Here is a 49,252-nt window from a genome sequence, read left to right on the forward strand (position 1 = left end):
AGCTATCGTCTTGGGAGACGTTTTCTAATTCCTCTAGTCCATCTAGTTCTAGGTCCCCCGAGCTATCAAAGCTCATTGCATCTAAGCTATCGTCTTGGGAGACGTTTTCTAATTCCTCTAGTCCATCTAGTTCTAGGTCGCCTGAGCTATCAAAGCTCATTTCATCTAAGTTATCGTCTTGGGAGACGTTTTCTAATTCCCCTAGCTCTAAATTCTTCGATTCATTCTCAGCTTCTGAAACGATATCTACCTCGGGTTCACTATCGGCTTCTGCGGATAGTGCATCGCGAAAATCCCAATTATCAAAATCCAAGTCTGTAACTTTCTTTTTTTGAACTGGTTTCTCTTTGGTTTCCCTGGCTTTAATTTCCGTACTTTCTATATTGTCCGCATTAAAATTTGCATCCTCAGCATTGATAAATTCAGTTACTGATTCTGGATCTGCTTCTTCTGTCCACAAATCCCCTAAATTATTATCTTCTAGATCGCTGATATTGGTATTTTCTAATGATTCGTCTAGATTGTCATTAGCTTCTAAGGGCTTGTCTTGACTGTTCATAATAGTTATAACTTTGACGGAATATTGCTCTTGTTGCTCAGTTCTAAAATGAAGACTAAAGAAATTTTCTTAGTTTAGATTTATGTGTATAGATAAATATGGAATGAAATGAATACACTGAGAAAATAACATATCTCGTATTAAATATATTTATTGAAATTATATAGGCGATGACATGATTTTAGTTTGCCCAAATAAGAGAAGTTGTGTTTAATTTTGCCAAAATAAATCTTTCATGTCCAAACCTATCTGTTATGCTTTGATGTCTGAGTCTAAAAGTTCTCATTTTAGTATTAGTAGTAGTTAGAAAATGTGACTCATTTTTATTTTATGACTGAGCCAACTGCAACTTTATTAATTTCTTGTCCCGATAGTCCTGGGTTAGTGGCAAAAATTGCCAATTTTATTTATGCTAACGGAGGCAATATCATTCATGCCGATCAGTACACTGATTGCGCTACAAGTTTATTCTTGATTCGTATAGAATGGCAACTAGAAGGATTCAATTTACCCCGCCAAACGATCTCTACTGCCTTTAGTGCGATCGCCAAACCCCTGAATGCTACTTGGCAATTGCATTTTTCAGATACTCTACCAAAAATTGCTATTTGGGTCACCAAACAAGATCATTGTCTGTTGGATCTTCTCTGGCGCAACCAAGCAAGAGAGTTACCAGGGACTATTGATTTAATGATTAGTAATCATCCTAATTTAAAAGCGATCGCCGAGCAGTTTGGGATTGATTTTTATCATTTTCCTATTACTAAAGAAAATAAAGCCGAACAAGAAACCAAACAATTAGAATTGTTGCATCAATACCACATAGATTTGGTTGTGTTGGCTAAATATATGCAAATTTTGAGTCCCAAATTGGTCGAACAGTTTCCTAATGTAATTAATATTCATCATTCTTTTTTACCTGCTTTTCCTGGTGCTAAACCCTATCATCGCGCCCATACCAGAGGGGTCAAAATTATTGGTGCAACGGCTCATTATGTTACGGAAGATTTGGACGAAGGCCCAATTATCGAACAAGAAGTCGCTCGCGTAAATCATCAGGATACTGTAGCGGATTTGATTCGTAAAGGAAGAGATTTGGAACGCTTAGTATTATCTCGTGCTGTTAGGTTACATTTACAGCATCGGGTATTGGTTTATGATAATAAAACCGTAGTATTTAATTAGTTTGACTTGTAGAAAATAGTTCGAGTTAATAACTTCATGACAACTAGTAAAAAAATTAGCCAGCAGTCGTCTTTTCGTCCCCGCAAACAGTTCGGTCAACATTGGCTGAAAGATGAGACAGTTCTAGATCGCATCATTTTGGCAGCGGAATTAGAAAAAGGCGATCGCATTCTGGAAATTGGACCAGGAACGGGGGCTTTAACTACTAGATTGTTATCTCAAGTTTCGGCTTTAGTTGCAGTGGAAATAGATCGGGATCTCTGTAAAAAATTAGTCTATAAATATGGCGATCGTGATAATTTTCTGCTAGTCCAAGAAGACTTTTTAAAATGGGATTTGGAATCTTTATTAGAAAGATTTTCTAAGTTTCAACAACCCAATAAAGTAGTTGCTAATATTCCTTACAATATTACGGGACCTATTTTAGAAAAATTGCTGGGAAAAATTGCCACTCCTGCAAGCCAGCAATATCAATGTATCGTATTATTGGTGCAAAAAGAAGTAGGAGAACGTTTAGTAGCCGTACCAGGAACGAAAGCTTTCGGTGCATTATCAATTCGCGTACAGTATTTAGCTAGTTGCGAGCTAATTTGTGATGTTCCTGCACGAGCTTTTTATCCACGACCAAAAGTAGATTCAGTGGTTATTAAATTACGTCCTAGAGCAATTGCCAATCCTGCTAACAATCCTCGTCAATTAGAAACACTAATCAAACTAGGTTTTGCTAGTCGTCGTAAAATGTTACGTAATAATTTAAAGAGCTTAATCGCTCTTCAAGACCTCAATCAATTGTTAGAACAACTAAACTTTAATCCTCAATGTCGTGCTGAAGATTTGACTTTAGACAACTGGATTAGATTAAGTAATAATTTTGACTGTATGAAATAATCAATCTTCTTCACGGGAATTAACCAAGAAAACATTAAAATAAATGAAATAAAGAAATAAAGTCCTATTTACAGTCTTTTTATGATTAACTAGACCACATTAAGCCATTTAATCAGCGTGGACGTAAATCAAACATCTATTTTCAAAAAAAATAAGCTCTACCAAAAACTTATCGATCGACAAAATGCGATTTACTATTAAAAATTTACACTGGATCGATATATTGATTCTTGGTTTGACATTAATAGTAACGCTATTAGGTATTGGTAACTATGGCTTGTACGAACCCCATGAGGGTCATTTTGCGATGGTGGGACAAGAAATGCTCTGGCGCAATGATTGGATTACTCCGCACCTCAACGGCGCACCTTATTTGAATAAACCGCCCCTATTGTACTGGTCGATCGCTACTTCTATCCGTATTTTTGGTTCAACGGAATTTTCAGCTAGATTCCCAATTGCTTTTTCGGGTTGGTTGGGAATAATCATTGCTTGGAAATGGACGAGAGAGCTTTGGGGAATTAGTTCTAGTCGTATAGCTGCCTTAATGCTTTCAGTGACTTTGGGTTGGTTTATTTTTACCCATCAGATTTTGATTGATGTTTTGTTGGGAACTTTATTATTGAGCAGCAGCTATTTTCTGTGGAAATGTCTTTATCAACCCCGCTCTTGGTTTAATTGGTTTGGTGCTTATATTTCTTTGGCGTTATGTGTTTTAACTAAGGGTTTGATTGGGGGAGTTTTTCCTTTAGTTAGTTGCATCGCTTTGGTTGTTGCTCGACAAGACTGGAAGATAATCAAGCGCATCAAACTCCATCGCGGATTATTATTGGTTGTGGCAATAGTTTTACCTTGGTTTATGGCGATCGAGCAAGCTAATCCAGGTTTTTTGCATTATTTTATCGTTAACGAACATTTCGATCGCTTGTTAGATCGTCGCTTTCCTCCAGATTATGAAGTCTCGAAAATTAGTGCGGTTGGTTATCTGGCTATTACAGCCTGTTGGTGTCTTCCTTGGATTTTATTCTTACCATCTGTAGTTAAGTTTACTTGGAAAGAATGGCGACGAGGTTTTTTAGACAATGCTTCTATTTTGGATCGCAAAAATAGCGATGGTATATTTTTACTGGCAATTGGAGTAATTCTGCCAATAATTTTATTTTTACCACTGTCTTCTCGTCTAATTTACTATAGTATTCCTGCTATTCCCCCTTACGTGATGTTATGTGCTGGTTGGTGGGATCAACGCAGTCGTCAGTCATTAATTACAAACCAAGCATCAACGGTAATTGACTATCCCAGATCCGATACTAATCCTCCCATTGCCTACTCTTCAACAGTGAGTACATTGTGTCAATCCACCGTACAAATCGTAAATTGTCCCATTCAAACCAAGACGCTTAATTTGTATGGTGCGATCGCAATTATTTTCGGGATCGGTTGTTATACTCTGATCTTGTTTTTGCCTGTAATAACCAATTTATTACCGACAGTTTTGCAGACTACGGAAATAGTTTGGCTGATAATAATTGTGGCTATCTCTTTAGGTACGGGTTGGCTGATTTCAGGAATTGGAATGTTGCGACGTTCTAGTTTAGCTTGGCTGCCTTTATTTATAGTGTTAGCAATTACTTATATCGCTACTATCAGGGGTTTCGCTCTTTACCAAGATATTCGTTCCTCAAAAAGTATAGTCAGTCAAGCCAATACTTGCTTGAGTGCGGATACTCTCTGGATCTTTGAAGGTTCGCGAGAAATTGGCGCAGCAGGTGCAATTAGCTACTATTTGAATCAAAATCGAGATGGAAATCTTATTTCCCCAAAAGACAATTCTTATCGTACCGTAATGGTTTTGGCTGATGGAGGCAAAAATCGTCTCCCGCCTCAATTCCCTGGTTCTCTACCTAAATATCTGGTTACTCAAGCACAATTGAAACAATATTGGTATCGAGATATTCCCGTAGTGTTTATCACTGATTTTCTACGTCAACCTAACGATCTTGACGATCCCTTTGAGATCAATTTACCTCAAGCAAATATTCAACCTTACGCGATCGAAGGTCAACGCCGACTCTATCTCAATCAAGCTGCTAGAGCAATTGTACATCGGCAATGCAATCAATAAAAAATAGCCATGGAACATAATTTTTGGTCGATCTACCAAAATCCTTCAAACTGCATAAAATCGTCTTATTCTCTCATAGTAATAAGTAGTCCAAACCCTTTAGCTTGTTAGGGAAGTGTTTGGATCGTAGCTTTGTAGATGGTGCTTTATGTACTTTCTACACGCTACTTATAGCGGTTCTGATTTTAATAAAGAAATATTTTAATGGTAGTTATTTTGTGGTATTTAACTTTGAAAAGGTGACTTATAATGTTGCTTTCTCAAAGTTTTTTTGTGTTCATGAGAAAAAATAATTGCTCGATCGCTTTACTAGATCGTTATTTAATTAATCAGTTAATTCCCCATTTATTATTTGCGATCGCAATTTGTACTATCCTCAGCGAATTGATTGGTATTTCTTTTGAACAGATTAAGTTTGTGGCGATGGAAGGTTTACCTGTTGGTATTATGGCTCAAGTCCATTATCTCAAACTACCTGCGTTTTTGGCTTTATCATTGCCTTTATCCTTGTTGATGGCGACAATTATTACCTATAGTAAGCTATCAGCAAGAAATGAAATTGTAGCGATGGGGAGTTATGGTATTAGTCTCTATCGTATGGTTGCGCCAGCAATGGCGATCGCTTTAAGTATGGCAGGCTTAATGTTTGCATTGAATGAATTTGTTGTCCCTCCTGCTAATTATCAAGCAGCAATTATTTTAGAGCAGGAATGGCAGGTGGATCGGACTCAATTAGCTAAATATAATAAACGAGAAATTGTCTATCAAAAGTTTGTTGATGATGGGATAAAGTCTAGTTTGAAATTTCTTTTTTTTGCCGATCACTTTGATGGTCAAGATATGCAAGGAATTACTTTTTTGGAATATCAAGATAGCCAATTAAGCAGAATAATTACTGCCAAAATAGGAAGATGGAGCGTTCGGCAAGAACTTTGGCAGCTATTTGACGGTCATCAAGAGATAATTGATGCAGATGGTTTTTATACTCAAACTAAAGATTTCGATTTACTTTTACTTCAATTGAGCCGAGATATTTTTGACTATGCTAATCACCATCGCGACAATCGTGAAATGAGTATTTTTGAGTTATATCAACGGCTAAATGTTATCCTTCATACTAATAATAAAAAAATCCTGCGTCAGCTAAAAATTGCCATCCACGAGAGATATGCTTTGCCATTTTCTTGTCTAATTTTTGCTCTTTTGGGTACGGGTTTGGGTATGAAAACGGGAACTAAAACTAAATCTAATGGAATGGCGATCGCTGGAATGACAATTTTTATTTATTATTCCGCTCAATTTATCGCCACAGCTCTAACTAGCAATGGCTTTTTGCCGTTACTTTTAGGTGTATGGTTGCCAAATTGTATAGGTCTATTTTTAAGTATTTATTTCCTCAAACCCGTTTGATAAACTAATATTTAGGCTGAAAGCATAACATTAGTTAATTATTCTCACTCCAACTGAGGTTAAACGTAATATTTAAGGTTTAGATTGCCGAAACTTGCTAAACTGATCGTGGTTATAATTAGTTTCTTCTCTAAGATCTGGCAAAAATATTGTTGGAGAAGCAATTTTTTGCTATTTGTTTCTAGATCGGGTTCGCACTTTTTATTTAGTTCAGATTAGTAACGACAAAATTAGTATTGAGGTTCGAGCAAAAGTTTTTAAATAGTTATGTCAATTATTCACGGCAGTTGGATTGTTAATTCTGGTCAAAATTATTTTTTTATTTGGGGAGAAACTTGGCGATCGCTAGTTAATGAAAAGTTCTCTCTCAATAAATCGGGAGATTTTATTCATCCCTTCGATCTATCCCAACAAGAATTATTAGATCTCTGCCAAAGTCATCAATTAGACATTCTAGATTTATTAAATCAAAGCACCTGGCAAACTCAATTGGTAGGAATGCCAACTATCGTTACAGGGACAGAAGATAGTAAAAAAATTCAACCAGTTTTTGCAGGAGATATTGTCGAATCAGAAGCTAGTTTAGATTTGTATTTATGGGAAGTAAAAGGATTTCGTTTGACCCCCCAGCAAACAGTTGAATTGTTACAAGTTTTATCCTTTAGCTCGTTACAATCGAGCGTTCAATATTTGGCAGGAGATATTTGTTTTTGGTCGCATATTTATCGCTGGGTTTTAGATTTAATTGTCCGACAAAAATTCTTACCAGGAATTGATGAGAGTGGTTCGAGAAAAACACCACCAAAAAGTATTTGGCAGCCAATTATTGATAGTGAAGTAGATCGAGTCAGACTGGCTAAATTTATTCAGACTATTCCCGAAGCTTGTTTGGCTTATTTAGATGCAGAAAAGTCTCAAGCTAATACTACCGATGAAGAGCTACTATTGCGATCGCTTTCTATTATGTTAGATAGTAGATTGCGGACTTGGATTGATTATCAACCTAATGGGGTTAAAGATAGCATCGTTCAACCTTGGTTACAATCTTTAGCTCAATCTCCCAAAATAGAGGGGAATAATCAGAGTATCAAACGCTTAAGTAATGCTTTATATAATTGGACATTACCTATTAGTGAATATATTGTCGATCCTCACAATAATAATTTAGGACAAAATCGCTATCGGGTTTGTTTTGTGCTGACTCCCCCCGCAGAAACTACTGACGATACAATCCAGAATGATTGGTCTTTGAATTATTATCTACAAGCATTAGATGATAGTAATTTTGTGATTAATGCAGGAGTAGTTTGGCAATGTGCCAAAGAATTTTTAAATATAGGCGATCGCACCATTGAAAATCCTCAAGAAACTCTCTTAAAAGGCTTGGGATTAGCAACTCGTATTTATAGTCCGATTGCAGATAGTTTAGAAAAAAGTCAACCCATCAGTTGCGTACTCAATCCAATTCAAGTTTATGAATTTATTAGAGCGATCGCTTGGCAATTAAAAGATAATGGTTTGGGGGTTATTTTACCTCCTGGTTTGACTCAAGGAAATAGCGAACAAAGATTGGGCATTAAAATGACTGCTAGCGTCAATCAAAGAAAAGGAGAACGCTTAAGTCTGCAAAGTATGCTGAAATATAAATTAGAAATTGCTGTCGGCGATCGCAGTGTTTCTAAGCGAGATTTTAAAAAATTACTGGCACAAAAGTCTCCTATAGTTGAGATAGATGGACAATGGATTGCCCTACAACCAGCGGATGTGAGGGCTGCACAAGCAGTATTAGACAAGTCCAACGAACAGTTAGATTTATCAGTTGAGGATGCCCTACGTTTGTCCACTGGCGACACTAAAACTCTAGCAAAATTACCTGTAGTTAAGTTTGAAACCACGGGAGTTTTATCTGGATTGTTAGATAATTTGAGCGATAATAAAGCAGTCGAAGCTGTCAATAATATTAAAGGTTTTAAAGGAGAATTACGCCCTTATCAAGCCAAAGGAGTAGGTTGGTTATCTTTCTTAGAAACTTGGGGTTTAGGTGCTTGTCTGGCAGATGATATGGGACTTGGTAAAACTATTCAGTTGATAGGATTTATCTTAAATCTCAAACAACAAAAGCTATTAACTAAGCCTACTTTATTAGTTTGTCCAACTTCTGTAATTAATAATTGGGAACGAGAAGTTAAAAAATTTGCCCCCACCTTAAAAACAGTAATTCATCATGGAGATAAACGAGAACAAGGTAAAACTTTTAGCAAACAAGTTAAAGATTGTCAGTTAGTAATTACCAGCTATTCCCTAGTTCATCGCGATCTTAAAACTCTCTCAGGTATCCAATGGCAAGGGGTAGTATTAGATGAAGCCCAAAATATCAAAAACCCTTCGGCAAAACAGTCTCAGGCTGTACGAGATGTCCCCGCAGGATTTCGGATTGCTTTAACAGGAACGCCTGTAGAAAATAGATTGACAGAATTATGGTCAATTCTAGACTTCCTCAATCCTGGCTTTTTGGGCAATCGAAACTTCTTCCAAAAAAGATTTGCTGCACCGATCGAAAAATATGGCGATCGCGAATCTTTAAATGTACTTAGATCTCTAACACAACCTTTTATTCTGCGCCGTTTAAAAACTGACAAAAATATCATTCAAGACTTACCCGAAAAGCAAGAAATGAATGTTTATTGCGGTCTTTCTGTCGAACAAGCAGAACTATATCAACAGTTAGTTGATAATTCATTAGAAGAAATAGAAGATTCTGATGGCATCAAACGTCGGGGATTAATTCTCACCTTATTATTACGCCTCAAACAACTTTGCAATCACCCCAAATTACTCCAAAATAATCAAGGCAAAAAAGTCCAAATAGATCCCGAATACTTTAGCGAACGTTCTGGCAAACTATTACGTTTAGAAGAAATGCTAGAAGAGATTGTCGACGAAGGCGATCGGGCTTTAATCTTTACTCAGTTTTCTGAATGGGGCAGAATGTTACAACCCTATTTGTCAGAGAAATTAAAAGGAGAAGTGTTATTTTTATATGGCGCAACTCCCCGTCTAGCTAGACAGGAAATGGTAGATCGTTTTCAAAACGAACCCAATGGCCCCAAAATATTTATCTTATCTCTAAAAGCTGGAGGAACGGGACTTAATTTAACTAGAGCAAATCATGTATTTCATGTCGATCGCTGGTGGAATCCTGCGGTAGAAAATCAAGCAACAGATCGGGCATTTCGGATCGGACAAAAACGCAACGTACAGGTACACAAATTCGTTTGTACAGGTACTTTAGAAGAAAAAATTAGCGACATCATTGAAAGCAAAAAAGAGCTAGCAGAACAGACTGTAAATGCTGGGGAACAATGGTTAACCGATTTAGATACTAATAGTTTGCGTAGTTTATTACTATTAGATCGCGATGCGGTAATAGAAGATTAATGAAATTATTTATTCAATTATTAATCTCGATCCAAAAATATTGGATCTCCCTAACATTATTTATACTGACAATTATTACTCTTCTTTCTCTTTCGCCCCTAGATGAATTGCCTCCCATACCTGGTACGGATAAAACTCACCACTTTATTGCTTATGCTGCTTTAATGTTTCCCACTGCCATCAAAAAACCAAACTATATTTTGGCGATCGCATTATTCTTGATTGCCTGGAGTGGCGCGATCGAATTATTGCAGCCATACGTTAACCGTTATGGAGATCCGCGCGATCTTTTAGCCAATATAATGGGTTTATTCTGTAGTTGGGCGATCGTTAACCTAATGAGAAAATTTTTTCCGATAGATCCCGATCCAAAATAACTTCAGTAAATAATACTAAAAGCGATCGCCTATTGGGCGGAAACAAAATGAGGGTGTTTGTTCGTCAATGGCTTGGGGAAGAATTGTTAAAATCAATTATTTTATGGAAATTATTCTGGCACTCTGTTTGGGCGTAACTCTTAGTGCAGCTTCGGGATTTCGCATCTTTCTACCTCCTTTAGCTATGAGTTTGGCTTCCTTATCTGGCAATTTAGAACTATCTTCAGGATTTGGCTGGGTGGGGACATATCCTACGGCGATCGCTTTGGGTATTGCTACTCTAGTGGAGATTTTGGCTTATTATATCCCCGTCGTCGATAACTTGTTAGATGCGATCGAAATACCAACCGCTATTGCTATCGGGACATTATTAACTGCTGCCAATTTAGGTGATATCGATCCCTTATTACAATGGAGTATCGCGGCGATCGCAGGTGGCGGTACAGCGGGTATTATTGAAACTTTCACTGCCATGACACGAGCAGCTTCTACAGGAATGACTGGGGGGACGGGAAACTTTTTAGTATCTACTACCGAAGCTTTAAGTGCTGGTATCTTATCTATTTTGGCAATCTTCGTGCCTATTTTTGCAGCAGCTTTAGTTTTGGGCTTGTTGATTATGGCGATGGTCAAATTACCTAAATTCATCAAATCTTGGCAGCGACGCAAACGGCGCAAAAGTAGATAATTGGCGATCGCTTATTGGCTTATATTTTTATAGTACCGAATCTCAATCTGATTTTTTCCAATGGACCAAAAAACATTCCTAACAACACAGTTGTGATGATTGCCAAGAACCACAAAAAATATACTGGTAGGTTGATTTTCGCTCCAATTACATTTACAAGCGTATATCCAATCCCCTGCCATAAATAAATTGAATAGCCATTTTCCATGAATGGCTTGAACCAATTAGCAGAAGCTAAAAATTCAGTTTTTCTCGGATTCAAATAAGAAAAAACCAAGAGGAATGATGACAGCCAAATAGAGCTAAATACAAAAAACAACCAATTCGGCGGAAATTTATTAGATTGCATATTTAGAGTAACTGGCAAGAAAAAATTACTTAATATAAGTGCAGCAATACCCAACAAAACAATTGATATACATTGAATCCGCTCGATCTTGAGATTAATCCTCAGAATATAACCCAAATAAGCCCAAAATAGATAAAAAATTGGTGTAATCAATCTAGTTGTAGATTCTGGAATTACTGATGTGGTTGAGATAATAATACATAATCCACTAGCCGTGAGCCATAGAGGTATCCTTAAAGAATAGAACTTTGCTACGAACGGAAGCAGAAATGTCACCATCAAGAAAGGCCCAATAAACCATAAGTGCATCGTTAACATGCCAAATGAATGCTCTTCTCCACCGCTAAGAGGGTTAAGCCAATCTATAATTGTTGCCGTTATATGTGTTTGAGCTTCTTTAATATCCAGTGGAAAAATTATCAACAAGCAACACATAGCATAAGCAAAGTATGGTATGAGGATTCTCGAACTTCTACTAATCACAAACAAAATATAATTCTTAGTATTCAGAACAAACTGCGTTTTTTTTTCAAATAGTCCATAGGCATAACCTGAAATAACAAAAATCAAAGGCATTTCAAAAAGCAACAGCGAACCATATGAGTGGGGTATTATATCCAGCCAAAACACACCATGTATGATGGTAACGATGTAGAATATCAGTCCTGCTCTTGCTATATCTATATTTCTGTTTCTCATTTTTCTGGTTTCTCATCTTTTTTGTTTATAGAGCCGATCGACTGAAAAATTGATAACTATAAATGATTTAGACTTTTAAATTCGATATTCAAAATAGTTTATTTTAACTTTTTATATTAATATCTTACCTTTATTCTCCAATCGGTAAAATCAATGTTTATCGCATTCTACAATCAACAAAATGACCAGAAAAAGTGAAGGGTTAGATGTCTAGACAATCTCTAGAGAGAATAGGCATAATAAGCGATGCCTTCAAAATCATATGAGAGATTATCTTCGACAAACATCTTCTCATCTATATTTTCGGTAAAAAAGTGCGTGCCAATAGTTGGTTCATAAAAACGATATATAGGAATCGTTCCTGCTTCTTCAGTATCGAAAGCGTTGAATTGGCTGCCTTCTAAAACATAATTATCTAGATTATTGGTAATGAAATCTTTTTCTGTTCGGTCGATAGTATAAAGATATGCCCCAGTATCTGTATTGCGAAAACGAGATACTTCTTCGCCTCCCGATAAAGGATCTACTGAAATATAAGATTCAGCTTCAAAAGTAAAATCAGTTGATTCATCGAGCAGGAAATTATATTCCGAGGTGTTGGCAGTGTATAAATGTACGCCAGAATTAGGGTTAAAAAAGCGATAAACGATATCTCCCTGTTGAATTTCTGCATCAGATAAAAGAGACTCATCAGAGTCAGGAGTCTCTTCTAACTCACTCTCTTCCAAATCGGATTCTGTAAATAGCTCGCTCAAACCTGCAAACCATTGTTCGGCAATCTTATCTTCTCCGTCGCTGTTTGGATGAATAGAATCGTAAGTATCATCAGCTAAACTAAATCCTGAGAATTGATCTACAACGATAATGGGAGAATCTTCTAGATCCTTTTCCTCTGCCAAAACAGGAATTTGTTCGTTTAATGCTAGCAGCTCATCATTATTATTGATCGTAGGGATTATTTGTGCCAGAAAGATGGTTACATTGGGATTCTCGTCTCGCAGAGTGTCAATAACTTGACCCAACTCATCAACGGTACTCTCTGCTGATTGAACCTGGAGAATATCGTTAGTTCCCAGATGAATCAAAACAACATCAGGTTGAGCTGATTCGACCCAATCATCAAGCTGTAACAAAATTTCGTCGGTTCTAAAACCCGAATGACCTTCATGGTCTAAATCAAAATCGGGGTTAGGATTTGGTCCATCACTATTTTCAGTTTGACTGCCAACAAAATCTACTGTAGTAAAATCGGCTTCCTCTAGTTTTTGCCATAGAGGACGACGATAGGTGTTTCGTTCTTTATCTCCTTGAGTAATAGAATCCCCAAGAAGCATAATTCTAATTTCAGTCGGTATTTCTAGGCTATTAAGATCCATATCAAAAAAGATAGATGTGAGAAGTTCCAATATTTGCTGCTCAAATTATCTTATCCCCCGTTGATAACTATAGATATTTTTACAGGCGATCGCAATTCAAGCAATTGCCAAACAAAAAAAAGGCTGACATAATTATCAACCTTCAACATATTCTTGCTTGGATTTTAATTTAAGCTGTTAATAGAGCTTCTCCTCTGCGAAATAATTCCCTGGCATAATCCGTCCAAGTACCTTGTCCCCAGTAACGAAAACAACTAGTTTCTACCAGCATCACGTATAACAATGCTTCTTGATATTCTTTAGTTTTGGTAATGGCGGGTTCTCGATCTACCAGTGCATCGTATTTTTGATGGAACATCGCGCTTAATTGATTCATGGGTTCGAGGACATTTTCATAGCCTTTTACCCAACTAAGATCGTCCGTCCAAGATGCCCCATCCATATGAAACTGATGGTCTGTGGCTTGTAAATGAGCGATCGCCTGGGTTACTTTTTCTGGGGTAGCGTTATCGGGATCTACCTGTTGCCAAATTTTATGTTGTCCGATTGCTTGGCAGGTTGGATAATCTTCAGGATTGACTCCCCCAGCTTCAATTAATTCTAAATATTCCGTACCGTTTAAACCCACAATATTTTGATTGTCTTTGAGTTCGTACCATACGGGTTGGAAATCACGGGCATATTCATTCATCATTACTCCGCCATTTTCGCCATCGGCAATTTGGCTAACGCAACTGGGAACGGAAATATCACCTATTTGTTGTTTGCCTCTACCTTTGGCTTCATGATAAGGCTGCATTTGGGCAACTAGTTTAGTATCAGATCCTTGGGTTTTAATTAATGCGGTGATACTAATAGTTTCTCCTTGAGAGTTGCGGGTAACTAAGCGATTGGGAAGATATTTATCATCGTGATGCAAACCCGAACCGTCTAATCTTTCTACGGAATGTTCTTGTACCAATAACCAGCGATAACCGCACTCTTTGAGAGCTTTGATGTATTCATAAAGAGTATCGGGATTGTTAGGTAGGTGCATTTCTGGGGGAGAAAAGCCTTTAACTCGTTGCAAGGCATCGTAACCAAACATAGCGGCAAAATAATGTTGCCATGCTTGAATTTGCAATTTAATATCGGGAATGGGTGTAGAAGGAACAACCGCATGACTCCACATTGTTCCCAACCACTCAACATAAGGCTGATATTGAGCTTCGCAAGTAATTTTTTTGAGATTGTCTAAAATATCTTTGCGTCCCATTTGCTGGAAACTCCAGAGCAGATTGCCCGAATAATCGAGCATAATGCGAGGATTGCAACCATTGGCGACAAGTTCGGGAATCCAGTCTCCCATGCGCTTGTAGCACCAAGCAAATGTCTCTCCATTGTGATTATCTCCATCATGGGGATTATCTAGCATATTCTGGAGATTGCCGATTAATCCCCCGTTAGCCCCTGCGGGGATAGTGGGCTGGTGCATATGAAGGGCGCAAGCAAAACCCGCTGTGACTCGATCGAGATTAATTTTGCTGTCGGATAAAAATATCGATCGCTCGTGATTTACTATTGAGGCGATTTCTGACTCCCAACCACAAATGTTAGGCAAGCCATTGGTTGTTACTTCGAGATTGTTTTTAGATGCTGTTGCGATCGCCATTGTTTTCCTCGAAAACTTATAATGTTTATTTTATAACTAGATACGAATCGTAACAAGGCGATCGCCAATTTTGTTTTATCTATGCTATGGTTAAGAATAATTGAATTTTAGACATTTTCTGATACGTCTCCAGTGTTTGCTAGAGGCGTTTTTTGTGCTTAAATTCTCTTTTTGGGTTGATAAAGCAAAGGAATTATTGATAATAAAGCCAAGAAAGTAAGAGCCATCAAAAAAGACAGGCGATCGCCTCCCATCATTGCTTGTTCGCCACTTACGCCAATCCAGGTATAGGCAAAACTCCCAGGTATCACGCCAATAAAAGTAGCCCGAGTATAGTCCCACCAATTTATAGTAGTCAAACCAAACAAGTAATTAACTAAATTAAAAGGAGATATGGGAATTAAACGGGTTGTCAAGACAAAAGAGAAAGGTCGATCTAAAACTGCGGTTTGAAATTTGTTTAGTTGTCTATTTTTACTAAATTTGCGTTGAGCAAAGTCTTGTAGTAGATAACGAGCCGTTAAGAAGGCGCACAATGCGCCCAAACTAGCACTAACAATCGAAATGGCAGTACCGTACCATAAGCCAAAGAGACAACCGCCAACAATAGTTAAAATCGTCCCAGGAACGCCAATTACGGTTAAAACCGTGTAGATGCCAATAAATATTATCTCTACATATCCTTGATACTGTTTAATAAAGCTTTTGAATAAAGTGGCATCTAAGACAGTTTTTAATGGAGTAAATATAAATAAAGGTAATAGGATCGAAACAATAATTACCAAGGCGATCGCTTTTCTGGCGAGGGTATTTTTGGTTATTTTAAGGCTAATTTTTTTGAACATTTTTGAGCATTATCTGACATTTAAACTAAAGCTCCTCCACAACTAGAACCAGTTCCTGCGGTACAACCATAACAATAATTTGCTGTTTTTATTTCTTGAATGATATCTAGGTTATTTAATTCTAATAGCCTGCTAATGGTTAATTTTTCTCCTCCTGGAGCGATCGCATTAATGTTTTCCATTTGGTTGAAATCGCAATCATAAACATTCCCTAAATAATCGATTGATAGCTCGTTGCGACACATTACCCTATCTAAAGTTGCAGCATTATAATTATTCGCTAAAAACTCAAGATAGCTGCCGTGAATTTCTCTACGTTGTAAGAATTGCCTGGTTCTACCAATAGGAATATTAGTAATAGTAAATAGGTTATTAAATTTAAGCTTAAAATGTGCTTGCAGATAAGTTTTATAATCTAACTCTAACTTTTGTTGATCCGCAGTCAGAGCAAAATTATCATCGGTAGGCAAAGGAGGATTATAAACCAAATCTAGAACTAAATTAGGATCTTCACCATAGCCTAATTGATTCAACCTTTGAATGGCTCGAATCGAATCGTTATATACTCCCGCACCTCTTTGTTGATCTACATTAGACTCCAAATAACAAGGAAGAGATGCCGTAACTCTCAGTTGATTGCTGGCAAAATATTCGGGTAAATCTTCATATCCAGGTACAAAAAATATCGTTAAATTAGAACGAACAATAACTTCTTTGCCATTTCTTCTCGCAGCTTCTACTATCGGGCGAAAACCATAATTCATCTCTGGCGCGCCACCAGTCAAATCGACAGTCTTGATCTGAGGAAAGCGATCGATGATTGCTATTAGCTGCTGGCATACTTCGGGGGCTAATTCTTCCGTACGCTTAGGACTAGCTTCTACATGACAATGGGTACAGGCGAGATTGCATTTCCTGCCCAAGTTGACTTGCAATACAGTAATCTTATTTTTAACTAATGGTGCAGCTATTTTTTGAGCGAAGGGAGTCAGAGAAGTATTAATTGTCGATGACATAATTCAAAGCTGATGGTTAACCTACGATACAGATCGAGAATGTATATCGTAATCCCAATTTAGCAAGAGCAACAGCCTAAAATATTAAAGTCAGATTAATATTCACTCTTTATTTCCTTTTTTTGGCAAATATATAGCTATATAATCCCCGTTAATTAGTAATCACCCCTTGACCCTCTACCCAATACTTTTTTCTAGAATGTAGTTCTGTAGCAAACCCCTTTAAAATAAGAATACTATAGTCATTTCCTTTTATATTCCAATTATTGTTAATTTTCTATGAAAAACGCCAGTAAGAAATACAACATCGTTACCTTTGGTTGCCAGATGAATAAAGCTGATTCTGAGCGGATGGCTGGTGTGTTAGAAAATATGGGTTTTGAAGCTTCAGAAGACCCCAATTTAGCAGATCTGGTTCTCTATAATACCTGTACTATTCGGGATAATGCGGAACAGAAAGTTTATTCTTATTTGGGCAGGCAAGCAAAACGCAAACATAAACAACCAGACTTAACTTTAATCGTGGCAGGATGCGTAGCACAACAAGAAGGAGAGCAACTGCTGCGTCGCGTACCAGAATTGGATTTGGTTATGGGACCTCAACACGCCAATCGTCTGGAAGACTTACTGACTCAGGTATTTGATGGCAATCAGGTAGTGGCTACCGAACCGATTCAGATTGTTGAAGACATTACTAAACCCCGTCGCGATAGTGAAATTAGTGCTTGGGTAAATATTATTTATGGCTGCAATGAAAGATGTAGCTATTGTGTTGTACCCAACGTTAGGGGAGTAGAGCAATCCCGCACTCCCGAAGCAATTCGGGCAGAAATGGTAGAGTTGGGCAAACAAGGTTATAAAGAGATTACTTTACTGGGACAAAACATCGATGCCTATGGTAGAGATCTTCCTGGTAGCACTCCCGAAGGCAGACATAAGTATACTCTAACGGATCTTCTCTATTACGTTCATGATATTCCTGGCATAGAGCGAATTCGCTTTGCTACCAGCCATCCCCGCTATTTTACCGAAAGACTAATTAAGGCTTGTCAAGAATTACCTAATGTTTGCGAACATTTTCATATTCCTTTTCAGTCGGGAGACAATGACATTCTCAAAGCGATGAAGCGGGGTTATACCCACGAAAAATATCGACGCATTATTGATACTATTCGAGAATATATGCCCGATGCTTCGATTACAGCCGATGCTATTGTGGGTTTTCCTGGGGAAACAGAAACTCAGTTTGAGAACACTCTTCAGCTAATTGAAGATATTGGATTTGATTTGGTCAATACCGCTGCTTATTCTCCTCGCCCTGCTACTCCTGCTGCTTTGTGGGAAAATCAGTTAAGTGAAGAAGTAAAAAGCGATCGCTTGCAAAGATTAAATCGTTTGGTTTTTGCCTCTGCCGAAACTCGTTCTGAAAGGTATTTGGGAAGGGAAGAAGAAATTTTAGTAGAAGCTCAAAATACCAAAGATCTCAATCAACTAATGGGTCGAACTAGAGGAAATCGCCTAACTTTCTTCCCAGGCAAAATTGAAGAATTACAAGGAAAAACCGTCAAAGTCAAAATTACTGCAATTCGCTCGTTTAGTATTACAGGGGAATTAGTTGAAGTCTTAAGCTAACTATTTGTCGATCGATTATATTTCTCTCAATCGACAATAATAATATAACTGTGTTTTAGCATTGTTAGGTACAATTACTCAATCAAAAAATACATTGAGTAAAGTTTTATAAAATTTTTGTTGAGTTTTGAAACAGTATAGGGCAAATAATAACTGCTAGATGGAAAAATCAATACAATTTCAGGCAGATGGGAATTGCATCTTCTAAGAATCAATTAACTTTTTTAGATTGCCATCCACAACTAAATAAAGTTAGAGATCGCAGCACGAGCCGTAGATATCGCTTGTGTTATAGCAATTCAAGCATCTTCATAAAAAAGATTATCCAAACTTAAAACTTAATAGAGACTAAGAAAATGGCAGATAAAGATTTTTTTCTCAGTTCAGATGATGCCCAGACTTTTGGTGATATTAATTACATGAAAAGATCTGTTCGTGTAAGACATACTTTTCCCAAAACTTTGAAGAATCCTAATGGTTTTGCAGTTGAAAAAGAAGTATCTTCTTCCGATGGTAGATTCGTAGATGGTTTTACCTCTGATGTAAATGAAATTTCATCATCATCGGCTTTTCAATCAGTTCAAAATAGTAATTCTAGTGCCGAACCAATCAAAAGTACTCCTAAAAAACGTCCTCAAGGATCTAGTATGGATATGTTCCGCAATATGGCTCGTAATATTGGTAAGAAGTAAATCATCATAGTTTAATCAAAGAGATCGCTTACACTTGAGCGTGAGCGATCTCTTTTTGATCGATTAGGCAAGGGCATCTACCTTTTCTGGGTTAGTTTGTTGCAATAATTTTTCTTGTGCCTTAAATTCTGCTAATTGGGCTTCAATTTGATCTTTGACTATCTGACGATATTCCAGGAAGTGTTCGTTGTGGGCGCACATAGTTAGATAATGTTCCCACACTCCAGGGTTGTGGCGAATGATGCTAAACAGATGATGCCAAAATTGCCAACGAGTATTACGTTTAAATCCCTGTCGCCAGATTACTATAGCTAAGGCTCTAATATCAACCCAGGTAGGCAGAGATGACATTGCCTCGTGCTTGGGCATACCGAGTTTGAGAAAGCAACGATATACCCGATCTAAATAGGTTTTGGGTTCGTATAGCGTCCAAAATGCTTCAATATATTCTTGAGCGATATCTTCAATAGGGCGAGTCGGCACAAAGTTCATTAAAGTTGTTTGGTTAATGTCTTGTTGGGTACTATCCCGCAAACGTTCTTCCCTTTCTAAACGTTCCCATAGTGCAGTCAGAGGTAATGCTTGCAGCATGCCAAACATAGCAGTGGGAATAGCAGCCTCTTCAACAAAATCAATAATTCTTTGTCCCGCGCCTTTTTTCTCTCCATCAAAACCAATGATAAAGCCAGCCATCGGGCGCAATCCTGCCTGAATCATCTTATCTACGGTTTCTGCCAAAGAACTGCGAGTATTTTGGAATTTTTTGGTTAATTGCAAGCTAGATTCATCGGGAGTTTCAATACCCAAGAATACCGCATTAAAATTACACTGCACCATTAATTCCATTAGTTCTTCGTCGGCTGCCAAATCTACAGAAGCCTCGGTATTAAAGTCAAAGGGATATTGATGTTCTTCTTGCCAAATTTTCAATTCCTTGAGGAATAGTTTAACGTTGCGCTTATTGCCAATAAAGTTATCATCCACCATAAAGACAGAACGTCGCCAGCCTAACTCATAAAGATAGTTTAATTCTCTTAAAAGCTGGGCTGGTTCTTTGGTACGGGGTTTGCGACCGTAGAGAACAATAATATCGCAGAATTCACACTGAAAGGGACAACCGCGAGAAAACTGCACTGACATCGAATCATAAGCATCTAATTCTAATAAGTCATAGCGAGGTACGGGAGTTATGGTCACGTCGGGCTTCTCTACAGCGCGGAAAGTACCGCTCGTTTCTCCTTTAGCTAAAGCTTCGACAAACATGGGTAGGGTGATTTCCCCTTCATCCAAAATTAAGAAATCTGCCCCCGCAGCTTTAGGTTCGTTGGGTAAAGAGGTAGAATACGGCCCCCCTACCGCCACTAATTTACCCCGTTTTTTAGCCTCTTGAATTTGTTCGAGCAAGTCTTGTTTTTGGACGATCATTGCCGAAAAGATTGTTAATTCAGCCCATTCCCATTCCGCTTCGGTAACATCTCGAATATTGCGATCGACTAGTTTAAATTCCCACTCTTGGGGCAAAATAGCAGCCACAGTAAGCATTCCCAAAGGAGGTAGCAATACTTTGCGATCGACCAATTCCAAAATTTTGTCATAAGACCAAAAAGTTTTGGGAAAAACAGGATAAATTAATAAAGCTCGCATAGTATATAAACCCTCGCACTTTGGGTAGCATATTTCATTATGTATGAGGGTAGCGCAATCTTAGCTTTTTAGTGAAACTAATACTTTAAGAAAGGTTTATTCTTCGGACAAACTAAAATTAGGAATGGGCAAAATTCCTTTTTTCTTCATCAATACAATCGAAGAACGAGGGACGACTTGATAAGTATTAGCATAAATTTTTTCTGCTGCTGTTAACTCAGTAAAATCTTGGGGTGCGGGTAAAGCGGTATCCACAATACGATGCCAATGACTGCCCAATTCTAAGGGAGGTAATTGAAATTTTAGGGGTTTCCAATAGGCGTTAAACACAACATATAATTCCTCTTCTACCGCAGGATAGGATAAAGAAAAAGCGATCGAGTGAGAGTCTTCTTCCCAATCGGGTTTATATAATTTTACTCCGTGCCAAGTAAGATGGGGTTGAGAACTTTTACGACTAACTTTTAAAAATTCTTCTTGACCAAAAATTTCTAATCCTTGGATGAAGTGAATCAGTTTCTTGACAAAACGTAGCAGATCTCGATTCTTCTCTACCAAATCCCAATCAAACCAGCTTAATTCGTTATCCTGACAATAGGCATTATTATTCCCATTTTGAGTATGTCTAATTTCATCTCCCATCAGTAGCATGGGTGTACCTTGAGAAAAGAATAAAACAGTCAAAAAGTTTTTAATTTGTTGCGATCGCAATTTTTCTATTTCAGGATTGTTTGTTTCCCCTTCTTCGCCGCAATTCCAGCTAAAGTTATGATTGCCACCATCGCGATCGCCTTCTCCATTAGCCAGATTGTGTTTGTCGTTATAGGAAACCAAGTCATTAAGGGTAAAACCATCATGACAAGTAATAAAATTAACGCTGCGGTTAATATCAGTATCTAGTCGGGAGTAGATATCGGGACTGGCTAAAATTCTATGTGCCATTGTAGTGGTCATGTTAGGATCGCTTTTAACAAACTGGCGCACATCATCTCGAAATGGGCCATTCCATTCAGAAAACCAATCGGCCAATTCGACAAATTGACCCACACCATATAGTCCTGCTGCATCCCAAGCTTCGGCGATTAATTTTGTTCCTGCCAATACAGGGTCGGATTCGATTATGGAAATAATATCCATCATGCCTGTTTCGGGCTTAATCGGCTCGCCAAAAGTGTTCCGTGACAAAATGGTCGCTAAATCAAAACGAAAACCATCAACGTGCATCTCGGAAACCCAATAACGCAACGAGTCCAAAATCAAGCGACTTGCTACAGGATGATTGCCTTTAAATGTATTACCGCAACCACTATAGTTGCTGTAGTAGGTTTGGTCTTCTTCTAAAATATAATAGGTCTTATTATCCAATCCTCTAAAAGAAAGAGTAGGCCCTCGTTCGTTACCTTCTGCGGTATGGTTGAAAACTACATCTAAGATTACTTCAATCCCAGCTTTATGTAATGCTTTAACCATGTCTCGAAATTCATCTACAGCCCCCAAAAGATCTCGTCTGGAACTATATCCTTTATGGGGTGCAAAAAAGTTAATCGTGCTATAGCCCCAATAATTTTTTAATCCTGGGCGCACATCTTGAGGATCGAATTGATGAACGGGGAGTAATTCTACCGCCGTGATTCCCAATTCTTGAAGATAAGGAATTTTTTCAATTAGACCAGCATAAGTGCCTCTTTTCGCTTCAGCTACCCCAGAATTGGGATTGCGTGTAAAACCGCCAACGTGCATCTCATAAATCACGCTATTGGAATACGGAATGCGGGGATGGCGATCGCCTTCCCAATCATATAAACTAGGGTCTAATACCACTCCTTTAAGGGCTGTGGCACAGTTATCACCTATTTTACTGGCAGCAGTGCGATCGTAGGTTTCCTCCCCCACAATTGCCCGTGCATAAGGATCTAACAATACTTTTGTATTATCGAAACGCTGTCCTGCTTCTGGTGCAAATTCTCCATTTGCTCGATAAGCATAGATTTGTCCTGCCTTAAGCCCTGGAATAAAGATATGCCAGTAGTAAAAAGTCTTATTTATTTTAGGATCGAGTCTAATTATTTCGGTTGGTTGTCTCGAATCAGGGTGATCAAATAATAGCAACCTGATAGCGGTGGCATATTCCGAAAAAACACAAAAATTCACCCCATCGGGATGTACTGTCGCCCCTAGAGGGAAACTTTCTCCTGGCAATATTTCTAACATTGAATATCTAACACTCTGGAAATTTTCAACTCATAGTCAGTTTAAACCCAATCTCAATTTTTGTTTGCATTGCTACTTACTTTTAGGTAAAAAACCTAACTGGATAACTGGGTGACTGGGTGAAAGCGATCGCTCTTTTTAGCTTATTTCCACTTAAAAATAGCTGAACCCCAAGTCAAACCAGCACCAAAACCCGATGCAGCAATTGTGTCTCCTGGTTTAACTTTACCTCCTCGCACCGCAGCATCTAAAGCGAGGGGAATAGAAGCTGCGGAGGTATTTCCATATTCAGCTATATTGCTTAAAATCTTTTCAGCAGGAATCTTGAGACGTTTGGCTACTGCATCCATGATGCGTTGATTTGCCTGATGCAATAGTAACCAATCGATATCTTCAGCAGTAAGATTTGCCCGAAACATCGCTTTGCCAATAGCTTCTGGAACTTTTGCCACGGCAAAACGATAGACTTCTCTACCGTTCATGCTGACTGGTTGATAATTACCATTTTGCGCCGTAATACCATCTACCAGAGGTTTGGAACAACTTTGGTAATTCAAATTAAGAGAGTCGTTTTGACTACCCTTACTATACATCTCAAAACTAAGTAGGCGATCGCTTTCGTGAGTACCTTGACAGACTATCGCCCCCGCACCATCGCCAAACAAGACACAACTGGCGCGATCTGACCAATCTACCCAACGAGATAAAACATCTGCACCAATAATTAAGACGTTTTTATATACCCCAGTGCGAATAAATTGCGAAGCAGTAATCAGAGCAAAAATAAAGCCCGAACAAGCAGCCGTTAGATCGAAAGCTACCGCATTAGTCGCGCCAATTAAACCTTGAACTCGACAAGCACTACCAAACATATCGTCGGGGGTAGAAGTCGCCAAAATAATCAAGTCTATATCCGTAACAGATATTCCTGCCATAGCGATCGCATTTTGAGCAGCAACAGCAGACAATTGACTCAATGATTCGGTGGGGGAGGCGATGTGACGATTTCTCATCCCTGTTCGGGTATTAATCCACTCGTCAGAGGTTTCTACCATCTGTGCCAGATGATTGTTAGTTAGAACTGTTGCTGGTGCAGCCGAACCACATCCAGTAATCGCGATACCCGCACCCATGTTGTTCAATGTTTCACTCCGTTACTCGCACTCTTGTTATTGATTACTTAGAACTTGCTGAAGCTGCTTCAGTATGATTATTTTCCGATTCTAATCTTTGATTGTTGTAGGACTTAATTTTCTCTAATACGTCATTATCGATCGCTTCTTTTGCCGAACGAATAGCATTAAACATCGAACCCTGACGAGAGCTACCGTGACTTATAATACAGATTCCTGCTACTCCAAACAACAATGCGCCTCCATGTTCCGCGCGATCAATACGACGTTTAATATCGCGCAAATTAGGCTTTAATAATACCGTGCCGACTTTACCCCGCCATCCTTTGGGCAATTCTTCCTTCATAATTTGCAACATCACTTCCCCAATTGCTTCGGCAAATTTAAGCACAATGTTACCTACAAAGCCATCACAGACAATAACATCAAACTCTCCAGATAACACATCTCTTCCTTCGGCATTACCCAAGAAAGGAATCTGGCTATTATCGGCTAGCAATTTATGGGTAGCTAGGGCTAATTCGTTTCCTTTGGAAGATTCTTCCCCAATATTGAGTAAACCTACTTGAGGCTCTTCATTACCCAAAACATATTTACTATAAATAGTCCCCATCAAGGCAAACTGTTCTAAATACTTAGGCTTACAATCAACATTTGCTCCAACATCCAAGACAATGACTGACTTGTTAGGAATAATAGTGGGTAAAACTGCTCCAATAGCAGGGCGTTCGATACCTTTGAGACGTCCTAATCTGAGTAGTGCGGATGCCATTGCTGCGCCAGAATGCCCCGCAGAAACTACCGCATCGGCTTTTTTGCCCTTAACCAGATCCATTGCCACATTAATCGAGGCTTTAGGCTTACGACGAATCCCTGTTAAGGGTTCTTCTTTCATCGTAATGACATCTTCGGCATGAATAACTTCAACTGATGCTGTTTCCTTGCTATTGTACTTCTCAACAAGAGAGTCTATTTGTTGTTTATCTCCCACCAGTAAGACATCTAAATCTAATTCTGCCGAAGCCTTGATTGCCCCTGCAACAATTTCCTCTGGGGCGAAGTCTCCCCCCATAGCGTCTACTGCGATTCTTGCGCGCGTTAATCCCATTTAGCAAATTTTATAGAAGCCTTACAAATTTTAACAGTCTAAGGTTAAATCTCCCTACTATCTACGAGAAATAGCTAGAGAAGTTTACCTGTCTTCACACATCTAAAACAGAAGAGTTATAAAGGATCTTGACCGTAGTTAAGATTATTTTAACTTTTTAACTATAAGTTCTCCTTATTATGGGCAGATTGGAGAGATCTGGATGGTAGATTTAATTGCTTTGAGCCTGTTTGCTTGGTTGAATATCTGGGGACAACCTCAGAATGAGTTGAAACCTTTGGAATTTTTCCCTTGGCACAAGACGGCTATTTTTATGATTCCTGAGATTAAGCAAGATGCAGTTTCCGAAGATATTGTTCGAGCTTATTTAGAAGATTTAGACAAGCGAAACATAATCAATAATAGCCAGGGAGTTTGGATTCAATCGGGTTGGAATACTCTAGCCACTAAGCAGGGTAAAATGCCCCTTCCTGCTGCTTCTTTAACCAAAATTGCCACAACCTTAGCTGCATTAGATAAGTGGGGCAGCAAGCATCAATTTGCTACCAATATCTACAGTACGGGAAAAATTGAAAGAGGTGTTGTTACGGGAGATTTGATTGTTGAAGGTAACGGCGATCCTCTGTTTGTTTGGGAAGAAGCGATCGCATTAGGCAATGCTTTAAATGAATTGGGTATTAGAAAAATTGAGGGTGATTTGCTAATAACAGATAGATTTTATATGAACTATCAGCATAATTCAAAAAAAGCAGGAGAGTTACTCAAACAAGGATTAGATTTTAATTTATGGCAATCTGAAATAACCAAGCAATATTTACAAATGCCAGCAGGTACGCCTCAACCTGAAATTGCGATCGCCCGACAAGTTCAGTCTATCAAAGATATACCCGCCAGTGCGAGACTACTCATCACTCATCAGTCTTTACCTCTAGGGGAAGTTCTCAGACAGATGAACATCTATAGTAATAATAAGATGGCACAGATGTTAGCTGACTCTTTAGGCGGTGCAAAGGAAGTAGCCAAGTCTTCAGCAGATATTGCTAACTTTCCCCCAGAAGAAATTGAGTTAATCAACGGATCTGGTTTGGGAGAAGCCAATCGTATTTCTCCCCGCGCAGTCTGTCAGATGTTAATGGCGATCGATCGCTTACTTAAAAATGATTCTCTTGCAGCAACGGATTTATTCCCCACCGCAGGAAGAGATTTAGTCGGTACGGTACAAAATCGCAGTTTACCTACTGGTACGACGGTTAAGACAGGAACATTAGATAATGTCAGCGCGCTAGCTGGAGTTATTCCAACAAAAGACAAGGGCAATGTTTATTTCAGCATTATTAATTATGGTCGTCAATATCAATATTTTCGCCAACAACAAGACTGGTTGTTAAATGAATTGGTTGCGGGATGGGAATTGATGCCCCATGATTTTGGTTTGGCTAATAATCAGGATTGGTTTTTGGGCGATCCTAGACGAAATGTCGTAGTGCGTTAGAGACAATATCTGTCTTATATCTTGAAAAACATAATTGCGGAAATTACTACTTCTTATAGAGTCAAGATATCTTAAAAATTATTTACAATCTATTTAACAAACGAACACAAAAACCCAAAATCAAATCATGGATAGATTAGAAAACAGCCTTTCTATGGAGCAAGAATTAAGTCACCGAATATTCGGCGATCGCGTTGCTCAGTTGAATCGCGAAGAAGCCCAAGAATTGTTGATTCAGATGCACCAACAAATGCTTTATAAGGACAATATATATAAGGCATTGATTCTCAATCAAGAAAAAGATATTGTCGATATGCTATTTGGTGCGAAAAAACACAGTTAGCATAAACCTTGAGTTTATTGCTTTAGAGGGATGTGTTCTCCCACAGAATTGCTAGATACTAGTCTTTAAAGCAGACACAAGAAATTATTAAATGAAAGGGTTAAAGGGTAAAACTGTCTTAGTCACAGGGGCAACTTCAGGTATCGGACAGGCGATCGCAGCCTATTTTGCGACGGAAGGTGCTAATGTTGCTCTCAATTATCGCAACGATCCAGACAAACTCGCCGAAACCAAAGAGTTAATCGACGAAATGTGCGATTGCATCAAGGGTTGCGGTGGCAAAGAATTGGCGGTTGAAGGAGATGTATCCGAAGAAGCCGACATCATTCGGATGTGTCACGAGGTTGTTGAAAAACTGGGTAGTCTAGATATTCTGATCAACAATGCTGGTATACAAACTGCTGCGCCTTCTCACAAGTTAGAGACTGCGGATTTCGATAAAGTAATTCAGGTCAATTTGCGGGGTGCTTACCTCTGCGCGAGGGAAACGATCAAACACTTTCTGGATCGGGGTAGTGGTGGCATTATTATCAACGTTTCCAGCGTTCATGAAATCATACCCAGACCGACCTACATAAGTTATTCCATGAGCAAAGGTGCAATGGAAAACATGACCAAAACCTTAGCCTTAGAATATGCACCCCATGGTATTCGGATTAATGCGATCGCTCCTGGGGCTACTGCAACACCAATTAATAGCTGGACAGACGATCCAAAAAAGAAAAAAGAAGTAGAAAGCCACATTCCTATGGGGAGAGTTGGAACTTCAGAAGAAATGGCAGCAATTACAGCTTTCTTGGCTTCTGATGATGCTGCCTATATTACGGGACAAACTTTATTTGTAGATGGAGGTCTAACTCTTTATCCCGACTTTCTCGAACCTTGGTCTGCGGGAGAATAATCAAACAAAAATAACCTATTTTTTCCACTCAAATCTAGTGCTAAGCAGCAAAAATTATCTTCTTACACTCATGAATCTTCCAAAATTATAATTGCTAAAATTAATGAAATTGAGAACAGGCAATGTAAAAGAGTTGTTTTTCCTACAGAAAAGTTTCTCTTGATGGCGGATAATGATTGCAAATTAGAAATTCAGTTCGTATCAGTTCGTGATAGATCTGGGACTAATTCCAGATTGTATTGCTTGCTTCGGTCTTGAAGTGAAAGATAACTAATATCAATTTTAATTCCTATATAAAACACCCGATAACCATCAAAAAATTAAACTAATCAAAAGAAATCATGGCAAATAATTCAAACAATAGCGTAAGAGACTATCTCAAAGAAATTGGTAGAACTCCATTATTAAAAGCAGAAGAAGAAGTTGAACTTGCCAATCAAATTCAGGCAATGCTACCTTTACTCGATCGAGAAAATTTGACTCCAGAAGAGAAACAAATTATTCACTTGGGACAAAGAGCCAAACAAAAAGTTGTACAGGCTAACTTGCGTTTGGTCGTTTCGATCGCCAAGAAATATCAAAACCGAGGTTTATCAATGCTTGACTTGATTCAAGAAGGCAGTATTGGTTTGATGAGAGCTTCGGAAAAATTTGATGCCAGTAAGGGTTATAAATTCTCTACCTACAGCTATTGGTGGATTAGACAAGCTATGACTAGAGCGATCGCCAATCACGCTCGCACAATTCGTTTGCCCATTCATATCACCCAAGACTTAAATAAGATCAAAAAAACAACTCGCCAACTATCGCAAAAGTTGGGTCGCAAACCAAGCGATCTCGAAATTGTAGCCGAGCTAGATATGGATTTAAAAAAATTGAGATCTCTAGCACAATCAGCCAGGATTACTAGACCAAAAAGCCTCAACACTACTATTGACGAAAATCAAACTGAGTTGGGACAAATATTACCCGATGATTCTGCTTCTCCCTCTGATTTTGTAGCCAGTCAAGAAATTCGCGCCCAAATTCAAAGTTTACTCCATACTCTATCTCCCAAACAAAGAGACGTTATTACTCTCCGTTATGGTCTAAAAGATGGTCGGACTATGACTTACGAACAAATTGGGGACGTTTGTGGTATCAGTCGCGAAAGAGTCAGACAAATTAAAAACAAGGCAATGAAATTGCTGAAGAAAAGAGCGATCGGTCTTTCCAGTCTAGCGGGATAATCAATCAATTCTCCTGACTATGAACTTGCTAAAAAACTAGCGGGATTTTGATCGTAACGGTGTCTAACGGGAATTGCTGCGGATTGGCGATCGCCATCTAGGGCAGCAGTCTCCTCTAGGGCAGTACGCAACCTTTTTGCTGCATAAATTGACATATCTCTAGGTACACTGATTCTATCCCGCAAATAGCGCAGAGCAACATCCGATCCTGATGGCGGTTTGCAGGTTTGATTCGTCATCATTTTAGTTAAAGCACAGCGTAAGGCTGGATCGAATAAATTAGCCTCAACAGGATTAGCTTGAATAATGTTGTCTTTATGCTTGATTACTCGTTGTAAAGCTTCAGAGCGAGAAGTTTCGGGTTCGGGATAGGTAACATCGGGTAGTCCAAACCAAGCACCGTGATCGACCCTTTCTTGATGGGCTAACGCTTGGGGTTCGCCATTAGAATAGCAGCCCCCCATTTGTGGCGGTAAATCGTGGACGTGAGTATGGAAATCACTTTGTGTACCGCGATAGGTGGATCGGGTTTCCATGGCGTCAAACCAGTCAGAAAAACGAGGATTTGATTCTCGCAGAGAATAGCCTTTGTAATAATATAGGCTGGCATTCATTCTTTCTACGTAGGGAGTAAAGATAACATCCGCAGTACTAAACTCCTCTAAGAAATATGGGCTAGTTGTACTTGCCAATGCTTCTTCTACTAAAGCTACAGTTTCAATAAATTGCTGGCGACTATTTTTTTCTTGTCCAGGAAAGATTGAGCGTTGACAAAGCCACACGCACCAAGCCCTAAATAGTAATCTTTCTAACTGTCGTAAGGGTAAAACTTGGGAATCCTCCATTCCCAAATACAGTACGCCAAACTCTTTTTCTAGAGCAATTAAAATATCATCGCTTTCCGTAATGATTCTTCCATCTAACTCCACTGCGGGTAGCATCCCTGACGGTACTTTTTGCTTGTACCAGCTTTCCTTTTTGCCATAGCAAAACATCGTTACCTTTTCGATGCGATAAGGAATTTGCATCTCTTCCAGCCATAACCAAATCTTCTGACAGTAAGGACACCAAGCGTGATTATCCCGAAATAAAGTTATCCGTACATCTGCTTCAGTTTTGCCAAATAAGCGCAAGGTAGATTGAGCATTAGTTGAGCCGTTGACAGGATCTATTTTCCAGTCAGTAAGTTCTGTTAATTGTTGCCAAGTAAGGGGAGTTGTCATTTCATCCAACATAAATTAATAAACTTAATATGTAATTGCTTCACTTTTAGGATGTGATTATTGCATTAGAGGTGATATTTAGAGCCAAAAAAGTATCAAGCTAGACTTGTCATTAATTTTTTTTAGACATCCATATATTTTAGGCTTCGATGCTCTTTTCTTTTATTCCCCAAAAACTAGCGATCGCTCCTTCCATCCCAAAAGCGGAATTTCCTAATTTATTATTGAGAGAAATCATTATTGATCGCAACTCTTTATTTCAAGTATGGTCGCCTAAATCTAATGCCATTTTAAATACTTTAGAAGCCGATCTGTTAAAAAGCGACTGCCTTCGCGTTGAGGCAATTTGTACTAGATTAGTTTCTTTAGTGGGAGCAACTTGTTCTGAGCATGAGGAGCATTTACTCAGCAATCAAAAACTGATTGATAATTGGGAAGATGTCAAATATTTTGCCTCTAAGTATAAATTTAAACCCAATGCTATAGATGTATTGTATTCTACTCAAACAATACGGCAACTTAACGTATCGTCAAATAATTCCCTTAAATGGGTACTCGAACCTCCTTGCTGGGAAATCTTTTTTCTGGAAGTAAATCCAGTAGATCAAGGTTTTAAGGCTGTTTCTAGACCAAACAATTATTTATCCGTAATCCTATGGACTGGAAAACCTATAATTAAACATATTCCTCAAATGCGATCGAGAAAATGAGATTTTATTTATTATTATCTTTGTATTTCATTAAAAATACTAGGCTATAATAACTGAAATTATTGTTTCCAAATATTAAATTAACCATATCCTATGCGCGATCGCGTTATTTCTTGGCTGGAGAAAAATGTTTCTCAGCATCGCTTGCAGCATATTTTAGGTGTAGAGCAAACCTGTATCGATCTAGCTCGCTGTCATCAACTTAATCAGGAAAAAGCAGCCCAAGCAGGATTGATGCACGATTTGGCAAAGTTCTTTCCGCCCAAAAAATTGCTAAAAATTGCTGAAGAAGCCAAGATAACCATAGATGAAGTATGTCTTCGATCTCCTCATTTGCTTCATGCCGATGTTAGTGCGGTAGTAGCACAACAGGAATTTGACATTAAAGATCCCAAAATACTTAAAGCGATCGCCAATCACACATTAGGTACGCCAGGGATGAGCAAGTTAAGCTGTCTAGTTTTTATAGCCGATGCTCTTGAGCCAAATCGGGGAGACAATGCAGAATTAAACGCGATGCGGGCTACAGCCAGGGAAAATCTTTACAAATGTGTACGGCAAACCAGTGATTATTCATTAAAATATTTAGTAAGTCAACAAAAAATCATCCATCCCCGCACTATCTTGACTAGGAATTGGGCTTTAGCCAAAGCCAAGAAGAATTGATTGCTGAATAAAAGAAAGACCGAAATAAAGCCCGTCCCAATCTAAACATAAAACTTTAAAACATATTTGAATGAGTAAATTATCATCAGAACAAGCGATCGCTATCGAACAACAAACTCAAACTACTATCGCTGTCAATAGTAAAGAATTAGCTTTACAAATAGCGGGTGCAGCAGAAGAAAAAAAAGCCCAAGATATTGTCTTGCTAGATGTATCGGACGTTTCTTATTTGGCAGATTACTTTGTGATTATCACGGGGTTCTCTAGCACTCAGCTAAAAGCGATCGCCGAATCGATTGAAGAAAGAATTGAAGACAACTATCATCGATTACCAGTCAGAGTTTCGGGCAAGCGAGAAGGCAACTGGATAGTGCAAGATTATGCAGACGTTATCGTCCATATCTTTCTTCCTGAAGAGAGAGAATACTATAATCTAGAAGCGTTTTGGGGACATGCCGAGCGCATTGAATATATCTCCCAGTCTAGTTAAAATCGCTTATGAATAAATCAACGATAAACTTTTGTCCTGTTCCCATCGAACAACAACCCATCAACGAATACGAAAAGCTCAAAGAATCGTGGCTCTTTGACTGGGGAACTCTAGCTATCGGTCAATATAGCCAAAAAATAGCCTGGGTTTGCTTTTGGAGCGCGATTTTAGTCATTCCCCTAGCAATGTCGGTGTTTGTTCCTCAACACGATTGGTTTCATGGTTTTTTGTCTAGTTTGGTTGGCATTTGTCTCTTGACAGGAATATTTATATCTAGGATTTATTTAGGCTGGCAATATATTAAAGATCGACTCAAAAGCGATCGTATTTTCTATGAAGAGTCGGGCTGGTATGACGGACAAACTTGGATTAAGCCTACTGGGATGTTAAATCGCGATCGCCTAGTCGCTAGTTACGAAATCGAACCCATCTTAGCTCGATTCCACAAGACTTATGGTTTACTAGGGATGGCGATCTCTTTAAGTAGTTTAATTTGGCTAATTATCGGTTAAACTGATTGCCTGCCAATTATTCAAAAAAGGTATTATTACTAATATTGTCAATATAATATCGAATGACTAGGGGAAAAAAAACTCACACACCTACCTTAGAAGTCCATCTTCTTCGAGAAGGAATTGTCGAATCATCTCATCAAGTAGAAGCAACAGTTTGCGATAGTCGAGGACGAGTATTGCTAGTTGCAGGAAATTCCGAGACATCAGCGTTTATTCGTTCGGCTTTAAAGCCTTTTCAAGCCTTAGCCGTTACCAGCACTGGGACATTACAAAAATACGACCTAAGCGATCGCGACTTGGCAATTATGTGTAGTTCTCACCAGGGAAATACAGAACAAGCCAGACAAGCTTTTAACATACTTTGGCAAGCTGATGTAGATCCAAATCATCTCAAGTGTCCTATCCCCCCAGGAAAAAGCACTCAGTTACAACATAACTGTTCTGGGAAACACGCAGGAGTATTGGCTGTCTGTCAGAATCGTAATTGGCCTCTAAACACTTATTTACACCGTTCTAACCCCGTACAAAAATTAATTTTGACCAAAATATCAGAATTACTAGGAATGCCTGGAGAAGAGTTGATTGGTGCAAAGGACGATTGTGGTATGCCAACCTATTCTATGGAGCTAAAGCAGATAGCGCATTTATATGCCCAGCTAGCAGCAGGAAATAGTTTAGATTTAGAGCGTATTGCTAGAGCCATGACATATTATCCTCGATTAATTTCAGGAGAAGGTGCTTTCGATAGTGAATTGATGCGATTGAGCGAAGGCGAATTAGTTAGTAAATCAGGAGCAGAAGGCATCCAATGCGTTGGTAGAATCGGTCAAGGGATGGGATTAGCAATCAAAGTCAAAGATGGAGCAAGAAGGGCTAAATATGCCGTAGCAATTCAAGTACTCAGACAGATGGGGTGGATCTCTCCTGCGATCGCTGAAATACTTTCAGATAATTTTGTTCAATTAACTCCCTACAAACGTCTTGAAACTATCGGAGAATTATCCATCTTATAACTAACCTCACCTGAAAAAAAAGTGACGGCAAAACAGAAGTCAATTCTCGCAAATTTATCGTGCATTACTCTATTAGTAATAATTCTGTTACTGACAGGTTGTTCTAAGGTTTCTCAAAATGTACATTTGAAATATGGCAATCCCAGCCAAGCTGCAACTAGACGTAACAACTATTTAATCGAGCGTCCTCAATATGCCCTCTCTTATAATTGCAGTGCAGGAATATCTAACTGGGCTAGTTGGCAACTAAATCGCAGTTGGCTGGGAGTAATCAAACGCTCTGATGATTTTCGTCCCGATCCAGACTTGCCAGAAAAATGTTACGCCTCCAAACCCAACGATTATCGCGGTAGTGGTTACGATCGCGGACATTTAGTTCCAAGTGGCGATCGCTCTCGTCGCCAAGAAGATAATAGTGCCACGTTTTTTATGAGCAATATTATTCCTCAAGCCCCGTCTAACAATAGAGAAGTATGGCGGGAGTTTGAAGAATATTGTCGCGATCTCGTGTTTGAGGGAAAAGAGCTTTATATTGTGGCGGGAGGAAGTGAATTAGCCGAAGCAATCGCCAAAAATAGAGTTGTGGTACAAAAATATAATTGGAAAGTTGTGCTAATTTTGGATCGACTCAGAGACGAAGTTACAACTGACAACGCTCAAACTATTGCAGTTTGGATACCCAATTCCAAAGAAGTAGCAAATACAGATTGGAGAGACTATATAGTACCTGTTAATACGGTAGAGAAAAAAACAGGCTACGACTTTTTCGATCGCCTCCCCAAAGCTTTACAGCAACAAATCGAACGATGATAATAATCGATCGGATCGGCGATCTATTATCACTTAACCGTTTCCCATTTTGGCGAACTAGCAATTAAAGCTTCTGCTTGGGCTTTATTCAGTGGCTTGGAAAAGAAAAAGCCTTGACCGTATTCACACTGTAGCAAGCGCAATTGAGCCAATTGAGCCGTAGTTTCGATGCCTTCAGCAATCACATCCATGTTCAACATATGGGCTAGAGTAACGATCGCCTTAACAATGGCAGAATTCTCTTCTGCTTGCATTTGACTGACAAAAGAGCGATCGATTTTGATAGTATCTACGGGAAAACGATGCAAATAGCTCAAAGAAGAATATCCAGTGCCAAAATCATCAATACTAAACTGAATTTCTTTTTCTCTCAAGTGAAGAATAATTTCGGTAACGGTGTCTAAATTATCAATTAACGTACTTTCCGTAATTTCCAACTTCAGACATTTGCCCGATAAACCCGTTTCTTGCAACACGCTTTCAACCTCTTGGATCAATTGCGATTCGCGAAATTGATGCGCTGAAAGATTAATACTCATGCGAATGGCTGGATGTTCGGGATATTTTAATTGCCAACTGCGTGTAGTTTGACAAGCTTCCTTGAGTAGCCAATTACTCAAAGGTACAATCAAACCAGTTTCTTCACAGATAGGAATAAAATCCCCTGGCTGAATGCGACCTTTGGTAGGATGATTCCATCGCACTAAAGCTTCAAAACCCGATAAAATTCCCAATTTTAAAGAAGTGATGGGTTGATAATAAACTTCAAACTCTTTTCTTTCCAAGGCTCGACGAAGATCGGTTTCTATTTCTAATCTAAGCAAGGCGCGATCGCGCAAAGAATTATCAAAAACCTCATAACGAGCCTTTCCTTGTTCTTTGGCACTGTACATCGTCACATCTGCATCCCGCAAAATATCTTCTGGCTTATCGTATCCCACAGACGACAGGGCAATGCCAATACTAGCGGTGCTAAATAACTCGTATCCGTCAATGTGAAAAGGAAAAGTCAAGGTTTGATAAATACTTTCGGCAACCAAAGTTGCTTCGGATTTACTGGCAATATTTTCTAACAAAATTGTAAACTCATCTCCCCCCAAACGAGCTACCGTATCCGTTGGGGCGATCGATTTTTCTAGGCGACGGGCAATTTCAATTAATAATTTATCTCCTACCAAATGCCCCACGCTATCATTAACTACTTTAAAGCGATCTAAATCTAGAAATAAAACAGCAAATAAATAGCTCTCATTATTTTGACTTTTTTTTAACTGTTGTTCTAGCCGATCCATAAACAAAGCTCGATTGGGCAACCCCGTAAGGGCATCATGAAGGGCATCATGACGCAGTTGTTTCTCCATCGATTTACGTTCGGTGATATCAACAATTTGATTGTTGAAATGTAAGGGCTTGCCATCGCTATCATGAACTACCAGCACTTTCAGCAAGGTATCAACTATGCGACCATCTTTGGCAATAAAGCGTTTTTCAATTTGAAAATCAGTTTCTTTTCCTTGAATTAATAACTGTTCCAAATTACGATGTGCTTCCCAATCTTCTGGATGACTTATTTCAGCAAAAGAAACCCCCAACAACTCTTCTTGGGTATATCCTAAAGCATCGCACAACGCCTGATTTACTCGCCGAAATTTACCCTTAAGACTACTGATTGCCATCCCAATAGGAGCCATCTCAAAGGTAAGCCTAAATTGTTCTTCGCTTTTTCTGAGGGCTTCTTCTGATTCTCTACGATTAGTAATATCTTCGGCAATTCCGACAAAGCGATTTACTTTACCCATCACATCTCGGACGGGAAATGCTCGTACTCTTACCCAACAAATAGATTCGTCTGGTCTAATAATGCGATATTCTTCTTCAAAATCGTCCCCTGTCCTAAACTGGGTTTCAATCGTCGCTAGAGCCTTAAAAGAATCTTCTGGATGAATGGCAAATAGCCAAGATTGAGGTTCTTCGTACAGACTCTGACAGCTACGCCCCCAAACTTTTTCGTAAGTCGGACTAATATAAAGTATTTCGTCTGTTTTAGCTGAGATCACAAAGAATACTTCGCGGACATTTTCGGCAATTTGCCGAAAAAGGGCTTCTCTTTCAGTTAGTTCCTGAAATTGAAGTCTCAATCTTTGATTTTCGCTTAAAACTTCTTCAACTCGGCTTAAGAGAGAATTTTGCTGTTCTAAAATTCCTGCCATTTCCTGATTAGACATTCAATAGGCTACCAGATCGAGGATTACCACCTTAGAATGCCCAAATTAAATTCTAAAGTAACAACTTTTAACTTTTTGATTACTATTAGTTATTAGTTATTATTCTCATTACTTTACCCGAGATCTTTTGGTTGTAATAGGGAGTATTGGCAGCAGGAGATTTTAGATTTTCTGGGTTTCCTACCCAGGTTTTGTGAGGATCGAATAGGATGAGATTAGAATTTTGTTCTGGAGATATTTCTATAGGTTGCTGTTGCAAACACAACAAAGGATTGGTACTTAGAGCTTGCCACAATTCCAGTGCTGAAAGTCGATCTTTTTCTACTAGCTCCTGCCATAAAAGAGGCAGTGCTATTTCCAAACCAATTGCCCCTGGTGGTGCTAACCCAAAGGGAACAGTTTTTTCTTCGTAGGTATAGGCTCGATGGTCGATCGCGATCGCATCAATGATTCCTTGCTTAATTCCTGCAATTAAAGCAGTTCGATCGCTTTTATTACCTAGAGGAGGTTCGAGGCGCAAATTCGGGTCATAACTACCCACTGCTTCGCTATCCCACAGGAGGTGCATCCAGGTTGTGCTAGCGGTGACGGGAATATTTCTTTGTTTGGCATCGGCAATTAATTCTACGCTTCTTTGAGTAGAAACCCGCATTAGATGAACGGGAGTCGGAATATCTGCCACTATTTCTAAAACAGCAGCAATAATTGCCGCTTCGGAAAAACCAGGATTTCCTGACATACCATAGCGAATTGATGCATCTCCTTCTCGGACGACTCCATTCCCTGCTAACTCATTCCGATCTAAAGCGATCGCAATAGTCTTATTCCAGGGTTGGACGTATTCTAGTAATTGCTTCAATAAGTTGAGATTCCCAAAACTATAGCGATCGCTAAAACCAATTACTCCTGACTTCAACTCTGCCAATTCGTTCATCTGCTTGGTAGTATTTTCTTTAGACGCAGCACCCCAAAATTTTAGCTGAGTAAACAACTGCCTCGCGATCGAGTCGCTTTTTTGTTGCATTCCCGCCAAAATTTCTACGCTTTCAATTTGGGGGGTAGTATTGGGTAAAATTCCTACTTGAGTAAATCCCCCCGCAGCAGCAGCTTGTGCTAGGTTCAACAGACTTTCCCTAGATTCGTGACCAGGTTCTTGACTATAACTATATAGATCGACTAACCCAGTCCCCAAAATTTTGCCCTCTCCTGAAATTATTCGAGTTTGGGCGGGATATTCGGCGATTGATGCGGCGATCGCTTTTATTTTACCTTCAATTATTAATACATCTGACAAGCGATCGATTCCTTGAGTGGGGTCAATTAACCTTACTTGTTGCAGTAATTCCATTCTCTACCTGTGATTTTTAACTAAATAAAAGTTGACATCGTGTACTGCGGATAACCATAATAATAGTTTGTGTAAACTTTAGCTTTCAAATAAACTCTTGGCTAATGTTATCGTGATCGGAGCCCAATGGGGTGACGAAGGAAAAGGAAAAATAACCGATCTACTAAGTCGCTCGGCAGATGTCGTGGTACGCTCCCAAGGTGGAGTTAATGCAGGACATACTGTTGTCGTAGCCGAACAAACTTTCAAATTGCACTTGATTCCCTCTGGAATTTTATATCCCAAAACAGAGTGTATTATCGGTTCTGGAACAGTAATCGATCCTCAAGTGTTAATTGAAGAAATAGAGCAATTAAAAGCTCTAGGCGTGACGGTAGATAACCTAAATATATCTCAGACAGCTCATGTAACTATGCCTTATCATCGCGAGATCGATAAAGCATCAGAAGAAAGTCGAGGAGAATATAAAATTGGTACGACTGGCAGGGGAATTGGCCCTACCTATGCTGACAAATCAGAACGTACTGGAATTCGGGTTTTAGATTTAATGAACCCCGAACACCTACGAAAGCAGCTTGGGTGGACAATCAATTATAAAAACGTAATTTTAGAAAAACTATATAATTTACCTCCTTTAGACCCAGAGAAAGTAATTGCAGAGTATCTAAAATACGCAGAGTTTTTACGCCCCTTTGTGATAGATAGCTCTCTTAAAATATATGAAGCAGTAAAAGAGAAAAAAAATATTCTTTTTGAAGGAGCCCAGGGTACTTTACTCGATCTAGATCATGGAACGTATCCTTATGTTACTTCTTCTAACCCCATTGCTGGGGGAGCTTGTGTTGGAGCGGGAGTTGGCCCTACTACTATCGATCGCGTGATTGGTGTGGCAAAAGCCTACACTACTCGCGTCGGAGAAGGTCCTTTCCCCACAGAGTTAAATGACAACGTGGGAGAGTTGTTGGGAAATAAGGGAGCCGAATTTGGCACGACTACAGGTCGTCGTCGTCGCTGTGGCTGGTTTGATGCTGTAATTGGTCGCTATGCAGTACGCATCAATGGTTTGGATTGTTTGGCAATCACTAAACTAGATGTATTAGATGAATTACCAGAAATTGAAATCTGTGTGGCTTACGAAATTGATGGTGAAATTTGTCATCATTTTCCGACGAATGCCAGTCAGTTTGCTAATTGCAAGCCAGTATACAAAACTCTTCCTGGATGGCAAGAATCAACTACGGGATGTCGTTCTTTATCAGACTTGCCCCACAATGCCCTCAACTATCTCAAGTACTTGGCAGAATTAATGAAAGTTCCTATTGCCATTGTTTCGGTGGGGCCAGGTCGCGACCAGACCATTATTGTAGAAGATCCCATTCACGGTCCCAAACGAGCCTTGCTCGATGCAGATGGCATTCCAGTATAGTTGTCCCTAGACTATTGTCTTTTAGATCGGGGTAAATTAACTATCTTCTCGATCGGTTTAAATTTTAACCACATTTCAGTTATCGTCAAATCAGTTAAACACCATGAACATTACAGTTGAATGCAAAACTAGAGCCGAAGGGAGTAAACCCCGCGCATTGCGTCGCGAAGGACTAATTCCTGCTGCTTTGTACGGACACGACGGATCGAACTCTGTATCTTTGACCATTCCTACTAAGGAAGCACAAATGCTTTTGAGAAAAGCAGCAATTAATAACACTCTGATCGATATCAAAGTTCCCGATATGTCTTGGAATGGCAAGGCATTAATTAGAGAAGTGCAGGCTCATCCCTGGAAAAGAACTTTGAATCATATTAGCTTCTTTACTGTTTCGGCAAAACAAACCGTAGAGATTGTTGTCCCAGTTATCTTGACAGGAAATGCTGTTGGTACTAAAGAAGGTGGTATTGTCGAGCAAATCATGACGGAATTACAGATTTCCTGTTTTGCAGGTAATATTCCCGAATCTATTAAAATTGACGTAACCAACTTTAAGATCGGTGATATTCTTCACGTAGGAGAAATTCTTTTACCTGAAGGTGCCACTGTTCTTGACGACCCAGATCGTACTGCGATTTCTGTTGTTTTACCAGCCAAACCCGCTTCTGAAGAAAGCGATGGCGCAACAGAAGTAATCGAGCAAAATGTAGATACAGTCAAAACAGAAAGTTAGTCGATCGCCTTGAGGAATCGATCTCACCTTGGCAATATTGACTCATGACCAGAGACATTTTGTGTCTCTGGTTTTTATATTGGTTATTTTGATTGATGTAAAATCAAACGATTTCCCCCAGGATCGTAGGCATAAATTTCTCTTCCGTGAGAAGCTTCTATAATTTCTCCTGGTGGAGGAAAACCCATCTCCCCTAAAGTTGCGATCGCTTGGTTTAAGTTTTCTACTTCGATACACAAGCTCATGCTACTACCCAAATTTTCAAACTCTTTTTGACGCTCTGATTTTGGCGAAAAAATGCCAATGCGTAGCTTTTCTAGCTTAAATTCTGCATAAACTGAGTCATGATAAACATCAGGTTTTCTTTGCAAAAGTTGACTATAAAAATCGCTCAAAGTTGGAATATTGTCGGTGGAAATCGCTAAAAAAACATCAAAATAATTAAAATTCATCTAATCTTTAAACTAATTATCTATGAATATACTTATAGTAGAGAATATCAAATAATTTAATTAACTGGGAAATTATCTATCTGTGATAATTATTCTATTTTCAGCTCATTTTAAAAGGTGATTTTTAGATCATTCAAAATACATTAGTTTTTTCTTAATACTTTTTATTTATAGCTATTTAAAAAAATATTACTAGTATGACGATCAAAGTCTTAATAGTAGACGATCAGAAAACAGTTCAAGAAATTCTCAAAGGTTATATCGAAGAAGAATCTAGTTTAGAATTTGTTGCTTGTGCCAACAATGGTCAAGAAGCTTTAGATATGGTGAAAGTTTGTCGACCCCATATCGTTCTAATGGATATTGAAATGCCTGTTTTAGATGGTCTAACTGCAACCAAAATTATTTCTGAGCAGTTTATTGACACTAAAGTGTTAATTATTAGCGTTCATAACGAAGATTCATATTTGAATACGGCACTGCAAGTCGGTGCAAAAGGATATTTATTAAAAAATACTCCATCAAAAGAGTTAATTAACGCGATTTATTCTGCTTACAAGGGCTATTTTCAATTAGGGCCTGGTTTGTTAGAAAAATACTTACATAAAGTTAGTAGTTCCGAAGCCAATGCTCAAGAACTACAACAATTAAAAAATGTGATATTGCAGCAGTCACAGTATTTAGAAACGTTGCGTCAAGGTGGAAACAATCAACCAAGTAGTAGTAACGATAGCAGAAGTCGTCGCAGCAATAGTAGAGATTATTTAGAAAGTCAATATGCGAATCTGGAAAAGCAAGTATATGTTCTGAGTAATCGTATAGATAAGCAAAACAAAAAAATCGCTTTTCTTCAGCAATCTGGTATTTTTATTATTCTTTGTGGTGGAGTATTGGCAACTTTTGTGCTTCTATTTAGTTTATAAAGATCAATATATTCCGTGTTTTTTATGAAATCTTGGTGGCGATTTCTCATTATCTTGATGCTGGGATTAACTCTCAGTTTTATATCTAGTCATAGTTTGACTGCGGAGGTTTTGCCCCACCAACTAGTAAGACAAGCTCAAGAATATTATCAGCAAGGAGAATTCAATCGATCGATTAAATTATTAGAGCAAGCCCATCAACTGTACCAAAGGCGCGGAAAATATTTACAGCAAGCCCAAATACTTTCCCTAAGTTCCTTAGCTCAACAACAAGTAGGTAATTGGGATTTAGCTCAGAAAAATATTGTAGATAGTTTTAGTTTATTAGAGTCTGTTGCATCTAGTAACAATAAAACTCAGGTATCTGCCCAAATTTGGAATACTAAGGGTCATTTTGAATTTGCTAGAGGAAATCATAGGCTGGCTTTAGAGCATTGGCAACAAGCGGAAGAATTGTACCGCAAAACAGGCGATCGCTTGGGTATTGCGGGTAGCCTACTCGATATAGCTCAAATTTTGTCGAAGATGGGTTTTTATCCCCGTTCTTGCGATAGTGTTTTGAAGGCTTTTAATTATTCAGATTATGATTGTCAAGATTTAACCCCGTCTCAAATTAGCAAGGCGATCGCCGAAATAAAAAAAGAGCCTGAACCTTGGCAAGTTGAAGGGTTAAATATTATTAGTAATAGCTTGCTGTTGCAAGGAAAATTGTCTCAAGCAGAAACATTTGTTCGAGGGAGCGAAGCAATTAACTCCAGTTTTTCTCATCCCTCCTCTTTAACAGAAGCGAAGATCTGGTTGAGTTGGGCCAATATTCATAAAGCGATCGCCTTACGGAACAAAGAAATTGATAATCTGGCTGGTTTTAGCTTTCATAATGGAAAAGCAATTAAATATTATCAAAAACTCATCGACTATCGAGCTTCTTCTAAGATTGCTCGTACCTATCAGTTACCAGCCCAGCTAAACCTATTATCATTATTTGTCGTTACCCAACAATGGTCTAAAGCACAAAAACTAGTCAGCCAGATTCAGTTGGATTCTAATGCTTCCCCCAGTAAAAGAAATTTATATGCTGAGATTAAATTTGCCCTGGATTTGGAACGACTCAAACAAAATAGAGTCCCTATTGAGTATACCTGGCAAGATATTGGCGATCTTTATCTTGAGATAATTCAACAGGCTCAAAAAGCTGGCGATTTACGCGCTCAATCCTATGGGCTGGGCTATTTAGGTTCATTACATACGCGCCAAAACCTAAATTTGGATACTACGCCACAACAATTAATTCAAAAAGCCCTTAACCTAGTGCAACAAGTTCATGCTCCAGAGATAGCATATCGTTGGCAATGGAAACTAGGACAAATTTATACTCGTAACCATCAAAAAGAATTGGCGATCTCTAGTTATCAAACTTCTTTAGCCACTTTAGCCGATTTGCGTAAAGATACCGCATCCTTGAGCAGAGAAATCCAGTTTGATTTTTACGAACAAATCGAACCTATTTATAGGGAATATGCCAATCTCTTGTTAAATAGCGAATCTGTTACAGACGAAGATTTAGAGACAGTTATAGAGACTATCGAATCGCTTCAATTAGCAGAATTAGATAATTATTTTCAAGATGCTTGCACGACCTTTGACTCCCAAAGTATAGATCGCCTAGATGGAGATACAGCCGTCATTTACACCCTAATTTTACCCGATCGCCTAGAAGTAATCATGGTGATGAACGATACCCTTGATAGTCATCCCCACAAATTGTTCCGCCACCATACCGAATTGATCGCCCAAAGGGAATTAGAAAAAACAATTAGACAACTGCGTCAATATATTACCGAGCCAGATCGCACCAATGAAGTCAGGGGATTGTCGGCTCAGTTATACGATGTCTTAATTAGACCTTTTGCTGAAGACTTAGCAACTCAAAAACCCCATAATCTAGTTTTTGTACTGGATACTATCATGCAGAATATTCCCATGTCTGTTTTGTATGACGGAGAAGAATATCTCTTAGAAAAATATGCGATCGCCTTGACTCCTGGGTTGAGAATGCTTAATCCTCAAAAAAGCGCGGAAAACTCTTCGTTTTTGGCAGGGGGGATTACCCAAACATTAGAGGTGGGGGAACGTAAATTCCCTGCTTTAAATTTTGTCTCTACAGAATTAAACATATTTAAGCAAAATAAGAGTCAAATATTAATTAACGATCACTTTACTCCCGATAGCTTGCTCGAACAAATCAATTTAACTTCTGCCTCCCATATTCACATCGCAACTCACGGTCAATTTAGCTCCGATCCTAATCAAGCCTTTTTGTTGATGTGGCAAAAATTACTCACCATCGAAGATTTTAGTAACATTCTGCTTCGGCGTAACAAAATAGTCAGCGTACCCATCGATCTATTAGTCTTGAGTGCTTGCGACACCGCATCGGGCGATCGCCGTGCGGCTTTAGGTTTAGCAGGGATTGCAGTCAGAAGTGGCGCACTAAGCACCCTGGGAACTTTGTGGCAGGTAAATGACGCATCAACAGCAGCACTGATGCAAAGTTTCTATCAACAGCTAAAAAAAGGCTCTAGTAAAGCCGAAGCACTGAGATTAGCCCAGTTAGAGCTTTGGCAGAAATTAGACAAAGACTGGCAAGTTCCTGCTTTTTGGTCGGCTTATGTAATGCTTGGTAATTGGCAATAGTCAGCGATCGAGTTGTCTTACCAATGCCACTTTGCCATAGCGAGGATCTATTTCTAAGGCTCTTATTTCCAGAGTATTTTTGCCCTCCACAACAAGATCGTAAGTAATAGTTTCGTTGGGTTTTAGGGGCAAACAGTGAGTAAATATTTCCAATCTATATTTTTGCGGAATAAAATTCTCTTCGCCCATTTCTAGAACAATCTGATTGAAAAATGAAAGTTCGCCAGTATTGTTAATAATACCTGCGGGGGTAGAGAAATCGTCGCACCATCTCAATGCCAAAAACCATTTAGCATCGCTTAATCTCTTAAAGATTTTGTCTGGCTGGGGATGGGGAAAAACCTTGTATCCCGACTCGATAGTAACGATTGTGCCATTTAAAAAACCAAAGATCGAACCAATGCGATCGCTCATTATTAATACTTTTATGATTTGTGGTGGGGAAGCTTGTTTGTTTAGTTTATATCAAGCTAATTATTGGAAATAAAAACAGTTGGATTCTCAAGCCATAGAAGTGCAACAATTTACTTGGTAAGCTATATAAAATAAACCATAGACAAAGCGATCGCCTTTAAAACAATGATGATATTACCTGGTTCAACCGTAAAAATTACTAACTCTGATGATATTTACTACAATTTTCAGGGTTTGGTACAGCGTATAGACGACAGTAGAGTAGCAGTATTGTTTGAAGGTGGCAATTGGGATAAGCTAGTAACTTTCAATTTATCCGAACTAGAAGCAGTCGATTTAACCAAGAAGAAAAAATAACGCTATTTTATTGATAATTGCTTCTTGCTATTACAAAACAATGCGTCTTCCTTTACCTCAGTTTACACTCGACGATCGCAACCCCCAACATATTGGAGAAGTGATCGAAACCTCAACCACTCAATATTTAGCCCAATGTCTCGAACCAGAAGATTTGAAATTTCCAGTTATGCCTCCTTTTGGTAGCTGGATCAAATCTTTTGATGAAGAATCTGGTAATAAAATTTTATCGGTAGTTACCTATGTAACTACTACTCCCATAGATTCAGTTCACCGCGCGAGGGCATTGGGTTTATCTTTGGAGGAATTGCGAGAACAGCAACCCCAGATATTCGCCATGCTCAAAACCGAATTCAAAGCTGCTATTGTCGGCTTTGAAGCCCCGAGTAACAACAACGGCAACAGCTTGGGTCAAATGTATCAATATTTGCCCCCTCGTCCTCCTCAGATACATCAATCTGTCTATCATTGCGATCGCGAAGAAGTGATCGAGTTTACTGAGAATTTGGACTTTCTCCGCACTCTGTTGCAAGCCAAAGACATACCAGTTGAATCCCTAGTTGCTGCCTCCGTGCGGGAGGTATATCGTCAAAGACAAGCAAATCGAGATTGGTTGGTAAATGTCGGTCGAACCCTTAGCACTCTTTTAAAAGACGATTACGATCGCTTGCGTTACATTCTCAGTCAAATTCATTATTAATCCTGCTAATAGTAGTTTACTTGGAGGTGCATCGATCGCTTCAAACAGCGCAAGAAAATCAGATTAATTAAAAAGTTTTATATTATCTGCATAAAATAAACAACCAAATCGTAATACATTAATAGTCTAAGTGGTTTATCTAAATTTCGATCAGTTAAACTTTAAAAAAAAAACAAGTTTAAACGATTAAAAAAAAGAACAATCCACAATAAAACTAAACTTTAAAGACTTATTAAGTTATTTAATCCAGCTTAATAAGCGTTTTGAAGTTATTTGGCTTAATTTTATGCTTTTAATACTTTTAAGAGAGGTCACACAACATGGTAGATATTCAGGTTCGCAACATAGATGGTACTGAAAACCAACCATTTGACGAAGAAGGAGGGTTTTATCCCGGTCAAACTGAAGCACCACTAGTTCATCTTTTCGATCCTGCTTTTGAAGATGGTTTTAACGAACCCAGAGGAGGCGGAATCGAGCTTCCTTTAAGTCTTCCCAATGCGAGAGATATTAGTAATATTATTGCTCCCCAAGGAGATGCACTAGGTAATCCAGTAAACGCTAGTGACTGGCTGTGGCAGTGGGGTCAGTTCCTTGACCATGATTTAGGACTTTCTGAAGGAAGTAACATTCTGGGCGATCCTAATGAAAACTTTAACATCCCACTTAACGAAGATGATATTCTTTTTGGAGAAGGATTCCCCTCTATTCCTGTATCTCGTATTCCCGCAGAAAATGGGACTGGAGTTGAAGGAAGTCCCAGAGAGGTAGTCAACGAAATTACTTCTTTTATTGATGGTTCCAATGGATATGGTTCTGTATATCCTAGAGCAGCAGCCAAAAGAACAGATTTGGGTAACAGCTTCTTTGGCGAAGGTCGTTTCGGAGAAGTAGTTGAAATCGACGGACGGAGATTTCTAGAAATAGAAGTAGAAGAAGAGGGAGAATCTTTTGAACTCGATGGTGAAGGAGGCGCAGATGAAGGAAATAACTTAGGTGAAGAAGTAGGAGAAGGACAAGAACTAAGCGGAGACGCAAATGCCGAAGGCCCAGAAACAATCCTGATTCCTTTACCCCCAGGAGAATCTCCCTACGATGGCAAACTCCTAACTACTGAAAGTCCTTATGGTACTGATGGTAGAGCTTTTGGTAACGGACGCGATCCTAATAATAATTCTGGAGAAATCTTACCTCCTTACAACCGTGCCGATTCTCCCAACGCAGATCCCCTTAATGTCCCCAACGAAGAAGAGTTTATTTCTGGAGACGTTCGGATCAACGAACAAGTAGGATTAATTTCCATTCATACCTTGTTAGTTCGCGAACATAATTTGATCGCTGACAAAATTACTTTCCATCTTGATGCCCAAGACGATCCTCAACTCAACCAAGCATTTCAAGACTTCAAAGATGTCTATGTACCTTCTCTAGAATTAGGATTTGAACCTAGCGAAGCTGCGATTCGCGGTGAATTTATCTATGAAGCAGCTAGAACAGTAGTTGCAGCCAAAAACCAAGTCATTACCTACAAAGAATTTCTTCCTATATTGATTGGTAATGAAGGTGCAGACGATCTTGTAACAATCGATCCCGAACTTCTTACTCCTGATATTGCTGCTGAGTTTTCTGGTGCAGCTTATCGCTTAGGACATACTTTATTATCAGACAATATTCGTACTGTTGATAACAACGGAGTAGACAGTATTTCTTTGCGAAATGCTTTCTTTACACCTCAATTAATCAGCGAAAATGGTCTTGACGATATCCTTGTAGGTCTAAACTACCAACAGGCTAATGATGCCGACCATCGTGTTATCGATGGGGTTCGTAATAATTTATTTGGTCCTCCAGGAAGTGGCGGACAAGATTTAGTTGCCATCAACCTTCAACGCGGACGAGATTTAGGTGTTGCTAGTTATCAAGATATATATAACTCCCTCAATCCCGATAATCCCATTGAGACTTTTGACGACTTAGACGCTCTTTTTGGCGAAGATGTTGCAGCTTTATTCGAACAAGCTTATGACAACGTTGGACAAATAGACCTGTGGTTGGCTGGCTTGGCTGAATTACCAGCAGAAGAAGGAGTTTTATTAGGACCCACTTTTAGCGCAATTGTTGGCGACCAATTTGCTCGATTGAGAGACTTCGATCGCTTTTTCTATCAAAACGAAGTGGAAGATCCCAATTCTTTCCTAAGTGTTGTTTCTAATGCGATCAATTTAGATATTGCTAACGTTCGTTTAGCTGATATCATCCGCGACAATGTTTCTACTCCCGAACTAGTCCCTGATGATGCTTTTACTGTTCCTTATGAAACTGAAATTCCAGGAACAGAACAAGGAGATTTCCTTACAGGGACAGAACTAGCTGACTTCATTTATGGTAACGGAGGCCCCGATACTATTGAAGGTGGAGATGGTGACGATATTATCCTCGGTGGACTTGGTTCTGATAGTCTTGTCGGTCAAGCTGGCGCAGATACCTTAGTTGGTGGCAATGGCTCAGACACCTTGGTCGCTGAAGGAGGCGGAGATGTCCTTAGTGGTGGATTGAATAACGACACCTTTATTCTGAATCTCGATCGCATTGATGGTGGAGTTGAAATTATAGAAGAAGCTGGTCCTGGTGATGTTCTACAAATTCTTGATGCTGATGGCGCACCAGTCGAAATTTCTTTATCTAACCCACGTCCAGGCGGATTGGGAATTAAGAAATCTGGTCGCGATCTTTTGCTAGATATTGACCAAAACGGTATCCTCAACCCAGAGCAAGACCTCACTATCACTGATTTCTATAGTCAAGATGGATCTTTTAGCGGAGGTTCGGTCGAGCAAATCAACAATGTGAACCGCGAACAGATCATCAACTACACTCAAAGTCCTGAAGTTACTGAGGGCGCGCCAATTTATCGTTTCTTCATTCGCGACCAGGGAGTTCATTTCTATACTCCTTCTGAGGTTGAAAGAGATTCTATTATTGAAAATCTACCCAGATATGAATTTGAAGGTGAAGCTTATGTTGGTGTTCCTCAGGATGAAGATTTGTTGACAGGGGCAAAACCCGTGTATCGCTTCTTTAATACCAGCACTGGAGTCCACTTATATACCATCGCTGATGTAGAAAGAGATTCAATTATTGAAAATCTACCTAACTACACCTACGAAGGAATTACTTATCACGGTTATGATACCCAGGTTGAAGGAACAATACCTTTGTATCGTTTCTATAACTCAGTGGTTGATGCTCACTTCTATACTCCTTCTCTAATAGAAAGAGATAGTGTCATAGAAAATCTCCCTGACTATCAATTGGAAGGTGTTGATGAGACTGGCACTGCATATTATATTCAACCATTATCAGCAGAGATCTAAACTTTGTTGGCAAATCTTGAATTAGTTAGAATTTTCTAGAACTCAGATAATCAAATTAAATAGACTGTTTTGAGGGATGGAATTTATTCTATCCCTTTTTTATTGCCAAGATAGGGATCTTTTGTTGTCCCTTATAAGTAGCTCCACCTAATTAAACAGCAAACGTTCAACTGAATAATTTCCTTGTT

Annotated in this window: 40 protein-coding genes and 2 pseudogenes; 27 read left to right on the top strand and 15 right to left on the bottom strand. The window is 38.9% G+C overall.

Annotation, left to right across the window (positions count from 1 at the left end; genetic code table 11):
* Positions 1-559, bottom strand: a pseudogene (locus tag I4641_RS02070) (hypothetical protein); the annotation flags it as partial.
* A 330-nt stretch (positions 560-889) separates the two neighbouring features.
* Between I4641_RS02070 and purU the strand changes: the two are divergent.
* The 7 genes from purU (at position 890) to I4641_RS02105 (ending at position 10,670) form a co-directional block, all read left to right on the top strand.
* A complete protein-coding gene (purU, locus tag I4641_RS02075) occupies positions 890-1,744 on the top strand; it encodes a formyltetrahydrofolate deformylase (protein WP_229638763.1) in 855 nt (284 codons plus the stop codon).
* Positions 1,745-1,780: 36 nt separating this feature from the next.
* Positions 1,781-2,632 (top strand): 16S rRNA (adenine(1518)-N(6)/adenine(1519)-N(6))-dimethyltransferase RsmA, encoded by an 852-nt coding sequence (gene rsmA, locus I4641_RS02080; RefSeq protein ID WP_229638764.1) that lies wholly within the window; start codon positions 1,781-1,783, stop codon positions 2,630-2,632.
* A gap of 184 nt (positions 2,633-2,816) precedes the next feature.
* A complete protein-coding gene (locus tag I4641_RS02085) occupies positions 2,817-4,757 on the top strand; it encodes an ArnT family glycosyltransferase (RefSeq protein WP_229638765.1) in 1,941 nt (646 codons plus the stop codon).
* Positions 4,758-5,036: 279 nt separating this feature from the next.
* Positions 5,037-6,167: an LptF/LptG family permease gene (locus I4641_RS02090; RefSeq protein WP_229638766.1), complete on the top strand. Its 1,131-nt coding sequence runs from the start codon at positions 5,037-5,039 to the stop codon at positions 6,165-6,167.
* A gap of 267 nt (positions 6,168-6,434) precedes the next feature.
* Entirely contained in the window at positions 6,435-9,605 is a 3,171-nt protein-coding gene (locus I4641_RS02095) for a sll1366 family intein-prone helicase (RefSeq protein ID WP_229638767.1), read from the top strand.
* Entirely contained in the window at positions 9,605-9,982 is a 378-nt protein-coding gene (locus I4641_RS02100; protein ID WP_229638768.1) for a VanZ family protein, read from the top strand. Before I4641_RS02095 ends, I4641_RS02100 begins: the two co-directional genes overlap by 1 nt.
* Before the next feature lie 103 nt (positions 9,983-10,085).
* A complete protein-coding gene (locus I4641_RS02105; protein ID WP_229638769.1) occupies positions 10,086-10,670 on the top strand; it encodes a DUF4126 domain-containing protein in 585 nt (194 codons plus the stop codon).
* Positions 10,671-10,689: 19 nt separating this feature from the next.
* On the opposite strand, the gene I4641_RS02110 is transcribed toward I4641_RS02105, so the two are convergent.
* The 5 genes from I4641_RS02110 to arsS all read right to left on the bottom strand — a co-directional run bounded on the left by I4641_RS02110 (position 10,690) and on the right by arsS (position 16,606).
* Complete coding sequence (locus I4641_RS02110; protein ID WP_229638770.1) at positions 10,690-11,718, bottom strand: acyltransferase family protein; 1,029 nt, start codon at positions 11,716-11,718, stop codon at positions 10,690-10,692.
* 221 nt (positions 11,719-11,939) lie between these two features.
* Positions 11,940-13,094: a GDSL-type esterase/lipase family protein gene (locus tag I4641_RS02115; protein ID WP_229638771.1), complete on the bottom strand. Its 1,155-nt coding sequence runs from the start codon at positions 13,092-13,094 to the stop codon at positions 11,940-11,942.
* A gap of 169 nt (positions 13,095-13,263) precedes the next feature.
* Positions 13,264-14,745 (bottom strand): polysaccharide deacetylase family protein, encoded by a 1,482-nt coding sequence (locus I4641_RS02120; protein WP_229638772.1) that lies wholly within the window; start codon positions 14,743-14,745, stop codon positions 13,264-13,266.
* A gap of 158 nt (positions 14,746-14,903) precedes the next feature.
* Positions 14,904-15,590, bottom strand: a complete 687-nt coding sequence (locus I4641_RS02125) for a TVP38/TMEM64 family protein (RefSeq protein ID WP_229638773.1) — start codon at positions 15,588-15,590, stop codon at positions 14,904-14,906.
* A gap of 20 nt (positions 15,591-15,610) precedes the next feature.
* Positions 15,611-16,606, bottom strand: coding sequence for an arsenosugar biosynthesis radical SAM (seleno)protein ArsS (gene arsS, locus I4641_RS02130; RefSeq protein WP_229638774.1), 996 nt, complete (start codon positions 16,604-16,606; stop codon positions 15,611-15,613).
* A 279-nt stretch (positions 16,607-16,885) separates the two neighbouring features.
* Between arsS and miaB the strand changes: the two genes are divergently transcribed.
* A complete protein-coding gene (miaB, locus tag I4641_RS02135; RefSeq protein ID WP_229638775.1) occupies positions 16,886-18,238 on the top strand; it encodes a tRNA (N6-isopentenyl adenosine(37)-C2)-methylthiotransferase MiaB in 1,353 nt (450 codons plus the stop codon).
* A gap of 356 nt (positions 18,239-18,594) precedes the next feature.
* Positions 18,595-18,930 carry a hypothetical protein gene (locus I4641_RS02140; protein ID WP_229638776.1) on the top strand — a complete coding sequence of 112 codons (336 nt, stop codon included), beginning with the start codon at positions 18,595-18,597 and terminating at the stop codon, positions 18,928-18,930.
* 63 nt (positions 18,931-18,993) lie between these two features.
* On the opposite strand, the gene I4641_RS02145 is transcribed toward I4641_RS02140, so the two are convergent.
* From I4641_RS02145 to plsX, 4 genes are all read right to left on the bottom strand, one after another.
* Positions 18,994-20,574, bottom strand: a complete 1,581-nt coding sequence (locus I4641_RS02145; protein ID WP_229638777.1) for a B12-binding domain-containing radical SAM protein — start codon at positions 20,572-20,574, stop codon at positions 18,994-18,996.
* A 96-nt stretch (positions 20,575-20,670) separates the two neighbouring features.
* On the bottom strand, positions 20,671-22,785 hold the full coding sequence (gene glgX / locus I4641_RS02150; protein ID WP_229638778.1) for a glycogen debranching protein GlgX: 2,115 nt from the start codon (positions 22,783-22,785) through the stop codon (positions 20,671-20,673).
* 143 nt (positions 22,786-22,928) lie between these two features.
* Positions 22,929-23,927, bottom strand: a complete 999-nt coding sequence (locus I4641_RS02155; protein ID WP_439655317.1) for a beta-ketoacyl-ACP synthase III — start codon at positions 23,925-23,927, stop codon at positions 22,929-22,931.
* Between the two features lie 34 nt (positions 23,928-23,961).
* The gene (plsX, locus tag I4641_RS02160; protein ID WP_229638780.1) at positions 23,962-25,026 is read right to left on the bottom strand and encodes a phosphate acyltransferase PlsX; all 1,065 of its coding nucleotides are present in this window, start codon (positions 25,024-25,026) and stop codon (positions 23,962-23,964) included.
* Positions 25,027-25,228: 202 nt separating this feature from the next.
* Between plsX and I4641_RS02165 the strand changes: the two genes are divergently transcribed.
* From I4641_RS02165 to I4641_RS02180, 5 genes and pseudogenes are all read left to right on the top strand, one after another.
* Positions 25,229-26,518 (top strand): D-alanyl-D-alanine carboxypeptidase, encoded by a 1,290-nt coding sequence (locus I4641_RS02165; protein ID WP_229638781.1) that lies wholly within the window; start codon positions 25,229-25,231, stop codon positions 26,516-26,518.
* A gap of 127 nt (positions 26,519-26,645) precedes the next feature.
* The gene (locus I4641_RS02170) at positions 26,646-26,861 is read left to right on the top strand and encodes an NblA/ycf18 family protein (protein ID WP_229638782.1); all 216 of its coding nucleotides are present in this window, start codon (positions 26,646-26,648) and stop codon (positions 26,859-26,861) included.
* Between the two features lie 91 nt (positions 26,862-26,952).
* Positions 26,953-27,762: a glucose 1-dehydrogenase gene (locus I4641_RS02175; RefSeq protein ID WP_229638783.1), complete on the top strand. Its 810-nt coding sequence runs from the start codon at positions 26,953-26,955 to the stop codon at positions 27,760-27,762.
* A 72-nt stretch (positions 27,763-27,834) separates the two neighbouring features.
* Positions 27,835-28,020, top strand: a pseudogene (locus tag I4641_RS24075) (DUF1830 domain-containing protein); the annotation flags it as partial.
* A gap of 83 nt (positions 28,021-28,103) precedes the next feature.
* The gene (locus tag I4641_RS02180; RefSeq protein ID WP_229638784.1) at positions 28,104-28,991 is read left to right on the top strand and encodes a sigma-70 family RNA polymerase sigma factor; all 888 of its coding nucleotides are present in this window, start codon (positions 28,104-28,106) and stop codon (positions 28,989-28,991) included.
* Between the two features lie 17 nt (positions 28,992-29,008).
* Here the strand turns inward: I4641_RS02180 and I4641_RS02185 are convergent, their stop codons facing one another.
* Positions 29,009-30,214, bottom strand: a complete 1,206-nt coding sequence (locus tag I4641_RS02185; RefSeq protein ID WP_229638785.1) for a glutathione S-transferase family protein — start codon at positions 30,212-30,214, stop codon at positions 29,009-29,011.
* Positions 30,215-30,363: 149 nt separating this feature from the next.
* Between I4641_RS02185 and I4641_RS02190 the strand changes: the two genes are divergently transcribed.
* The 6 genes from I4641_RS02190 to I4641_RS02215 all read left to right on the top strand — a co-directional run bounded on the left by I4641_RS02190 (position 30,364) and on the right by I4641_RS02215 (position 34,418).
* Positions 30,364-30,924, top strand: coding sequence for a hypothetical protein (locus I4641_RS02190; protein ID WP_229638786.1), 561 nt, complete (start codon positions 30,364-30,366; stop codon positions 30,922-30,924).
* A gap of 93 nt (positions 30,925-31,017) precedes the next feature.
* Positions 31,018-31,590, top strand: a complete 573-nt coding sequence (gene yqeK / locus I4641_RS02195; protein ID WP_229638787.1) for a bis(5'-nucleosyl)-tetraphosphatase (symmetrical) YqeK — start codon at positions 31,018-31,020, stop codon at positions 31,588-31,590.
* A gap of 70 nt (positions 31,591-31,660) precedes the next feature.
* Positions 31,661-32,080 (top strand): ribosome silencing factor, encoded by a 420-nt coding sequence (gene rsfS, locus I4641_RS02200; RefSeq protein WP_229638788.1) that lies wholly within the window; start codon positions 31,661-31,663, stop codon positions 32,078-32,080.
* An 8-nt stretch (positions 32,081-32,088) separates the two neighbouring features.
* Complete coding sequence (locus I4641_RS02205; protein WP_229638789.1) at positions 32,089-32,592, top strand: CGLD27 family protein; 504 nt, start codon at positions 32,089-32,091, stop codon at positions 32,590-32,592.
* 62 nt (positions 32,593-32,654) lie between these two features.
* On the top strand, positions 32,655-33,608 hold the full coding sequence (locus tag I4641_RS02210; protein ID WP_229638790.1) for an asparaginase: 954 nt from the start codon (positions 32,655-32,657) through the stop codon (positions 33,606-33,608).
* Between the two features lie 126 nt (positions 33,609-33,734).
* Positions 33,735-34,418, top strand: coding sequence for a DNA/RNA non-specific endonuclease (locus I4641_RS02215; protein ID WP_229638791.1), 684 nt, complete (start codon positions 33,735-33,737; stop codon positions 34,416-34,418).
* Between the two features lie 29 nt (positions 34,419-34,447).
* Here I4641_RS02215 and I4641_RS02220 read toward each other — a convergent pair whose 3' ends face one another.
* Together I4641_RS02220 and I4641_RS02225 are read right to left on the bottom strand one after the other, a co-directional pair.
* Positions 34,448-36,643, bottom strand: a complete 2,196-nt coding sequence (locus I4641_RS02220; RefSeq protein WP_229638792.1) for a bifunctional diguanylate cyclase/phosphodiesterase — start codon at positions 36,641-36,643, stop codon at positions 34,448-34,450.
* A gap of 85 nt (positions 36,644-36,728) precedes the next feature.
* On the bottom strand, positions 36,729-37,991 hold the full coding sequence (locus I4641_RS02225; protein ID WP_229638793.1) for a dihydroorotase: 1,263 nt from the start codon (positions 37,989-37,991) through the stop codon (positions 36,729-36,731).
* A gap of 97 nt (positions 37,992-38,088) precedes the next feature.
* Here I4641_RS02225 and I4641_RS02230 point away from each other — a divergent pair, with 97 nt between their 5' ends.
* Together I4641_RS02230 and I4641_RS02235 are read left to right on the top strand one after the other, a co-directional pair.
* Positions 38,089-39,417: an adenylosuccinate synthase gene (locus I4641_RS02230; RefSeq protein ID WP_263858093.1), complete on the top strand. Its 1,329-nt coding sequence runs from the start codon at positions 38,089-38,091 to the stop codon at positions 39,415-39,417.
* A gap of 103 nt (positions 39,418-39,520) precedes the next feature.
* Complete coding sequence (locus I4641_RS02235; protein WP_229638795.1) at positions 39,521-40,150, top strand: 50S ribosomal protein L25/general stress protein Ctc; 630 nt, start codon at positions 39,521-39,523, stop codon at positions 40,148-40,150.
* Positions 40,151-40,233: 83 nt separating this feature from the next.
* Here I4641_RS02235 and I4641_RS02240 read toward each other — a convergent pair whose 3' ends face one another.
* Positions 40,234-40,602: a VOC family protein gene (locus I4641_RS02240; protein ID WP_229638796.1), complete on the bottom strand. Its 369-nt coding sequence runs from the start codon at positions 40,600-40,602 to the stop codon at positions 40,234-40,236.
* Positions 40,603-40,799: 197 nt separating this feature from the next.
* Between I4641_RS02240 and I4641_RS02245 the strand changes: the two genes are divergently transcribed.
* Together I4641_RS02245 and I4641_RS02250 are read left to right on the top strand one after the other, a co-directional pair.
* The gene (locus tag I4641_RS02245) at positions 40,800-41,525 is read left to right on the top strand and encodes a response regulator (RefSeq protein ID WP_229638797.1); all 726 of its coding nucleotides are present in this window, start codon (positions 40,800-40,802) and stop codon (positions 41,523-41,525) included.
* A 24-nt stretch (positions 41,526-41,549) separates the two neighbouring features.
* On the top strand, positions 41,550-44,219 hold the full coding sequence (locus I4641_RS02250; protein WP_229638798.1) for a CHAT domain-containing protein: 2,670 nt from the start codon (positions 41,550-41,552) through the stop codon (positions 44,217-44,219).
* On the opposite strand, the gene I4641_RS02255 is transcribed toward I4641_RS02250, so the two are convergent.
* Positions 44,220-44,633, bottom strand: a complete 414-nt coding sequence (locus tag I4641_RS02255) for a hypothetical protein (protein WP_229638799.1) — start codon at positions 44,631-44,633, stop codon at positions 44,220-44,222.
* 168 nt (positions 44,634-44,801) lie between these two features.
* Here I4641_RS02255 and I4641_RS02260 point away from each other — a divergent pair, with 168 nt between their 5' ends.
* The 3 genes from I4641_RS02260 (at position 44,802) to I4641_RS02270 (ending at position 49,064) form a co-directional block, all read left to right on the top strand.
* The gene (locus I4641_RS02260; protein WP_304956519.1) at positions 44,802-44,990 is read left to right on the top strand and encodes an NAD(P)H dehydrogenase subunit NdhS; all 189 of its coding nucleotides are present in this window, start codon (positions 44,802-44,804) and stop codon (positions 44,988-44,990) included.
* Positions 44,991-45,030: 40 nt separating this feature from the next.
* Positions 45,031-45,690 carry an HAS-barrel domain-containing protein gene (locus tag I4641_RS02265; RefSeq protein ID WP_229638800.1) on the top strand — a complete coding sequence of 220 codons (660 nt, stop codon included), beginning with the start codon at positions 45,031-45,033 and terminating at the stop codon, positions 45,688-45,690.
* 320 nt (positions 45,691-46,010) lie between these two features.
* Positions 46,011-49,064, top strand: coding sequence for a peroxidase family protein (locus I4641_RS02270; protein WP_229638801.1), 3,054 nt, complete (start codon positions 46,011-46,013; stop codon positions 49,062-49,064).
* Positions 49,065-49,252: the final 188 nt, after the last annotated feature.

This window comes from Waterburya agarophytonicola KI4 (assembly GCF_020640915.1).
GTDB lineage: Bacteria > Cyanobacteriota > Cyanobacteriia > Cyanobacteriales > Xenococcaceae > Waterburya > Waterburya agarophytonicola.

What these genes read in the sequence shown, in the direction of transcription:
- I4641_RS02205 (WP_229638789.1), top strand. Translation starts at nt 32,089, where the DNA reads ATGAATAAATCAACGATAAACTTTTGTCCTGTTCCCATCGAACAACAA.
- glgX (WP_229638778.1), bottom strand. Translation starts at nt 22,785, where the DNA reads ATGTTAGAAATATTGCCAGGAGAAAGTTTCCCTCTAGGGGCGACAGTA.
- purU (WP_229638763.1), top strand. Translation starts at nt 890, where the DNA reads ATGACTGAGCCAACTGCAACTTTATTAATTTCTTGTCCCGATAGTCCT.
- I4641_RS02145 (WP_229638777.1), bottom strand. Translation starts at nt 20,574, where the DNA reads ATGCGAGCTTTATTAATTTATCCTGTTTTTCCCAAAACTTTTTGGTCT.
- I4641_RS02125 (WP_229638773.1), bottom strand. Translation starts at nt 15,590, where the DNA reads ATGTTCAAAAAAATTAGCCTTAAAATAACCAAAAATACCCTCGCCAGA.
- I4641_RS02255 (WP_229638799.1), bottom strand. Translation starts at nt 44,633, where the DNA reads ATGAGCGATCGCATTGGTTCGATCTTTGGTTTTTTAAATGGCACAATC.
- I4641_RS02245 (WP_229638797.1), top strand. Translation starts at nt 40,800, where the DNA reads ATGACGATCAAAGTCTTAATAGTAGACGATCAGAAAACAGTTCAAGAA.
- I4641_RS02110 (WP_229638770.1), bottom strand. Translation starts at nt 11,718, where the DNA reads ATGAGAAACAGAAATATAGATATAGCAAGAGCAGGACTGATATTCTAC.
- I4641_RS02265 (WP_229638800.1), top strand. Translation starts at nt 45,031, where the DNA reads ATGCGTCTTCCTTTACCTCAGTTTACACTCGACGATCGCAACCCCCAA.
- I4641_RS02210 (WP_229638790.1), top strand. Translation starts at nt 32,655, where the DNA reads ATGACTAGGGGAAAAAAAACTCACACACCTACCTTAGAAGTCCATCTT.
- I4641_RS02115 (WP_229638771.1), bottom strand. Translation starts at nt 13,094, where the DNA reads ATGGATCTTAATAGCCTAGAAATACCGACTGAAATTAGAATTATGCTT.
- I4641_RS02120 (WP_229638772.1), bottom strand. Translation starts at nt 14,745, where the DNA reads ATGGCGATCGCAACAGCATCTAAAAACAATCTCGAAGTAACAACCAAT.
- rsfS (WP_229638788.1), top strand. Translation starts at nt 31,661, where the DNA reads ATGAGTAAATTATCATCAGAACAAGCGATCGCTATCGAACAACAAACT.
- I4641_RS02260 (WP_304956519.1), top strand. Translation starts at nt 44,802, where the DNA reads ATGATATTACCTGGTTCAACCGTAAAAATTACTAACTCTGATGATATT.
- I4641_RS02095 (WP_229638767.1), top strand. Translation starts at nt 6,435, where the DNA reads ATGTCAATTATTCACGGCAGTTGGATTGTTAATTCTGGTCAAAATTAT.
- I4641_RS02140 (WP_229638776.1), top strand. Translation starts at nt 18,595, where the DNA reads ATGGCAGATAAAGATTTTTTTCTCAGTTCAGATGATGCCCAGACTTTT.
- I4641_RS02185 (WP_229638785.1), bottom strand. Translation starts at nt 30,214, where the DNA reads ATGACAACTCCCCTTACTTGGCAACAATTAACAGAACTTACTGACTGG.
- I4641_RS02270 (WP_229638801.1), top strand. Translation starts at nt 46,011, where the DNA reads ATGGTAGATATTCAGGTTCGCAACATAGATGGTACTGAAAACCAACCA.
- I4641_RS02250 (WP_229638798.1), top strand. Translation starts at nt 41,550, where the DNA reads ATGAAATCTTGGTGGCGATTTCTCATTATCTTGATGCTGGGATTAACT.
- yqeK (WP_229638787.1), top strand. Translation starts at nt 31,018, where the DNA reads ATGCGCGATCGCGTTATTTCTTGGCTGGAGAAAAATGTTTCTCAGCAT.
- I4641_RS02220 (WP_229638792.1), bottom strand. Translation starts at nt 36,643, where the DNA reads ATGTCTAATCAGGAAATGGCAGGAATTTTAGAACAGCAAAATTCTCTC.
- I4641_RS02175 (WP_229638783.1), top strand. Translation starts at nt 26,953, where the DNA reads ATGAAAGGGTTAAAGGGTAAAACTGTCTTAGTCACAGGGGCAACTTCA.
- I4641_RS02170 (WP_229638782.1), top strand. Translation starts at nt 26,646, where the DNA reads ATGGATAGATTAGAAAACAGCCTTTCTATGGAGCAAGAATTAAGTCAC.
- I4641_RS02105 (WP_229638769.1), top strand. Translation starts at nt 10,086, where the DNA reads ATGGAAATTATTCTGGCACTCTGTTTGGGCGTAACTCTTAGTGCAGCT.
- I4641_RS02235 (WP_229638795.1), top strand. Translation starts at nt 39,521, where the DNA reads ATGAACATTACAGTTGAATGCAAAACTAGAGCCGAAGGGAGTAAACCC.
- I4641_RS02090 (WP_229638766.1), top strand. Translation starts at nt 5,037, where the DNA reads ATGAGAAAAAATAATTGCTCGATCGCTTTACTAGATCGTTATTTAATT.
- rsmA (WP_229638764.1), top strand. Translation starts at nt 1,781, where the DNA reads ATGACAACTAGTAAAAAAATTAGCCAGCAGTCGTCTTTTCGTCCCCGC.
- I4641_RS02165 (WP_229638781.1), top strand. Translation starts at nt 25,229, where the DNA reads ATGGTAGATTTAATTGCTTTGAGCCTGTTTGCTTGGTTGAATATCTGG.
- I4641_RS02180 (WP_229638784.1), top strand. Translation starts at nt 28,104, where the DNA reads ATGGCAAATAATTCAAACAATAGCGTAAGAGACTATCTCAAAGAAATT.
- I4641_RS02190 (WP_229638786.1), top strand. Translation starts at nt 30,364, where the DNA reads ATGCTCTTTTCTTTTATTCCCCAAAAACTAGCGATCGCTCCTTCCATC.
- miaB (WP_229638775.1), top strand. Translation starts at nt 16,886, where the DNA reads ATGAAAAACGCCAGTAAGAAATACAACATCGTTACCTTTGGTTGCCAG.
- I4641_RS02225 (WP_229638793.1), bottom strand. Translation starts at nt 37,991, where the DNA reads ATGGAATTACTGCAACAAGTAAGGTTAATTGACCCCACTCAAGGAATC.
- I4641_RS02240 (WP_229638796.1), bottom strand. Translation starts at nt 40,602, where the DNA reads ATGAATTTTAATTATTTTGATGTTTTTTTAGCGATTTCCACCGACAAT.
- plsX (WP_229638780.1), bottom strand. Translation starts at nt 25,026, where the DNA reads ATGGGATTAACGCGCGCAAGAATCGCAGTAGACGCTATGGGGGGAGAC.
- I4641_RS02100 (WP_229638768.1), top strand. Translation starts at nt 9,605, where the DNA reads ATGAAATTATTTATTCAATTATTAATCTCGATCCAAAAATATTGGATC.
- arsS (WP_229638774.1), bottom strand. Translation starts at nt 16,606, where the DNA reads ATGTCATCGACAATTAATACTTCTCTGACTCCCTTCGCTCAAAAAATA.
- I4641_RS02085 (WP_229638765.1), top strand. Translation starts at nt 2,817, where the DNA reads ATGCGATTTACTATTAAAAATTTACACTGGATCGATATATTGATTCTT.